Source organism: Sphingomonas sp., assembly GCF_964263785.1.
Lineage (GTDB): Bacteria > Pseudomonadota > Alphaproteobacteria > Sphingomonadales > Sphingomonadaceae > Sphingomonas.
In genome coordinates this window covers 1-57,671 of the sequence record NZ_CAXVWL010000026.1, presented here as the reverse complement: position 1 = coordinate 57,671, position 57,671 = coordinate 1, and the positions used below count along the sequence as shown (strand labels likewise).

Sequence of the window (57,671 nt, the reverse complement as noted above, 5' to 3'; positions counted from 1 at the left end):
CGTTATTGTACTGCGTCGCCGCCGCCGCACGCCCCTGTTTGAGCGTGTCGTGGATATAGACGTTGGTCCAGCGAATGGTGTTCTCGCCCCATTCCAGGCCCGCACCGATCAGCGCATTCGCGACGATCCGATTGTCGGTCAGCACGGTTCGGAAATCGTTGCGCAGCGTGCCTTGAGCAGTGACCGAATCCTGCTGCACCGCGTCGCGGGTGCGGAAGGTGTTGCTGAGGCTGAGCGACGCGATCACCCCGAGCCGGCTGCCGCCCAGATCGTAGACCGATCCGCCGCTGAGCTCGCCAGACCAGTTCGCGGGCAGATGCCGGTCGCGCTGGAGCAGGGTCGTGCGCGCGTTGTTGAGCAGGCCGACCTGCGCCGCCGCGATCGTCCCGCTGCCGTCGGGCGCGTTGCGGATGAAATCGGGCACGTTGCGGGTGCCGTCGTCGAAGCCGATCCAGTCGGCACCGCCACCATAATAGGTGTAGCCGAGCCCGCCCGTCGTCTCGTCGTCGGCCGAGATCGTGGCGCCGCCGGAGATGAAGTTCTTGTCCGGGATCGCCTTGGTCGTCAGGTTGATGATGCCGCCGCCGAACTCACCGGGATAGTTCACCGAATAGGTCTTCTGGACGACCGCGGAACCGACGATCGTCGTCGGGAAGATGTCGAGCGGCACCGAACGGCGCAGCGGCTCCGGCGATGGCAACGGCGAGCCGTTGAGCAGCGACGACGAATAGCGATCGCCCAAGCCCCGAACGTAGACGAAGCCACCGCCAACCACCGACAGACCGGTGACGCGGGTGAGTGCGCCCGCGATGTCGCCTTCGCCGGTGCGCGCGATGTCCGCCGCGGAGAGCACCGACGTCACCTGCGCGGTGGCGCGGATCGTGTTGGGGATGTTGCGGCCGACGACGACGATATCGCCGAGGTCCGCGCCCGGCGCCGAGACCTCGACCTGGTCACCCGCTTGCGCATCGGCCTGCCCGTTCGTCTGCGGCGTATCGGTGGCGGGCGTGCTGGTGGTCGCGGCCGGCGGCGGCGTGCTCGGCGACGGCGATGCGGTGCCCCCCGTCGTCTGCGCGAACGCGGGCGGCGCGGCGAGCATCGACGACAGCAGCAGGAGCCTGGCGAAACGTCGGTGCATCGCTCAGCGACCGTTGCAGGCGAAATAGACCGAGTTGAAGGTCGGCGGGCCGACATCCTGCTTGCTCGCATCGGCGGCGCGGACCGTCGACCGGTCGGCCGCGCTGGCCTCCTGCGCAATCAGGTTGACGCATGCGACGGCGGCGGGCGAGCGGACGATGCCGTTGACGAAGCGCATGTCCGAACCGCCACGCTCGCGGATCGCGGCGGGCGCGAGCGCGGTCTGGATGAAGGTGAAGTTCGCGTAGGTCGCAAAGGTCCGCGGCAGCAGGTCCTCCGCGCCGTTCGAGTCGATCTCGGTCGAGAACGAATCCGCGGTGGCGCCCAGCACCCGCTGCGACGCGATCATGAACTGCATGAAGCCGCGGTAGCCATTGTCGATGTCGAAGCCGTCGTCGTCCGCACCGGTGATCGCGATGTATTTGATATTGGTCGCGCCGCCGAAGATCTCGATGCCGTCGTCGGCCGAATTGTGGCTCTGGATATGGTCAAGAACCGTCCCCGATCCGGTGCCGCCCAGCGTCAGGCCCTGCAACTCGTTGCCGTCGGAGATCGCGATGCCGCTGTAGCGGATCTGGACATAGGACATCTGGCCGCTCGAATCAGTGTAGGTGGGGCCACCGTAGAAGCGCCCGGTCACGCCCTCGATCGCCTGCTGGCAGGTCGTCGACGAGCCCGCGGCGTTGTTCGGTCCGGTGCCCGCGGCGCACACCCCAGTCGCGGCACGGCCGAGCAGGATGATGCCCCCCCACTGCCCCTGCGTGGCATCCGACACGCCGTTGGCGCCGAGATTCTGCTGCGAGGTGAAGATGATCGGTGCGCTGCGCGTCCCCACCGCGCTGATCTTCGACCCGCGGTTGACGAGTAGCAGATCGTTGGTCGATTCGGTCGCGTCGGCGGCGACGACGACGCCGGGCTCGATGGTCAGCGTGATGCCGCTGTCCGCACCCGTGCTGCCCGCGTCGGTTCCGACTTCGGTTTGCCCACGCAGCCGGTAGAACACGCCCGCGATCTTGGGCAGCGTCAGGCTCGACGTGATGAGCGTGGGCAGGCGGCACGCACGAAAGGTCTGGACCAGGCCGTCGTCGATCGTGCCGGTGGGGCACGCCGCCGCCGAACCGCCGCTGCCGACCGCGGGCACCGACGTGCAAGCCGCGCCAGCGCCGCCGAACTGCGCCGATGTCGAGTTACAGGTCCAGTCCTGAAACGCGGTGTCGGTCGGGCCGTTGAGCGCGCCGACATAGTTGGTGCTGGTGAAGAAGGCGTTGATCGATGACGGATCGGTCGCGGCGGTCAGCGTCGTGGCGCTCGCCGGGTACACGCCGTTTACGGTTGTGCCGACGCCGTTGACATTGTTGTTGGTGCCCGCGTTGACCAGCGCGAGCTGCTCGTCGGCGGTGATCGTGAAGGTCTGTCCGTCGGCACGCGCCTGCCCCGAGGTCGATGCGAACTGCGCGGCGGTGATCGCGCTCGGTGTTGGCGTCGCGGTGGCGGTCGGCGTTGGGGTGGGCGCGGGCGTGACGATGGTGATGCTGCCCGCGCCGGGCGAGGCAACGTCGTCGGCTCCACCGCAGGCGGACAGGGTCGCCATCATCGCGGTGGTGATCAGATACATGCCCGTACGATTGCGTGCCATGAAGAAGCTCCCGGTTCGGTCCGTGGTTTCGCGATCGGCCGGCTGCCCGGCGATCCCCCTGTCGCCGCGGTTAGGCGTCGTTCGTGACAGCGCCGGTACGATTCGGCGACGCGGGCGTGACAAGTGGGTTACTATTGTGTGACGATGGCTCCCATGATGATCCTTATCCTGTTCGCCGCCGCTACGGCCCAGCCCGCGGCCGAAAAGACCCCGCAAGCGGCGCGCGCCGTCGTCGAACGCTATTACGCCGCAATCGATCGCCGCCGTTACGCAACCGCCTACCGCTTGTGGGTGGGCAGCGGGCGCGCGAGCGGCAAGACGTTGCGCGCCTTTGCGGGAGGCTTCGCGCGAACGGCGCATACGCATGTCGTGACGGGCGCACCGACCGATGGCGAGGGTGCCGCGGGATCGGTGTTCGTGACGATCCCGGTGCGGGTCGATGCGGTGCTGAAGAACGGGACGCGGCAGCGGTTTGTCGGCCGATACGTGCTCAGGCGGGTCAACGACGTCGATGGCGCCACCGCCGAGCAATTGCGGTGGCACATCGCTTCGGCGGTGCTGCGGGTGGTGCGCTGAAGGAAGGCAGTCGCTGCCCCGCGCGATCGTCACCCCAGCGGGGGCTGGGGTCTGGTTGTCACGGCAGTCCACCTCACCGCGAGGCGCCAGCCTTCGCTGGGCGACGGACACTATGCGGCGCTATCCTGCCGACACCAAAACCCCCGCCGCGGCTCGGTGCCGGACGGGGGTGTATCTGGTGGGCGCGACAGGGATTGAACCTGTGACCCCACCCGTGTGAAGGGTGTGCTCTACCGCTGAGCTACGCGCCCGATAAGAACCGGAAGGCGGCCTCTACGCAAGCCGGCTTCGCGTGTCCATAGCGTCAGTTGACGCTGTCCTTCAGGCCCTTGCCCGCCTTGAACTTGGGCTGGCTCGATGCCTTGATCGTCATCGGCTCGCCGGTGCGCGGATTGCGCCCGGTCGACGCCTTGCGTTTGGAGATCGAGAAGGTCCCGAACCCGACCAGCCGGACCTCGTCGCCTTTCTTGAGGCTGGTCGAGATCGCGTCGAAGACGGCCTCGACCGCCTTGACCGCGTCGCCCTTGGCCAGCCCCGACGTATCCGCGACCGTCGCGATCAGCTCCTGCTTGTTCATTGATCCACCCCCGGGAAAAGAATCACGCGCCGCCCAACGACCAGGGTCGAGGGCAGCCTGATCATCAGTAAGGCAACCCCCCACCCTTTAGTCAACGGCCGATCCGCCGAGTCGTTGACCCGATTGGGATCAATGGCCGTGGTTCAATGGTGAAGCTCGGCCGCAACCGGGGCGATGCCAGGCGGGGGGAGCGCGGCCAGCTCGTCGGCGTCCGTCCAGTCGATCGGCTCCAGCGACTCGACCAGCGCCAGGCGTAGCACCTCGTCGACGTGGGTGACGGGAACGATCTTCAGCCCGGATTTGATCGTGTCGGGGATGTCGGCCAGGTCCTTTTCGTTCTCCTGCGGGATCAGCACCGTCTCGATGCCGCCGCGCAATGCGGCGAGCAGCTTCTCCTTTAGGCCGCCGATCGGCAGCACGCGGCCGCGCAGCGTTACCTCGCCGGTCATCGCCACTTCGCGCCGCACGGGCACGCCGGTCATCGTCGAGACGATCGAGGTAACGATACCGACACCCGCCGACGGTCCGTCCTTGGGCGTCGCGCCTTCGGGCAGATGGATGTGGATGTCCTTGCGCTGGAACAGGCTCGGCTTGATCCCGTAACTGGGCGCGCGCGCCTTGACGAAGCTGAACGCGGTCTCGATCGATTCCTTCATAACGTCGCCGAGCGTCCCCGTCAGCTTGGCCGCGCCCTTGCCCGCCACGGTCACGCTCTCGATCGTCAGCAACTCGCCACCGACCTCGGTCCACGCGAGCCCGGTGACCGCGCCGATCTGGTGCTCGGTCTCGGACAGGCCGTGACGGTACTTCTGCGTCCCCGCGAACTCGTGGAGGTTCTCGGGCGTGATCGTCACGCTCGTCGCCTTGCCCTCCAGGATACGCCGCAGCGCCTTGCGGCACAGCTTGGCGATCTCGCGCTCCAGCGTCCGCACCCCCGCCTCGCGGGTGTACATCTGGATCAGCGCGCGCAGCCCCTCGCGGGTCAGCGTGAACTCGCCCGCCTTCAACCCATGCGCCTCGACCTGCTTGGCGATCAGGTGGCGCTCGGCAATCGTCGCCTTCTCATCCTCGGTATAGCCCTCCAGCCGGATGATCTCCATCCGGTCGAGCAAGGGCTGCGGCAGGTTCAGCGTGTTCGCGGTGCAGACGAACATTACATCCGACAGGTCGAGGTCGACCTCCAGATAATGATCCTGGAACTTCGAATTCTGTTCCGGATCGAGTACCTCGAGCAGCGCCGACGCCGGATCGCCGCGAAAATCCTGGCCCAGCTTGTCGATCTCGTCGAGCAGGAACAGCGGGTTGCCGGTCCCTGCCTTCTTGAGGTTGGTGACGATCTTGCCCGGCAGCGAGCCGATGTACGTCCGTCGATGCCCACGGATCTCGGCCTCGTCGCGCACCCCGCCCAGCGACTGGCGGATGAATTCGCGGCCGCACGCCTTGGCGATCGACTGGCCGAGCGAGGTCTTGCCGACGCCGGGAGGCCCGACGAGACACAGGCTCGGGCCCTTCAACTTGTTCGTCCGAGCCTGGACGCCGAGATATTCGACGATCCGGTCCTTTACCTTCTCCAGCGCATAATGGTCCTCGTCGAGCACTGCCTGCGCCGCGGCGATGTCCTTCTTGATCTTCGACTTCTTGCCCCACGGCAGTCCCAGCAGCACGTCTAGATAGTTGCGCACAACGGTCGCCTCGGCGCTCATCGGCGCCATGGTCTTCAATTTCTTCAGTTCGGCGGTTGCCTTGGTACGCGCTTCCTTGCTCAGCTTGAGCGTCGCGATCTTCTGGGTCAGCTCGGCGATCTCGTCGCCCTCGCCTTCCTCGCCGTCGTTGCCGAGCTCGCGCTGGATCGCCTTCAGCTGCTCGTTGAGGTAATATTCGCGCTGGGTCTTCTCCATCTGGCGCTTGACCCGGCTCTTGATCTTCTTCTCGACCTGCAGGACGCCGAGTTCGCCCTCCATCAGCGTGAAGCTCATCTCCAGCCGCTTGGCGGGATCGGGCTCGACCAGCAAAGCCTGCTTGTCGGCGACCTTGACCTGGATATTGGCGGCGACCGCGTCGGACAGCCGCGCGGCGTCGTCGATCTCGGCGAGCTGGGTCGCGGTCTCGGACGGCAGTTTCTTGTTGAGCTTGGCGTAATTCTCGAATTGCGAGACGACCGACCGCATCAGCGCCTCGGTCTCGGGGTTCTCGGCCTCCAGGTCGACGACATCGTGAATCGTCGCGGTCAGATACGCATCGCCCTCTGTCAGCTCATCGAGCCGCCCGCGCGCCTTGCCCTCGACGAGCACGCGCACGGTGCCGTCGGGGAGCTTGAGCAATTGCAGGACGGTCGCGGTGACGCCGACCTCGTACAAATCCTCACGCGTGGGGTCGTCCTCGGCGGGATCGAGTTGCGCGACGAGGAAAATCTCCTTGTCGGCGGCCATCGCGGCCTCCAACGCGGCGACCGACTTGTCGCGACCGACGAACAGCGGCACGATCATGGCGGGAAACACGACGATATCGCGCAGCGGCAGGACGGGATAGATCTGGTTCATGCAAACTCCGGTCACCCCGAACGAGGGGCTCATTCGCGCACTATATGGGGAGAATTCGGGCGCCATCAATCGTTGCAAGGTCCGCTGACATGATCCTCCCGGTGCTTCTCGCGCTCGCCGCGCCGCAGACCGCGGGCAAGCCGCCGATCACGGCGCAGACCCAGGTCTCGGGCGGGGTGCGGCCGGCCGAGCAGCTTGCGCTTCGCTTCGACGCCGCCGATCTCGCGATCGAGGTGCTGCCACAAACCAAGCGATTGCGTGGCGTGGCGACCCTGACCTTTACCGCCAAGGCACCGGTCGCGCGGCTGCTGATCGATCTCGACCGCAATCTGCCGGTGTCGGCGGTGTCGGTCGACGGCGTGGCGCTGAAACCATCGGCCTGGTCCAACCCCGACGGGCGGCTGACCATCGCCCTGCCCGCGCCCGCCGCCTCCGGCAAGACGCTGTCGGTGCGCATCGCTTACGCTGGCGTGCCGCATGTCGCGGTCAACGCGCCGTGGGACGACGGCGTCGTCTGGTCCAAGACCAAGGACGGCCGCACGTGGTTCGCGACAACCGCGGAGGGTTACGGCTGCGACCTGTTCTGGCCATGCCTCGATTTCCCCACCGGCGAACCCGCCCGGGTCGATCTGCACATCACCGTGCCCAAGGGGTTGAAGGCGCCCTCCAACGGTGTGCTGCTCGGGGTCGAAACGCTCGCCGATGGCCGCACGACGTGGAACTGGCGCGCGAAACACGTCAACACCTACGCCATCGCGCTCAACGTCGGCCCGTATGAGGAGATAAGCGGCACGTATAAAAGCCACTACGGCAACACGGTCCCGATGTTCTACTGGTACCTGCCCGGCGAGAAGGCGCAGGCTGAGCGGCTGTTCGCCGAATTCGCGCCCACCCTCGACTTCTTCGAATCGGTGATCGGCCCCTATCCGTTCGGCGACGAAAAGGTCGGCGTGGTCGAGACCCCGCACAAGGGCATGGAGCACCAGACCATCAACGCGTACGGCAACAACTACGCCAAGACCTCCGACGGCTTCGACGACCTGTTCCAGCACGAATTCGCGCACGAATGGTTCGCCAATCAGCTGACCGCCGCGAACTGGGACGATTACTGGCTGCACGAGGGATTCGGCACCTACATGCAGCCGCTCTACGGCCAATGGCGAGAGGGTGACGGGCGCTACGCCGCGATGATGGATCGCCAGCGCAGCCGCGTTGACAACAAGGCACCCATCGTCCGCGGCCTGCCGCTGACCGAGGAGCAGGTGTACGAGCCCTCCAAGGGCGGCGCCGGGCAGGACATCTATTTCAAGGCGTCGTGGATGCTCCACACGCTGCGCTGGCTGATCGGCGACGAAGCCTTCTTCAAGGCCGTGCGGCTGGAGGTGTACGGCCGCGACGATCCGAAGCCCGGCAATTTCGCACCGCGCTACGGCTCGACCGCCGAGTTCGAAGGGTTCGTGCAACAGGCGACGGGCAGGGATTACGGCTGGTTCTTCGACGCCTATCTGCGCCAGGCCAAGCTGCCCGATCTGGTCATTACACGCCAGCCGGACGGACGGACGCAGTTCCGCTGGACCACCCCGTCGGCCAAGCCCTTCGCGATGCCGGTCGAGATCGCGGTCGATGGCAAGCTCCGGCGGCTCGACATGGCGGGGGGCGTGGAGCAGATTGCGGTTCCCGCCGGCGCGCACGTCGTCGTCGATCCGTCGTCGCGCGTCCTGCGCCGCAGCGCCGCGATCGAGGCCTACCAGGCCTATCAGGCCGAACAGAGGACCAGTCCATGACCGACCCCGCGCCCGACTCCGCGCAAAGCAACCTGGCCGTCGGCCTCAAGCGCAGCGCCGAGATGGCGGCGGTGTTCATGATCGGCGACGGGCTGCTGGGCGTCCTCCAGCCCGAACGCCACGTCGATCTGTGGCGCTCCAACGTCGGCGCGGTCGATGCGCTGGTGCGCCCGTTCGGCGAGCGGCCCGGCCGGCGGCGGCTGTACGGCCTGCTCCAGATCGCGGCGGGAATTGCGCTCGCGTCGGCGCAGCGCGCGAAATGACCGCGGTCGGCCTGCCCGGCCTCGCCGCCTTGGCGACGGGCTATTTCGCGTGGTTGGTCGCGCTGGTGTTCGCGCGCCGGCGCCGCGACCGCGCCGGCGAAGCGAACGCTCGCGGATCGCGCCGCTCGATGCTGGGCATCGCCTTGCAGAGCGCGGGCTTCCTGGCCGTGGGATTGGGACCGGTGCGCGTGGCCCTCGATCCGCTCGGGGCGCGCGCGCTGGCGGAGGCGCTGAGTATTGCAGCGGCGATGGCCGCGGCGGTGATGCTGTTCGTCACCGCCACCCGCGCGATGGGCCGCAACTGGAGCCTGGTGGCGCGCACCCGCGACGACCACAGCCTCGTGACCGCCGGCCCCTTCGCCTACGTCCGCCACCCGATCTACGTCGCGATGGCGTTGACACTGCCGGCGCTCGCCATCGCGCTTGGCCACGCGGCCGGGCTGCTGATCGGCATATTCCCTTTCGCGCTCGGCACCTGGCTGCGTGTCGACGAGGAGGAGCGATTGCTCCGCGCCGCGTTCGGCAGCGCGTACGACGCCTACGCGCGCAGGGTAAAACGGTTCGTCCCTGGCCTCGTCTAGCCGGGCGCGCGCAGCATCGACCAGAAATGCGGGCCGCCGCGGGGCACGTCCCACTCGCCCGTCACCGCAAAGCCCAGGCTTCGATAAAAGCCGACGTTGCGCTCGGTTGCGGTCTCCAGATACGCGGGCAATCGCCCGGCCGCGCGGCGCAGCCCGGCGCGGATCGCCTCGCCGCCGAGCCCGTGCCCTTGCGCCGCGGGCTCGCACCCGGCGACGTGGAGGTACCAGAAATCGCCCTTCGGCATGTTCGCCCCGATCGCATCCGACACACGCAGCGCGCGCCCGGTCGCGCCACCGAGCGCGCCGACCAGCGAGATCGCCTGCCGCAGCATCTCCACCGGCGACACCTGCGCCCGCCCCGGCGCGCGCCACAGCGTCGCCGCCTCGCCACCGCTCGTGACCAACGCCATCCCCGCCGCCGCATCGGTCACCAGAATCAGCCGGAACAGCCGCGGCAGCTTTCGCGCACGCACGGCAGGATCGGGGAATATCCAGGAAAACGCCGGATCGTCCGCAAACGCCCGCGCCAGCATCGCCGCCACCGCATCTGCATCGCGCCGTACCGCCAGCCTGATGCTCATCGTCGCCCCTCAACGCAAACGGGCGCCGGTCGCCCGACGCCCGTTCCACGCAACTCAGCCAACCCTGTCAGGCCGCGTCGCCGGTCTTCTTCTTCTCGGCATAGACGCGGATCGGTTCCTTTCGGCCCTCGATCACGTCCTTGTCGATCATCACCTCGTCGACCCCGTCCATGCCGGGCAGATCGAACATCGTGTCGAGCAGGATGCTTTCCAGGATCGAGCGAAGCCCGCGCGCGCCCGTCTTGCGGTCGATCGCCTTGCGCGCGACGGTCACCAGAGCGTCGTCGGTGAAATTCAGGTCGACCTGCTCCATCTCGAACAGCTTCTGATACTGCTTCACCAGCGCGTTCTTCGGCTCGCTCAGGATCTTCACCAGCGCGTCGATGTCGAGGTCTTCCAGTGTCGCGATCACGGGCAGGCGGCCGACGAACTCGGGGATCAGCCCGAATTTCAGCAGATCCTCGGGCTCGGTCTGACGCAGCATCTCGCCGGTCCGGCGCTCCTCGGGCGCTGCGACATAGGCGCCGAAGCCGATCGACTTGCCCTGCAACCGATCGCCGATGATCTTCTCCAGCCCGTTGAACGCGCCGCCGCAGATGAACAGGATGTTGGTCGTGTCGACCTGCAGGAACTCCTGCTGCGGATGCTTGCGCCCGCCCTGCGGCGGCACGCTGGCGGTGGTCCCTTCCATCAGCTTGAGCAGCGCCTGCTGGACGCCCTCGCCGCTTACGTCGCGGGTGATCGACGGATTCTCCGCCTTGCGGCTGATCTTGTCGATCTCGTCGATGTAGACGATCCCGCGCTGCGCCCGCTCGACGTTATAGTCGGATGCCTGGAGCAGCTTGAGGATGATGTTCTCGACATCCTCGCCGACATAGCCCGCCTCCGTCAGCGTCGTCGCGTCCGCCATGGTGAACGGCACGTCGAGGATGCGCGCCAGCGTCTGGGCGAGCAGCGTCTTGCCGCAGCCGGTCGGCCCGACGAGCAGGATGTTCGACTTGCTCAGCTCGACGTCCGCACCCTTGGCGCCGTGGTTCAGCCGCTTGTAATGGTTGTGGACCGCCACCGACAGCACGCGCTTGGCGCGCTTCTGGCCGATGACATAGTCGTCAAGGACGTTGCAGATCTCCTGGGGAGTCGGCACGCCGCCGTCTTTCTTGGACACCAAGGCGGACTTGGTCTCCTCGCGGATGATGTCGTTGCACAGCTCGACGCACTCGTCGCAGATGAAGACGGTCGGGCCCGCGATCAGTTTGCGCACCTCGTGCTGCGACTTGCCGCAGAACGAGCAATAGAGGGTGCTCTTCGAGTCGCCACCGCTCAACTTCGTCATTCGTATCACCTCTCGCGCCTGGGCAGCGCGTGCCGTTGGGATGCTCGTCGCACCTTTGGGGCGGCTATCCTAGCGCGCCGCCCCGTTCCTACAAATCAAATCGTCCACATGGCGTGAATGGCCAGGGACTTTCTCACTCTCACGCAGCCTTGGCCATCTCGTCGGTCGGCGCCGGGCGCTTGTCGAACACCTCGTCGATCAGGCCGAACGCCTTCGCCTCGTCGGCTTGCAGGAAGGTGTCGCGGTCCATCTTGCGCTCGATCTCCTCGATCGGCTGGCCGGTATATTGCGCATAGAGCTCGTTCAGCCGCACCCGGATGCGCAGGATTTCCTTGGCCTGGATCTCGATGTCGCTGGCCATGCCCTGCGCGCCGCCCGAAGGCTGGTGGATCATAATCCGCGAATTGGTCAGCGCAACGCGCATGCCCTTCTCGCCCGACGCCAGCAGGAAACTGCCCATCGACGCGGCCTGCCCGATGCACACCGTGCCGACGCGCGGACGGATGTATTGCATCGTGTCGTGGATCGCCATGCCCGCCGTGACGACCCCGCCCGGCGAGTTGATGTACATGAAGATGTCCTTCTTCGGATTTTCCGATTCGAGGAAGAGCAGTTGCGCGGTGATGAGTGAGGCCATGCCATCCTCGACTCCGCCGGTGACAAACACGATCCGCTCGCGCAACAGGCGACTGAAGATGTCGAACGAGCGCTCGCCGCGGTTCGACTGCTCGATGACGATGGGAACAAGGCCCGCCTGAGTCTGCTGCAAGCCGAGGCCTGCATTGGCCAGCGGCGCGCGGAAATCACCGGTCTCGAACGGATTGTACATGAAAATCTCTCTTATGCCCTGGAGCCGCCAACATCGGCGCTCGCGCGGGTGAGTTCAAGCCCGGGTGCGGGGTACGTGAGATACGCGAGCCGCCGCACCTCGCGCCGCCCGCGCACGACGGTGTCGAGGATCAGGCCGGCGAACAGGTTGAGCGCCGCCAGGATTACCAGCCCGGTCACCAGGATCGCGGTCGGGAAACGGGGAACGAGCCCGGTATCCAGATAGGTGACGACCAGCGGCGCCGCGAGCAGCAGCGCAAGCGCGAGCAGCACGCCCGCGACCAGGCCGAAGAACCACACCGGCCGCTCGATCCGGTACAACGTCGCGATGGTGCGCAGGATGCGGATGCCGTCGCGGTAGGTGCTGAGCTTGGACGCGGACCCTTCGATCCGCGCGAAATAGCGGGTCTCGATCTCTGCGGTCGGCAGCCGGAGTTCGAGCGCATGGACGCTGATCTCGGTCTCGATCTCGAAGCCCGCCGACAGCACGGGAAAGCTCTTGACGAAGCGCCGCGAGAAGACGCGATAGCCCGAGAAGATGTCCGAAAAGCTGCGCCCGAACAGCCGCGCCAGGATGCCGCTCATCATGCGATTGCCCAGCACATGGCCCCGCCGGTACGCCTCCGCCGCCTCGTGGATGCGTGCGCCGACCACCATGTCGAGCTGTTCGTCGATCAACCGCGCGACCAGCGCGGGGGCAGCCGCCGCATCGTAGGTCGCATCCCCGTCGGCCATGACATAGATGTCGGCATCGACGTCGGCGAACATCCGCCGCACAACCGCGCCCTTGCCCTGGATGCGCTCGCACCGGACGGTCGCGCCTGCAGCCCGCGCGACCGCGATCGTCTTGTCGCTGCTGTTATTGTCGTAGACGTAGATGTGCGCGGCAGGGAGCACGGCGCGAAAGCCCGCGACCGTCTGCGCGATCGCGGCTTCCTCGTTGAAGCAGGGTAGCAGAATAGCGATGGTCGGTCCGGTCATCGCACCCGTCCTAACCCGTCCCCCCTCGTGGGGGAAGGATACGAAGACTTGCGAGCTTGCTCGCTAGTCGAAGTTGGATGAGAGGGTGCGGCTGCATAGCAGCCAGGCGGTTGCTGCGCGATAGCACCCCTCACCCTACCACTCGCCATGCGAGCGGGCCCCTCCCTCTCCCACAAGGGGAGAGGGTTCATGGCATCAAGCGTCGGCAGCCTTCGCCTTCTTCGCCCGCGGCTTCTTCGCCGGCGCGGCATCGGCAGCGACGGACCCTTCCGCGGTCTCGGCGGCAACCGGCGAGGATTCCAGCACCTGCGTCTCGGCCTCCACCGGCGGCGCCAGCTTCTTGGCGCGCGGCTTCTTGGCTGGTTTGGCCGCCTCGGCTGGTATCGCCTCGCTTACCATCTCCTGTGCAGGAGCGGCATGATCGTGGTCCGCGTGATCGTGCGCCGCGTGGTCATGATCCGCGTGATCGTGCGCCGCGTGGTCATGATCGTCATGATTGTGGACGTGCGTGCCGGTGGCGAAACCGTCCTCGCTCTCGATCGCGGCTTCCAGCTCGTCCTTGGTCGTCTCGCGGTCGGTGATCTCGGCCTTGCCGAACAGGAAGTCGACGACCTTGTCCTCGTACAGCGGCGCGCGCAGCTGGGCGGCGGCCATCGGCTCCGACTGGACGTACTGGATGAACTGCTGGCGCTGTTCGTTCGGATATTGCTGCGCCGCCTGCGCGATCAGCCGGTTCATCTCCTGCTGGTTGACCTCGACGCCGTTCGCCTGCCCGATCTCGGACAGCAGCAGGCCGAGACGCACACGGCGCTCGGCGATCTTGCGGTAATCCTCGCGCTCGCTCTCCATCTCGGCCTTGGCAGCCTCGGGATCGGCCTCGTGGGTTGCCTCATGTTCGAGCTGCGACCAAATCTGCGAAAATTCCGCCTCGACCATCGACGGCGGCACCTCGAAATCGTGGTCGCCCGCGAGCTGGTCGAGCAGCTTGCGCTTCATGTGGGTGCGCGTCAGGCCGTTATGCTCCTGCTCGATCTGACCCTTAACCAGGCCCCGCAGCTGCTCCAGGCTTTCAAGGCCGAGGCTCTTGGCCATCTCGTCGTCGATCGCGCTTTCGCCGCTGGTCTTCACCGACTTGATCGTCAGGTCGAAGGTCGCGGGCTTGCCGGCCAATTCCTTGGCCTGGTAATCCTGCGGAAAGGTCACCGAAATCTGGCGCTCCTCGCCCGCGGTGACGCCGACGATCTGGTCCTCGAAACCGGGGATCAGCCGCCCAGAGCCGATCTCGACCGCCATGTCGGTACCGGTGCCACCCTCGAACGCGACCCCGTCGGCGGTCTTGCCGACGAAGTCCATCGTGACCAGGTCACCGGTTTCGGCCGCCTTCTCGCCCGCATCGTCCCAGCGCTTCTGCTGATCGGCAAAGGTCTTCAACTGCGCATCGACCGCCTCCTCGGCGACCGGCACGGTGAGCCGCTCCAGCTTGATCGCGTCGATCGACGGCGCAGGCACTTGCGGTAGCACTTCCAGGCTGACGGTCAGCTCGGCGTCCTTGCCCGGCTCGTAATCCTCGCCGAGCGCGACTGCAGGCTGCATCGCCGGGCGCAATCCCTGTTCGGCGATTAGCGACTGAACGCCTTCCTGGATCGCCGAATTCAGCGCGTCCTGGGTCAGCGCCGGGCCATGCATCTTGCGGACGAGGTTCGCGGGCACCTTGCCCGGGCGGAACCCCGGCATGCGGATCTGCGGGGTGACCCGCTTCAGCTCGGCATCGACCTTGGTATCGATATCGCGCGCGGTGATGGTGAGCGTGTAGGCGCGCTTCAGCCCCTCGTTCAGCGTCTCGACAGTCTGCATTGGAAGCCTTCGTCTGGAGAAATTTCGTGCGGCGTTCCCGCCGGCAAGGACGGGACTGGTGCGGGCGAAGGGACTCGAACCCCCACATCTTGCGATGGCAGGACCTAAACCTGCTGCGTCTACCAATTCCGCCACGCCCGCGTGTCGGCCGAAGCTGTTCGGCGCGCGTCTATACCAGCCGGGCGGGTCGGGGCAAGCGTTGCAGGCAACCGCCACGCCGCTGGCGCGTTGAACCGCATGTAAGGAGAGACGATGATGGCCACCCAGCCCCCGCAGGAAATGCCGCCGCCGGACAATCAGCCCGTGCAGCCCGATACGCCGCCGGCCGAATATCCGGGCGACGCTCCCGACTTCGACCAGCCCTCCCCCGGTACGCCCGGCACCGACCCGGGCACCGCCCAGCCGTTGCAGATGTGATGGCCAATCCGACCCACGACGTCGACTCCGACGACATGACCCCGTTCGATCCGGCCGGCGAGGCCGCCTCCAGCGGGGTAGGCCCACGCGCCGACGACGAGATGGAGCCGCTTCCCGGCACCGATGCGATGGGCGGCGAGACCGGTGGCCTCGCAGGCACCAGCCGCTGATTTGCAAAGGATGAACGATTTGGCCGATCCCGACACCCCTGACCGAGACGATGACCGCAGCGACCTTCAGCAGGCGGTCGAAGCCCGCGCTGACGCAGTCGCCCGTGGCGAGGGCGGCGACGAACCCGAGACGATGACCGACACCGGCCTCCACGACGGAGTCGGCGGCACCGGCGGCGAGGTGAAGAATCAGGATTTGGACGCGCAGTAGCGTGCCGCTTGCGATGTTGGACAAGAGCGGGCAGCCCCCCTGCCCGCTCTTTCTCATCGCCAACGGTCAGGATAACCGCGGAAGCCGGCAGAATACGCCGTTGGGCTCACCTTAGCCTCACCTTCCAAGTCGCCGGTCTAGGGCCGAACCCTGCGCGCGGTCAGAATGCGCACGGGCACCGCGGGCACCTCGCCCTTGAACGATCCGCGCACGCTGGCGGCCGGATCGATTGGCTTGTCGAAGATGCGCAGGACCACGTCGAATCCCTCGACCACGCGCCCGAAAGCGGCATAGCCCAGATTGTCTCCGGCGCGCGCCGGATCGGCATCGAGTCCCGGCTGATCGCCGACCATGATCGTGAATTCCCCCCGCGCGGTGCCCGGTGCGAGCCTCGCCGTGGAGATGGCACCCTCCAGATGCTTGACCCCGGTCAGCGTCGTCGGCTCGTGCTTGATCGGCGGCAGCGACAGCTTGGGATCGCCGTTCATCCCGAACTGGATGAACCCGAAGCGGTCGGCAACATGCGACACGCGGTAGACACGCCGTCCGTCGAGTCGCTTGCCATCGACATAGCGCAGGAAATTGGCGGCGGTGACCGGCGCCTTCTTTGCTTCGACCTGGACGACGAACCGCCCCTCGCTGGTGTCGATCACGACGCGCGGCAGCGTGGGATCGGCCGCCGGCGCGGGTGCGGACGTCGCAAACGGCAGCGGCACCGCTTGGGGGAGCGGCTGCGGCGGAGTCTGCGCCGCAAGGTAGGACGCACCCGTCATCAGAGCGAGCGACGTAACGATCGAATGCACCATTCTACCCTCCTCTGCCGTAAACGCGCCTAGTCCAGCGCCGTCCTGACGAGTTCGTTGACCACCGCCGGATTGGCCTTGCCCGCCATCGCCTTCATCGTCTGCCCGACGAAGAACCCGAACAGCGCGACCTTGCCACCGCGATACTGCTCCAGCTGCCCCGGGTTCTTGGCCAGCACCTCGGCGATGACGCTTTCGATCGCGCCGGTGTCGCTGGTCTGCTTCAGCCCGCGCGCCTCGACGATCGCAGCGGGCGAGTCGCCGGTGTCGAGCATCACCTCGAACACCTGTTTGGCAAGGCTGCCCGACAGCGTGCCGTCGGCGACCAGCGCCAGCAGCTCGGCGGCCTGGGCAGGGCTGACCGGACTGTCCTCGATGCCGCGCCCCATCCGGTTGAGCGCACCGAACAGCTCCGACGTCGTCCAGTTCGCCGCCGCGGCCGGCTTGGCGCCCTTGTCCAGCAACGCATCGAACCAGCGAGCCGCCTCGACTTCCGCAGTCAGGACGTCGGCCTGGTACGGGCTGACCCCCAGCCCCTCGTACCGCAGCCGCTTGGCGTCGGGCAGTTCGGGCAACGACGCGCGACACGCATCGAGGAACGCCTCCTCCAGCTCGAGCGGCAGCAGGTCGGGGTCCGGAAAATAGCGGTAGTCGTGCGCATCTTCCTTCGAGCGCATCGACCGCGTCTCATTGCGATCGGGGTCGTAGAGCCGGGTCTCCTGCGCGATCGCGCCGCCGTCCTCCAGCACCTCGACCTGCCGCTTGGCTTCCTGCTCGACCACCGCCATGACGAAGCGGACCGAATTGACGTTCTTGGTCTCGGTCCGCGTGCCCAGTTCTTCGCCCGGCCGTCGCACGCTGACGTTGACGTCGGCGCGCATCGAGCCCTCCTCCATGTTGCCGTCGCAGCTGCCGACATAGCGCAGGATCGCTCGCAACTTGCGCAGGTAAGCCCCTGCTTCTGCGGGCGATCGCAGGTCGGGCCGGCTGACGATCTCCATCAGCGCAACGCCGGAACGATTGAGGTCGACGTAGGAGCGGGTCGGATGCTGATCGTGCATCAGCTTGCCCGCGTCCTGCTCGACATGGATGCGCTCCACGCCGATCCGCTTGATCGCTTCGGGGGTTTTCGGATCGGGCGCGATGTCGATCGCGCCCTCGCCGACCAGCGGGTGATACAGCTGGCTGATCTGATAGCCCTGCGGCAGATCCGCGTAGAAATAGTTCTTCCGGTCGAACCGCGACCACCGGTTGATCCGCGCGCCGATCGCCATGCCGGTGCGCACCGCCTGGCGGATGCATTCGCGGTTGGGCACCGGCAGCATCCCCGGCATCGCGGCGTCGACCAGGCTCACCTGCGTATTCGGCTCCGCACCGAATTTGGTCGAGGCGCCCGAGAACAGCTTGGCATCGGAGGTGACCTGGGCATGGACCTCAAGCCCGATCACCACTTCCCACTCGCCGGTGGCGCCCTGTACGCGATACGTCGATTCCAAGGTCCGTCTCTCTTGCCGCATTGTTGCAGTGGCGGACGACCTCGTCCCCTCCCGACCTCCAGTCAAGAGTAGACGGGGTGCCACAGGGCCGGAGCGCCGCCTTCCAGGGAAATCGCTTCAGCCGCTTGGCGGAACCGATATCGTCGCGCTATGTTACGGTTAACAAGCAGCATTACTTCCGAACAGGGGCGCTCCTTGCGGCGCCGAGGGGTTTTTTCATGGAATTCGTGCCGCAGGAATTCGCCAGCTTCATGACACAACGGCTCGACGCCCGCCCCGAGCCCGTCCGTATTCTGGAGGTCGGCGGGGGCGCGGTCAGCCGGGTCCCGCACGACGATGCGCAGGTGACGGTCCTCGATTGCTCGCCGGACGCGCTTGCCCGCAACACCGGTGCCGTCGAAACGCTGGTCGGCGATGCGCAGGTGTTCGAATACGGCGAACGCCGGTTCGACGTAGCGGTGTTCTGGAACGTGCTGGAACACATCGCGGTGCCGGAGGCGGCGGTGGAGCGGGCGGCGCAGAGCCTGGACGATGGCGGCATGATCGTCGTGCGCGGTCCGGACCTGGGTTCGTTGAAGGCGGTCATCACCCGGTTCACCCCGCATTGGGTGCATGTCCTGTTCTACCGGTGGGTGCTGGGTATCGCCGATGCCGGAACCGCCGGTCGCCCGCCCTGCCGGGTCGAGCACGATGGGCACGCGGATCGCGTGGCGTTGATCGCGCTGTTCCGCCGGCTCGGGTTCACCATGCAGTACGAACAGCGCTATGTCGGCGATCAAGTGCTCGAACTGGAACGATTCTCGCGCCTGGCGTTTCGCCTGTACGCGGGCGCGGCGGCACTGGTTCGGTTGCTCACCTTCTCGCGCTACGGAACGCGCGAGACCGAGTTCATCCTCGTGGCGCGCAAGGCCCTGCGCGCCTGATCCGACGCGTCGGGATCACCACCAGACGTCGGGCCGCGCCGAGAACCCCGCGCGCGCCTCGATCGCCAGCCCGGCATCGAGCACGCCCTGTTCGTCCAGCGGCCGGCCGATGATCTGCAAGCCCAGCGGCAAGCCAGCCGCGTCCAGCCCACCGGGCACGCTCATCGCAGGCAATCCGGCCAGACTCGACGGCACCGTAAACACGTCGTTGAGGTACATAGCCAGCGGATCGGCCGACTTCTCCCCCAGCGCGAACGCCGCCGACGGCGCGGTCGGGGTCAGCAGCACGTCGCAGGTCTCCCACGCACGTTCGAAGTCGCGCGCGATCAACGTGCGGACCTTCTGCGCCTGAGTATAATAAGCGTCGTAGAAGCCCGCCGACAGCACGTAGGTGCCGATCATGATCCGCCGCTTCACCTCCGCGCCGAAGCCGTCGGCACGAGTCGCGGCGTACATGTCCTGCAACCCGGCCCCCTCCGGCAGATCGCGCAGGCCGTAACGGACGCCGTCGTAGCGCGCGAGGTTGGACGATGCCTCGGCGGGCGCGATGATGTAATACGCGGGCAAAGCGTATTTGGTGTGCGGCAGCGAGACGTCGACGATCTCGGCGCCCGCATCGCGCAGCCAATCGATCCCTTGCCGCCAAAGCGCGTCGATCTCGCCCGGCATGTCGTCGACGCGATACTCCCTGGGAATGCCGACGCGCTTGCCCCGCATGTCGCCCGACAGCCCGGCTTCCCAATCCGGCACATCGATCGGCAGCGAGGTCGCGTCGCGCGTGTCGAAGCCCGCCATCGCGCCGAGCAGCACCGCGCAGTCGCGCACGTCGCGCGCCATCGGCCCGGCCTGATCGAGCGAGGAGGCGAAGGCGATCGTCCCCCAGCGCGAGCAGCGGCCGTAGGTCGGCTTGATGCCGCTGATGCCGGTGAACGCCGCGGGCTGGCGGATCGAGCCGCCGGTGTCGGTGCCGGTCGCGCCCGGGCAGAGCCGCGCAGCGACCGCCGCCGAACTGCCGCCAGAAGACCCGCCGGGCGCTATGGGCGCATTACCGCCGTCGCTGCGCCGCCACGGCGAGATCACGTTGCCGAACGCGCTGGTCTCGTTCGACGATCCCATCGCGAACTGGTCCATGTTCAGCTTGCCGAGCATGCCAGCGCCCGCATCCCACAGATTCTGCGAGACGCGGCTCTCGTACGGCGGCACGAAGCCTTCGAGGATGTGGCTCGCCGCGGTGGTCGGCACGCCGTTCGTGCAGAACAGGTCTTTCATCCCGATCGGCACGCCCGCGAGCGGCTTGGGCGCTTCGCCGGCCGCGCGTGCCGCATCGGCCGCATCGGCGGCGGCCAGCGCATGATCGGGGGTTTCGACCAGGAAGGCGTTGAGCAGCTTGGCGTTCGCGACCTTGGCAATAAAACCTTCCGCCACTTCGCGTGCGGTGAAGTCGCCACTGCGCACCCCGTCGCGGATCGCGACGACACCCAGATCCGTCAGGTCGGTCATTCGATCACCTTGGGCACGGTGAAAAAGCCGTGCTCGGCCTGCGGGGCGTTCTTCATCAGCAGGTCGCGGATACCGCCGTCATCGACGATGTCGTCGCGCAGCCGCAGATGGTTGGCGATCACCGCGGTCATCGGCTCGACCCCGGTCGTGTCGACCTCGCCCAGCTGCTCGATCCAGCCGAGAATGTTGTTGAGCTCGGGGACGAGCCGCGCGGCATCGTCGTCGCCGATGGCGATCCGCGCAAGGCTCGCGATCCGTTTGACGGTTGGGGTATCGACTGACATGGCGCGCGGCTAGCACCGCGTGGCTCGGGCGCGCAACCGCTTAAGGAGGCCGAAGGTTTGGCGCGCAAGTTTCTCTACGTCATCGCGTTCCTGATCGTGCTGACCATCGCGGGCGCGATCGCCTACAGCGTGGCGGGTAACCGTATCATCCGCTGGTGGGCCGTACCGAGTGCGAAGTTCGAGGCGCTGCCGAGCGTCGGCGCACAGGCCTATGCCGATCGCCGGATGTGGATCGCGCGCCCCGACCTGCCCGGCAATCCGGCGCAATGGACCCCCGCGGGATACGCCCCGGGCAAGAATCCGAAGGCCGCGGTGTTCTTCATCCACCCCACCTCGTTCCTCGGCACCGCGCGTTGGAACGCAGCGCTCGACGACCGCGAGAGCAACGACCGCGCCGCGCTGTTCCTGCGCGGCCAAGCGAGCGCGTTCAACGCGGTCGGCGCGATCTGGGCGCCGCGATACCGGCAAGCGACCTTCGGCGCCTTCCTGACCGATATCGCCGCCGCCAACCAGGCGCTCGACCTTGCGTACCGCGACGTGGCGGCGGCGTTCGACGCCTTTCTGGTCCAGGCGGGCGACCGGCCGATCATCCTTGCCGGGCACAGCCAGGGTGCGCTCCACCTGACGCGGCTGCTGCGGGAGAAGGTGGCGCGCGATCCGGCGCTCAGGAAACGCATCGTCGCCGCCTATGTCGTCGGTTGGCCGGTGTCGCGGACGACCGACCTGGCGGCGATCGGCCTGTCCGAATGCCGCGCCGCCGACCAAACCGGGTGCCTGCTGTCGTGGCAGAGTTTCGCGCCCCCGGCGGACCCGTCGCTAATCGTCGACACGTTTGATGCGACCACCGGCTTCGACGGGCGATCGCGCAAGGGCACGCCGATGGTCTGCACCAACCCGCTGACCGGCACCGCCGACGGCGCGGCACCGGCCGCCGCGAACGCGGGCACATTGTTCCCCTCGAGCGACTTGTCGACCGCGACGATCGCGGCGGACAAGGTGGGGGCGAAGTGCGAGGGCCGCGGGTTCCTGATGCTCGACACGCCCGTCGACCTCGGCCCGTACCTGCTGCCCGGCAACAACTATCACGTCTACGACTACAGCTTGTTCTGGGCCAACGTGCGCGCCGATGCAGCGCGGCGACTGGCCGCGTTCCGGTGATCGGCACGAGACAGCACGATTTCCGCAAGAGGCTCCCCGAAGGCGGGCGGCTGCTTGGGCTCGACGTCGGCACCAAGACCATCGGCACCGCCTTGTGCGACGCGGGCTGGTCGTTCGCCAGCCCTGCGCTGCTGATCCGCCGGACGAAGTTCCAGAAGGACAAGGCGGCGCTTGCCGAGCTGATCGGCGCACAGGCGGTGCGCGGGCTGGTCATCGGCCTGCCGATCAACCTCGACGGCTCCGAAAGTCCGCGCAGCCAATCGACCCGCGCCTTCGCGCAGAACCTCAAGGATCTAGGCCTGCCGATCCTGCTTTGGGACGAACGCTGGTCCACCGTCGCGGTCGAGCGGACGATGATCGAACAGGACATGAGCCGCGCCAAGCGGGCGACACGGGTCGACAATCTGGCCGCCGCGCACATCCTGCAAGCCGCGATCGACGCGCTGACGATGGGCTGAGCCGCCGCTGTCCTACACGCGGCGTCCGTGGCATGCAGCCGCCATGCCCGCCCTACCGCCTCTGCCCATCTGTTTCCCCCACCCGGTTGTCGCCCGCTGGGCGGGACGCTTCACGTGTCAACCAGTGTCAACGTCCATCGGTCGCGCGCGCATTCGGGCGACCGTCACGGCGCGGCGCGTACGCGTCAACCAGTGTCAACGTCGATGCCCTCGGTCGCCTGAACCGATACCGTTGCTACGCGTCAACCGGTGTCAACGTCGCGGCGGATTGCGCTGGCCATGACGACGCTCTCCGACTACCCGGCCGGTCCGATGCAACGCTCGGACAACCGCCCCGGCACGCTGATCGAAGGCGGCGCCGTCTTCCCGCACCGGCACCTCACCGGGATCGACGGCCTCCAGCCGCACGAAATCGCGTTCCTGCTCGACGAGGCCGAGCGCTGGGTCGAGGCCAACCGTACCCACGCCGCACCCGACAAGCGCTTGGCAGGGCTGACCCAGATCAACGCATTCTTCGAGAACTCGACCCGGACACTGCTCAGCTTCGAGATCGCGGGCAAAAGGCTGGGTGCCGACGTCGTCAACATGCATGCCGCGCAATCGAGCGTGAAGAAGGGCGAGACGCTGATCGACACCGCGCAGACGCTGAACGCGATGCGCGCCGACGTGCTCGTCATCCGCCACATGGCGAGCGGCGCGGTGCGGCTGATCGCGGACAAGGTCGACTGCCCGGTGCTGAACGCCGGCGACGGCTGGCACGAGCACCCGACCCAGGCGCTGCTCGACGCGCTGACGATCCGGCGGCGGTGCGGCGGCATTCACAACCGGCGGGTGGTGATCTGCGGCGACGTGCTCCACAGCCGGGTCGCGCGATCGAATATCCTGGCGCTGACCGCGCTCGCCGCGGAGGTGCGGGTGTGCGCGCCCTCCACGCTGATGCCCGCGGCGATCGAGCGGATGGGGGTGGAGCCGTTCACCGATTTCGACGCCGCACTGATCGGCGCCGACGTGGTGATGATGCTGCGTGTGCAGACGGAACGGATGAGCGGCGGCGAAGTCCCGTCCACCCGCGAATACCGGCTGCGCTACGGCCTGACCGCCGATCGGATCGCCAGGCTACCGGATGCGCTCGTCATGCATCCCGGACCGATGAACCGCGGGGTCGAGATCGACTCGAGCGTCGCCGATGGCAGGCAGTCGGCGATCACCGAGCAGGTCGAGATGGGGGTCGCGGTCCGCATGGCCTGTCTCGACGTGCTGACCCGGCGCGCGCGCGGGGTGGCGGGGTGGGCATGATGCTGGCGCTCCTCGATGCCACGGTCGTCTACCCCGTAAGCGGCGTGCGCAGCGGCGGCGTGCTCGTCGATGGCGACACGATCGTCGCAACCGGGGTGTTCGACGTGCCCTCTCACGCGGCCGTGGTGGACTGCGGCGGCAAGACGCTGGCGCCGGGCATCGTCGATCTGGGCGTGTTCGCGATCGACCGTGCGGCCTTTCGCGCGGGCGGGATCGTGCGCGTCGGGCTGATGCCCGATCAGACGCCGGTGCTCGACGATCCCGGCATCGTCCAGCGGTCCGCGCTCGTCGGCAAGCCCGATCTGTGGATCCACCCCATCGCCGCCGCTACGCGTGGACTGGCGGGAGAAGCGCTCGCCGAGATGGCGGTGTGCGCGTCGGCGGGTGCGAAGGCGGTCGGCACCGGGCGCACGTGGATCGCGGATGCAGGGGTGATGCACCGCGTCCTCGCTTATGCCCGCGACCTCGGCCTGACGGTGATCGCGCATGCCGAGGACGGCGGGCTGGCCCGCGGCGCCGTCGCGACTGCGGGCGAGACCGCGACCCGGCTCGGCCTGCCCGCTGCTTCGGCGATCGCCGAAGCGCTGGCGGTTGCGCGTGACCTGATGCTGGCGGAGGAGACCGGCGCTCGGCTCCACCTGCGTCAGGTGACGACCGCGGCGGCGCTGGACCTGGTGCGCGCGGCCAAGCGGCGCGGCGTCGCGGTGACGTGCGGGGTCACCCCCGCCCACCTCCACTTGTCCGACATCGCCATGAGCGATTTTCGCACCTTCGCGCATCTGTCGCCGCCTCTGCGCGCCGAGCCGGACCGCCAGGCGACGCTCGCGGCAATCGCCGATGGGACAATCGACGTGCTGTGTTCGGGCCACGATCCCCACGGTCCCGAAGCCAAGCGACTGCCTTTCGTCGATTCGCGCGCCGGGATGGCGGGTGCGGAAACGCTGCTGCCGCTCGCGCTGATGCTGGTACGCGACGGCCACGTCACGCTCGAGCGGCTGTTCGCCCTGCTCGCCGCCAACCCCGCGCGGGTGCTGGGCGTGGAGACGGGCACGCTAGAAGCCGGACGCCCCGCCGACCTCATGCTGTTCGACTCGCAGACGCCCTGGCGGATCGACGGCGATGCGTTCCGCGCCTCGGCGGGCAACACGCCGTTCGACGGCTTGCCCGTCCAGGGCCGCGTGCTGCGCGTCTGGAAAGGGGGATGCGAGATTTAGCGCGAGGCGAGTTGCGTCGGCTTTGCCGCCCATTGCGCGACGCGGTCCCCCGCACCGGCGCGCACGAAGCACGCGCCGCCGGTCGAGCGATAGCGGCGGCACAGCGCATCGGCCTCCGGCCGCACGAAGCCGCCGAACGCCAGGCGATACACCGCGCCGCCCTTTGCGACGAAGCGCGCGTTGGTCGGGGTGCGTGCGGCGAGTGCGGGCATACGGCGGGTGGCGTGGCGCCAACCGTCGCGCGCGACTGCGACGTTGCGGAACGCGCCGACCTGGACGTACCAGTTTCCCCGCACGGCCATCGGCGGCGCGACGCGGGTCAGCGCGACCTTGAGTGCGCGCATCTGGGCGCGGATCAACGGTGCAGGGGCAGCGACCCGAACCGGGGTCATCGCGCGCTCGGCAAGACGGACGTCGGCGGGCGTTGCGGGCATGGGCGGCAATGCGGCGAGCGCAGCTTCGGCAACCGCCATCGGCTCGGCGGGTGCTGCGGGTGCATCGGCCTGCACGACCGCCTGCCCGAGCGCCACCGGCGCGACGAGCGCGAGCGCGACCGGCTGCCCCGGATCCTGCGCCACGTGGACGCCGAGCAGCGCGGCGACCTGATCCGACGCGGTCGCCGGTTTGGCGAAGGCGGCCCATTGCTCCAGCCGGGCATCGACATCGGCCGGCGACATGTCGGCGCTGGCGACGACCCGCGCGCCCTGCCACTGGCCGGCGAGCGCCAGCGCCAGCGCCAGGTTCTGGCGAGCCTTGGGCGTCGATCCGCCCGAACGGACGGTCTCGGTCAACATCGCGACGCCGCCCGCGGGATCGCCCGCGAGCGCCAGCGCGAGTCCCCGGTCTGCCGCGGAAATCGTCGCCGTGTGCGCCGCCAGCGTCTGGCGCGCCGCGTCCCAATCGCCGACCGCGATCTGCGCCAGCGTCAGGTTGAGCGCGATGCGGCCGTCGCCGGGCGACAGCGCCAGTGCGTCGGTGAAGGCGGTACGCGCCGAGGCGAAGCGACCCGCTTTCAGATATCCCTGCCCCAGCAACGCACGGTAATCGGCGTTGTTGGGCATCAGCGCCACCGCGCTCTCGGCGGCGGTCACGCCTTGCGCGGCATTGCCCTTGGCGAGTGCCCGTGTGGCGCGATCGGCGTTGCGCGCCGCCAGCTTTGCCGCAGCAGCGGCCTCGCCGGTTCCGGCCGAAGCCAGGCCGCCGCGGGTGGCGGTGCAGCCGACGGTCGTTCCGCCCAGGACCAGGGCGGAGAGACCGAGCGAGAGGATCATGCGCGTCTTCATCGGAAAAATCCTTACCGATTGGAGGGCGAAACACCGGCGACGAGCGCGTCGAGGCCGGGCATTTGGGCGAGAAAGGCGTCGAGCGCTTCGCCGACGATCTGCTGGCCCGAGCGATTGGCGACCGCCGACGCGAGCCGCAGCCGCAGGTGGCGCTCGGGATCGAGGCGCAGCGTGAAGGCGGCCTTGCCCGTCCGCGTCTGCTGTGCCGATTCGCGTGCAACACGGGCGACCGTGGCGGTGCTGATCGGCGCAGCGACAGCCGGGACCGGCGCGGCCTCTGCCGAAGCGGACACCGATGCGGCAACCTCTTCGGCCAGCGCGGCGCGCTCCACCAGCACAGGCGGCACGACGGCGACATGAACCGCGGGCGCGGCGTGTCCCATGTCGTTCCAGCCGAGATCGTCGATTGCGACGCCTTGCGGGCGCATTGCGGGGCGCGCGTGGCCCTTGCGCGCGAGCAGCGTCGAGGACAGGCTGGCCAGCGGCTTGGCGCTGAACATCATGCCACCACGCGGCGGCCGAACCCGCCGCCTGCGGTCCGCGGCACCGCGCTGGGCACCGCGAACACGGTGCGCCGGAAATTCTTTTCGAGCCGGTCGGAGACATACGTCCACAGCGCGGTGATCTCGGCGGCGGACTTGCCGTTCGGATCGACCTCCATGACGGTGCGGCCGTCGATCATCGACGCGGCGAAATCGACACGCTGGTGGATTGTCACCGGGGCGACCGTGCCATGCTGCGACAGCGCCACCGCGGCATCGGCGGTGATGCGGGCGTGCGCGGTCGCGGCGTTGACGACGAAGATCAGCGGCTTGCCCGCGCGGTCGCACAGATCGACGGTCGCGCCGACCGCGCGAAGATCGTGCGGGGACGGCCGGGTCGGCACGACGACCAGTTCGGCGACTTGGATCACGCTCTGGATCGCCATCGTGATCGCAGGCGGCGTATCGATCATCGCCAGCTTGAAGCCCTGTTGCCGCAGCATCTCCAGATCGGCGGCGAGCCGCGCGACGGTGGTCTGTGCAAATGCGGGAAATTCGTCTTCCCGCTCGTTCCACCAGTCGGCCAGCGACCCTTGCGGATCGATGTCGATCATGACGACCGGGCCATGGCCCGCTCGCTGGGCCTGAACGGCCAGGTGCCCGGACAAGGTGGTCTTGCCCGATCCACCCTTTTGTGATGCCATCGCCAGTACGCGCATGGTTTGGCCGAACTCCCCGTCGTGGACGAGACGATTTCGCACGATGGGGTTAGGATGCGGTTAACGCGGCCCGGCCCATGGGGACTTTGCCGCCGCCCCGTTTGCGGGCATGATCGCGGCGGACAGGCTGGCGGCGGGGGCGGATATGCGTGGGTTGGCGATGACGATGGTCGCGGGAGCGATGCTGGCGGCGGTGCCTGCGGCCGCCGACGTCAAGGCGGGCGTCGATGCCTGGGCCAAGGGCGATTTTTCCCGCGCGGTCGAGGAATGGCGCGGGCCCGCGATCGCGGGCGATGCCGATGCGCAGTTCAACCTGGCACAGGCCTACAAGCTCGGGCGCGGCGTGCCGGTCGATCCGGCGCTCGCCGAAAGCTGGTTCCGCAAGGCGGCAATGCAGGGGCATGTGCAGGCGGAGGACAATTACGGCCTCGCGCTGTTCCAGAACGACAAGAAGGCCGATGCGGTGCCGTGGCTGGAGAAGTCGGTCGCCCGCTTCGAACCGCGCGCGCAACTGGTGCTCGGCACGATGCTGTTCAACGGCGACGGGGTAAAGCGCGACTATCCGCGCGCCTACGCGCTGATGACTCGCGCGTCGGCAAAGGGCCTCGATTCGGCGTCGGCGACGCTGGCGCAGATGGACCAGTACATCACCCCGGCGGACCGCGAGCGCGGGGTGGCACTGGCGCGGCAATATGAGACGCAGGCGCGCGCGATGCCGCCCGCCGCTGCCGACAGGGCGACGCGGGTGTCGGACGGGTCCGACAAGCAGCAGCCCCCGGCACCACCGCCGGTGCGGGTGGCAGCGGTGCCTGCCCGCCCCGTAAGGGAGGCGCCGGTACGGACGCTTCCGGGTGCTCCGCCACGACCGGCTCGCGACGCCGCGCCCCCGCTCCGCCAGCCAGCGGCTGCGCCCACCGGCGGCTGGCGCATCCAGCTCGGCGCGTTCCGCGACCGCGCCAACGCCGAGGCCCTTTGGCGCCGCGTCGCCGGACGGCTCAAGGGCGCGTCGCCGTCCTATGTGGCGGGTGGCGGGATGACCCGGTTGCAGGCTGACGGATACCCCTCCAGGGCCGCCGCCGCGAACGCATGCGCCACCGCCAAGGTGGCCGGTTCGCCGTGCGTGGTCGTCGCGCCATAGGCTGACCCGGAAGGATCATGAACGTTCACGCCGAGACCGCCGGTGTACGCGGGTGCAATGGCGGTCAACGTGATCGGGACCGCTAGCCTATACGAGCCTGAGCCACGAAAAACGACTCACAGCCGTTCGTGCTGAGCGAAGTCGAAGCACATGCCCCGCGCCAGCCTTCATCCATGCCCTTCGACTGCGCTCAGGGCGAACGGGGTTCGGCCGTTTCCGCGCCGAATCACTCCGTCCGGACCGACCATGACGTCGAGTGCATCCTCTCCGACGTCGCAAGTCTAAGCGGCAGCGTCCTCGGCGACCAGATCGCGCTCGCCGGGGTGCCGATCGAGGTAGGCAGCGACGAAAGGACAGGACGGAACGATGCGCAAATCCCGCGCGCGCACGTCCGCCAGAACGGCTGCGATCAGGCGACTTGCGACGCCGTGACCCTCCTGCGCGGGTGGGACCGCGGTATGGGTGAGGACAAGGATATCGCCGCGCCGCTCATAGGCGGCGATTGCGGGACCATCCGGCGTCGCAAGTTCGTAGCGTTGCCGCGATGCGACGTCGCGAACCTCGGCGTCTTGCGTATCGTCGGTCATGCGAACTCTCCCCACGATCGGCTGATCGTGGAGAAAGAACGCCGTTCACGCCGCTTGGCTGCGGCTCACGCCTGCTTGACGAATTCGACGCGGCGGTTGGCGGGTGCGGTCGCGCGGGTGCCGCGAATTGGGCGGTCGGGACCATAGCCCTTGGCGGACAGGCGGCTCGAATCGACGCCCTGGGTGACGAGGTAATCGACCACCGACTGCGCCCGCGCTTGGCTGAGCGTCATGTTCTTGTCGTGGGTGCCCGTCGCGTCGGTGTGGCCCTCGATCGCGAAGCGCATGCCCGCCATCTGTGGTGCCGACATCGCCTGCGCGAACGCGCGTGCCTCGGCCTGCGCCTGCGGGGTCATCGTCGCCGACCCGCGCTGGAAGGTGACGAGCATGTCGAGGCCGCCGCCGGGCCGGACCTTGGGCGCCGGTGCCAACGCGAAGCGGCTGGTCGTGGTACGCGTCGAAGCCATCGTGCGGGCGCGCGGGCGCGGCATCGGTGCGGCGGCGGCACGCGCCGGGGGCGCGGCGTTGGCGGCGGGGGCTGCTCGCGCCAGGCTGAACGCCTTTTCGTCGCCCACCTTGACGCGGTCGCCCGCGGCGGCCTGGGTATCGCAACTGCCCGTCATCGCGCAGATGATCCCCTCGGGCGTATTCTTGGCAGTCTGGGCGAGCGCCGCCCCCGAGAAGCTGACACCGATGCCGGCAAGTACGATCACGATCGGACGCATGTTCCATATCCCCTGCGTAGAGCCTATGCGAAGGCTTCGTTGCTACAGCCGACGATAAAGCATTGCGGCTCGACTTACAATCGTGTCGCAGTTCAAGCGTTGCGCAAGCAGACGCGCGCGCTATCACCGGCAAGCGCATGACTTTAATCCTTTCCCTAAGCCGTGGCCGCGCCGCTCAGGGCGTGCCAACCACCATCCCGTTGGATGCAAACGACATCGTCGTTGGCGCCGCGCCCGACTGCGACTGGCGACTCGAAGACGGGGTCGCGCCGCGTCATTGTCAGTTCGGTTTTCGCGGCGGCGCCTGGCTGGTCGTCGACCTGGGCGGGGGTACGCGGCTCAACGGCCAGCCGCTGGATCGACCTTCGGGGATCGGCGTCGGCGACGTGCTGAGCATCGGTGCGTGCCAGATCACCGTCGCCGACGCAGCCGTCGCCCTGCCCCCGAGTACGGGTCCGGGCGACGCGCTGCTCGCCGCCGCCGGCCTGACTCGCGCGCAGGTGCCCGGCAGCGACCCTGCCCTGATCGCCGCAGCGGGTGCGCTTGTCCGCCACTTGGTCGCCGGCATGGTGGACCAGCTCGCGCAACGCGCCCGCGCCAAGGCGCAGATGGGCGCGGAGGCGACCCAATTCGCCTTCGGCCCGCAGAATCCGCTCAAGACCCTGCCCGCCGATCGTGCGCTTGCCGCCCTCCTGACGCCGCCCGCTCCCGCAACGATGCCCGCCGATCGCGCGGTCGCCGACGCGTTCGCCGATCTGGAGGCGCATCAGGCCGCAACCTTGGGCGCCATGCAGCAGGCGCTGGCGTCGACGCTGGAACGATTCTCCCCATCGTCGATCCGCGCCCGCGCGACGAGCGGCGGACTGATGGCGCGCGTCCTGCCGGGCGCGAAGGAAGCGGCGTTGTGGCAGGCGTACGAGCGCGAGTTCGACGGGGTGGCCAAGGGATCGAGCGACGCCTTCGTCGAACTGTTCGCCGACGAGTTCAAGCGCGCGTATCAGGCGGTCAGTTCGGCACCTCGTCGACCATCTTGAACCACACCATCTCGGATTTCCAATGGCCTGCGGCAGCGGCGGCGGCGAAGCGCTGCGGCCAGTCCGCGGCGCGGACGCCGGTGGTGCTGGCGACCAACTCGTCGGAGAAGCCGCCATCGCCGGTGAGGAGCAGATAGCCCGACCAGCCGCTGTTGTTCGAATCGATCGTGAATCGGTACTTGCCTCCGCCCAGGTCGGAGATCGGCACGCCGGTTTTGGGGAAGGCGTCGAACATCTTGCGGTCGGTCATGACCGGCGAGATCGCGCCGCTGGGTTCGAGCCCGTACAGCGCGAAGTCGCGAACCCCCGACAGGTCCAGGTTCATGATGGTCTTCGCGCCGATCTGACCCGCAAAAGTGCTGCCCGCTTCGAGCCTGGCCATCTCGAAGGTCCGCTGGGGTACCGAAAGGTGCACCGGCCCATCGGCACGAATCGCACGAAACGCGTTGATGGCGCTGCACTCGCTGGCGCTGACCGGAGCGACGTCGGAGAAATCGGCGGAGCCGAGCGCCGTGCCCGTGCCCTCGACCACCTTGGCGATCGCCGCTTGCGCCTCGGCGGGGCGCCCCGCCACGCCCATCAGCTTCAGCGTCATCGCCGCGCCGCCCGACGCCTCGTTGGCAAGATCGAGCCAGGAGCAGTCGATTTGCGGCAGCGCGGCGGTCACCGCGGCGACCGCTCCGGCGGCGGATGGCTTGGCGGGCGCTGCCGAAGCTTCGGTATTGGTGGCCGTCGCGTCGGGCGCAGCATCGCCGCCGCGAGTCGCGAACCACGCGCCGCCAGCGACCATCATCAGCGCCGCCGCGGCCCCGGCTGCGATCATCGGCTTGGGAATGCCCGATTTCGCCGCCGGATCGCGCACCGGCTTGGGCGCGGCGACCTTGGCGGGCTTGGGCGCCTTCTTCGGCTTGTCGACGGCGACGGCGGCCGTCGGCGCGCCCGACAGCGCCGCCAGCACCGCGTCCATCGAGCGCAGCCGATCGGCTGGGTTGGGCGCCAGCATCGCGCCGAGCACCGGCCGCAGCCCCGCCGGCGCCTTGTCGAGCGAAACCCCCTTGCGCCGCTTGTCGATCGCATCGACGAAACTGCCGCCCAGGTCGATGCCGCCGCCGCCCGCGACCGCCAGGATCACCAGCGCCAGGCTGTAGACGTCGGTCCACGGCCCGACCTCACGGTTGAAGTCGCCCAGTTGCTCGGGTGCGACATACGACAACTTGCCCGCGAACCCTTCGCCGATGATCGTCTTGGAGCCGGGATCGAGGTCCTTGGCGATGCCGAAATCGATGATCCGCGCCTTGCCGAGCTCACCGTGTTCGAGCAGCACGTTGTCGGGCGAGATGTCGCGGTGGATCGCGCCGAGCGCGTGCGCGGCCTGCAGCCCTGCTGCCAAGCGCTTCAACAAGGCGACGAGATCGGCTTCGTCGGCCTTCACCGTGCCGAGCACATCGTCGAGGTTGCTGCCCTCGATGAACTCGGTGACGATGTAGAGGACGCCGAGCTGCGGCTCCTGCGCCAGCACTCGGTATTGGACGAGCGCGGGATGCGACAGGCGCGTGAGGGTGCGTGCCTCCTTTCGGAACATCGCCTGGACGTTGGGATCGGCGGCGAGCGCGGGAAGCATCACCTTGATCGCGACCCGCTCGTCGCTGGTGACGTTGCAGCCCTCGAACACCTCGCCCATGCCGCCGCGCGCGAGGAAGCGCTTCACCTCGAAGATATGGTTGAGCACGTCGCCCGGCTGGATCCGCCCCACATCGGTGCGCGGCGCCATCTGTGTATAGCCGGTCGGTGGCAGCGATGTCGCACCTGCGGGTGGTTGCGAGACCGGCGGTTGCGAGACCGGCGGTTCGGGCGGTGCCGGTACGCTACCTGACGCGGGGACGAAAACGGTGCGATCGTCGTCGGTCATGGCGTCGCGAAACGCCCATCAACCGTGCGTCCGGTCGCCAATGCACCCCGCTCGCTCATCCTGCCGCCGCATCCCCGTTGCATTGCCCCGCCGTAGGGGTAGCGCCGCTGAGCGCACGCTGCAATCCTCTCCCAATCACGGGGTGGGACGGATTGCCGCTCGCACCGTTCCCCGCATCGCGGTACAAGCGCGTCGGGGAGCAAGAGGGGGACGCCATGACCGATCTCAGCGGCCAGCCGCCGTCGTTCGATCCGCGCAGCTGGAAGCGCGCGGGGGCGCCGGCAAGCGCACCCGCGGTGCCCGTGCCTGCCCCGCCCGCAGCTCCATCCGCCGGCGCGCCGCGAAGGTTCCCGGCCTTGGCGCTTGCCGGGTCAGCGGCGATCCTGGCAGGCGGCGCGCTGTTCGCGCACTGGTCGCGTCCGGCCCAGGCGCCTGCGCCGGTTGCCGGCGTTGCGCCCGGCACGAACGCCAGCGCGCCGCGCGATGAGCGGCGGATGCTCACGCTGTCGGGTGCGCAGGATTTGCAGGGCGCACTGATCGCCAGCGGGGTCGACGCAGCGAGCGCGCAGCAAGCGACCGCGATGGCGATGCCCGCGCTCAAGACCGGCGGCGAGATCCGCGCGGCGATGACGCTGTCGCCGCGCGGCGGTGCGATGGACCTGGTGCGGCTGGAGGCATCGAACGCCGATTCGTCCGGCGTGATCGTGGAGCACACGGCGGGCACATTCACGGCGACCGCGGTCGCCGCCGACCTGACCAGCAAGGTCGTGGTGCGGCGCGGCACGATGGACGCCGACAGCTTCTATTCCTCGGCGGTCGCGGCGGGGGTGATCGACAGCCTCATTCCCGATTTCGCCGCCGCGCTCGCGTTCGATTTCGACTTCCAGCGCGAGGTGCGCAAGGGCGATGCGTTCGAGGCCGCGTTCGAGCAGCGCGTCGATCGCGATGGCCGCGCGGTGGGCCCGCCCAAGCTGCTGTACGCGGCGCTGTCGACCCGCACGAAGGCAGCCGCGGTGTACCGGTTCACGCCCGCAGGCGGCGAGCCGGGATGGTTCGACGGCGAAGGCGTATCGACCAAACGCGCGCTGCTCCGCACGCCGGTGGACGGCGCCCGGGTGTCGTCCGGGTTCGGGTTTCGCATCCACCCGGTGCTGGGCTTCATGAAGCTGCACAAGGGCACCGACTTCGCCGCACCGACGGGCACTGCGATCTTCGCCAGCGGCGACGGGACGGTCGAATGGGCGGCGATGAAGGGGCCGAACGGCAATCTCACCATCCTGCGCCACGACAACGGCTGGGAGACCTATTACCTGCACCAGAGCATGTTCATGCCCGGCGTCGTGCCGGGCGCGCGGGTCGCCCAAGGGCAGGAGATCGGTAAGGTCGGCACCACCGGGCGGTCGACCGGACCGCACCTCCATTACGAATTGCACATCGACGGACAGCCGGTCGATCCGCTGAGCGTCAAGACCGAAGCCGCGCCGCCGCTGTACGGCGCCGTGCTCGCCGCCTTCAAGCGCGAGCGCGACCGGATCGACGTCAACCGGGCACGGAGATCGACCTGATCGGTGGGCGAGCCGCCGACATCGCCAGCGGCAGGATGAGCGCGACCAACACCAGTGTCATCGCCACGCTGGCGTTGAGTCCTTCCGCCGATCCTCCCCAGCGCGCCGCACCCGTCATATCGAGATCGTGGAGCGCGCCGAAGCCGCCGGTGCCGGGATTGGGATCGAGCCCGAAGACGATGCCCTCCGCCCAGTTCCATCCCGCATGCGCCGCGATCGGCGCGGCCAGCCCGCCGCTGCGCCAGGCAAGCAGACCGAACAGGATGCCGCCGAGCAGCAGGTTGACGAGCGTCAGCGGGGTGCGCGCTCCGCCCGCAATGTGCAGAGCGGCGAAAGCGATCGCGGTCACGCCGATCGCCGCCGCGATGTGCCAGCTGCGCGCGAGCACGGGCTGGAGCCAGCCGCGAAAGAACAGTTCCTCGCTCGCCGACTGCCCGGCGACGACCAGCGTGCCGATCAGCAAGGTACCGATGCCCCCCCCAGATGGTCCGCGCGCGACCGCGCCCGCTAGTGTCGCATCCCCCAGCGCGAGCATAAGCCCGCCGATGCCGATCGCGGCACCCACTGCGATCCACAGGGCGCGCGATGTCGTCGTCGAATCGGGCAGCCCCGCGAGCCTGCGCCCCAGCACTGCGATGAGCGCCAAGACCCCGTAGAGCAGCCCTGAGAACAGCGCCTCCTGCCCCGCCGGGGACCAGTCTGCGAGCGTCGCGCCGAGCGCCGGCGCCAGCAGCATCGCGGCCGAGACGACCGCGCCGCCCGCGATCACCGCGGCGATCAGGACCGGGAACGGGCGGCCGGCGGCGTTCACTTGGCCGCGATCCGCGGTGCCGGCGGAGCGGGCGGCGACAGCATCGACTTGGACGCGTCGCCGACCAGGAAATACGCGCCCCAATAATAAGGATGCGACGTCGCGGGTACCTTCATCGCGCCGAGCTGGGCATCGCGCAGCGCCGCGCCGATGCTCTCGGTGCGTCCGTGCGCGTAGAAGTTGCGGATGAACTCGTCGCTGGACGCGATCGCGGGCACCTTCCAATAGGTCGCCAGCACCGCACGCGCGTTGGCGGTGATGAAGGCGCGCACCAGCCCGTCGAGGGTCGCGCCCGATTCGTCCTGCCCGCCCAGACGCCCGCCCACCCCGGAGACGCCACTGGCCGTCTCGCACGCCGACAGGACGACGAGGTTCGCATCGAGCCGCAGCCCGGCGATCTCGCTGAAGCTCAGCAGTCCGTCCGACGGCGCCATCCCGCCTTCTGGTGGCGCGAGCGTCGTCACCAGCGCGGGCGGTACGCGCAGGCAGCCCGCCTTGGTCTCGGGCAGGCCATGGGTGGCGAAATGCAGCACCTGGTACTGCGCGAGGTCGCCCTTGGCGCTCTCGGCCATCACCGCACGGTCGCTGAACGCAGCGCCGGTGATCGCTGGCGCGTTCGGCACCCCCAGCGACGCGGAGGCGAGCCGGATTTCGGCCGAGCTGACTGGCTTGTTTGCGTTCATGATGCCCGCCAGCTCGGCATAGCTGACATCGCAGCCCGAGCCGAACTGCACCCGCATCGTCGCCTGCGCACCGAGCGCGGTTGCCGGCGCATTCTCGCCGAAGCCGATGAACGGCTGCGGCGCGCGCGATGGCGCCAACGCCCGCGCGATCAGGAACGACCGCGGCGACAACGCACCGGTGATCTCCGCACGCCCTGCGAGGAAAGCGACTTGGGTCAGATCGTTGGGCGCGGTCTTGCGCGACACGGCGTAGCGCTTGACGCTGTCGAGGTCGGTGACGAGCACGCCCGCGGGCAGGTTGGCGAGCGGCCCGGACGGGTCGATCACCAGCGACTTGGCCTGGAACACCGCCGGCCGCGACGGGCCGGTGATCAGGTCGAACAGTGCATAGGATGCCGCGACGTCGAAGAACGGCAGCGTGCCCGTATCGTCGCGGATCGACGCGCGCACGCGAGCGGCGATCGCGCCGACTGTCGCGGCGGGCGCGGCGAGCGCGTAGATATTGGCGCTCTTGCCGTCGATCATGATCCCGAAGGCGCGATTGCGGAGCTGGACGATCTTCAGATAGGCTTCATCCGGGCGCAGCGCGGCGCGCAGTTCGGCGACCTTCACGGGTGCGTCGTCGGTGACCCGGAAACGCGGGTCGCCCGCGAGCGCGGCGTCGACCGTTGCGAGCTTGGATTCGGTCGCAACCCGCTCGGCTTCCAGTGCCTCGATCTTGTCGGGCGTGGCGGCGGCGATCTCGTAGCGCAGGCGGACGACCGAGCGCTCCAATTCGGCGCGGTCGCGGACCTTGGCTGCGGTGGGTCCATCGGCGGTGACGATCCGCTGCAGCTGCGCGATCTGGCGGGCGACGGTCGGCTCGCCGACGGACTGTAGCGCGCGAAAGAACCGATCCTGGCTCTCGATCGACGGAGTCTTCGCATCGGCCGCGGCAAGCAGGTCGAGATACACCTCCATTGCGGCGGGCACGACATTGCCCGACGCGCCCGATGCGACCATCGTGTCGGTCGCATCGGCGAAGTCGGACAGCACTCGGGTCCGGTCGACGCCGGGCAGCCGCGCGAGCAGACTGGCGCGCTCGAGTTCGGTTTCAGCGACCATCGGCCCACCGCTACCCGCGACGGGCGCGGTGCCTCCGATCACGCCGCTCGTCACCCGGACACGGCGCGGGAGGTCGAGCGGGCACGCGCCACCGCCCGCGACAGGCACGTTCTGAAGCGTGGCGAGCGAGCAGTCGAAGGCGTGGACCGCCTCGGTCAGCTTGCCGTCACGCGCCGCCAACCGCCCATATTGCCGCTGGACGCGGGCTTTCAGTGCCGCGACCGCCTCCGCGGGCACAGCGCGCTGGAGTTGGTCGACCGAGACCAGCCCTTCGTCGAGCGCACGCCGGGCGCCTGCGATGTCGTTCGACGACAGCGACGCGACGCTGCGCGCCCAGCTGCGCTGCGCTTCGAGCAGCAGGCGGGAGAGCTGTGCCGAATCCGTGCTGCTCACCGCGGCACGCACCCCGCTGGCGGGCGCGGGCTGATTGAGCGCGCTCAGGATCGCGGGATCGCTCAGCGGGTCTCCCTGCGACTCGGCGTTGCCGAGCAGGGCCAGCGCGGTCGCGAACTGGCGGCGGTTGATCGCGTCCTGGCCGCGATAGGTCGCCTGCTTGGCCTGAAGGAACGCCGCACGATCGACCCCGGGCTGCCCCGCGATCAGCCCGGCGCCACGGTCGAAATGATCGCCCGCCGCATCGAACTGGCCGATGTTCGAATCGGCGAGCCCCGCCTCCAGCTCCAGCTCGGCGCGGATCAGCGGCGGGGTGGTCGAGGCGAGACGGCTCAGCACGTCGTTGAGCAGCCGCGACGCCTCGACATATTGGCCGCGGTGGTTGAGCGCGATCCCCGCCTGGAGCAGCGCGGACGGATCGACGTCGTTGCCGCTCACGCGTCCGCGCACCGGCGCTGGCGCCGGCGCCAGCTTGGCTGGGTCGATCGACGGCTTGACCAATGCATCGGCGCCGGGGGTCGGCGCAACCCCGGCGATCGCGCGCATCGCGCCCTCCAGCGGTCCGAGCGCGGTGGCCAGTGCCGCACCGGTGTAGCGCACGCCACCGTGCGTGAAGCCGATGCGGACGGTGGGTAATGCGAGCCGCGGATCGAAGCAGGCGCGGGCCAGCGCCTCGCCGACGCCGTCGACCGTCACCGTCGACGGTGCGCCGCACCCCTCCTCGGGCAGTCCCTTGCCGCCGCGGATCGCCACCATCCACCCTTGCGCGCGCGCCGCGGTGACGCCGCGGCAGGTGATCGCCCACGCCTTGTCGAACGGGTTGGTCAGCCGGTCGTCGCGCCAGTTGCGCGAGATCTGGCATGGTTCCCCGTTCGCATCGCGGCCCAGCACGAAGGACTCGGGCGCGGGCGCGCGTGCCACGCTCAGGTCGCCGCCGAGCGTCGCGGCCACCGCGACCAACGCCATCGCGGCGCGCGTTACGGCTTTGTCGGGCATGGCTTGTCGCCTTCGCAATCCGCAGCCGTCGCGGCCGCATCGGTTTCGGTGTCGAGGTAGAGCGCTTCGTTGTTGGTGCCGATCAGCGGATCGAACGCCAGCGTCAGGTCGTCTGCGGTGCGCACGATCTCGGCACGGCTGGTATCGAACAGGTTGAGCGTCGGCTGCGCGATCGAGGTGTTCAGGCAGCCGCCGCCCGAACCGATGATGCAGCCGTTGATCCGGCTTGCCGCCGGGCTGACGCCGGTGTCGATCGACAGCCGCTCCGGGCCGAGCAGCGCGGTCGCCTGGCTGCTGATGCCGTCGATCGTGCCGAAGAACTCGAACGCGTTGGTGGCGCTGTTCGGGGTCGCCAGACGCAGCGTGGCACCATTCGCGCCGTTGGTGCCAGCAGCACCTAGCACGACGCCCGTCTGCTCGCCCGGCCTGCCCGTGTTCTGGAACAGCGCATAGCGGCCGTAGGTGAGCGACAGGGTGGCCGAGCGGACCAGCACCGGATCTGCGTAGGGCGCGGCGCCCAGCGCGCTGGGGCTGTAGAGCGTCGAGGTGGGCCGGGCGACATATTCGCGGGTGACCTGTTCGACCTCCAGCCCGGCCGCGGTGCGATAACCGACCGCGTCGAGAAAATCGCGGTCGAGCCCAGCGCCGATCCGGTCGGCGGTAAGCTCGAGCTTGGCACCGTCGACCAGCAGCCGCCCGCCCTCGGCCTGGGTCGCCGCGATGCGGATCACGCTCGTCCGCCCGGCGGCGGCATCGCTGCCGATCGCGATCGTCCGCGCCGCGGTCGATCCGGCTGCGACGAAGCGGCCGAGCATGTCGATGCGGCCCGTTGCGGTGATCGCGAAACGGGTCGCACCCGTTGCCGCCCCCAGCCCGACCGCGCCGATCGTCAAGTTGCGCGCGCCGCTGGCGATCGTGACCGTCGGCGCAGAGACGAGACCGATCTCGGCATTGGACAGGTCGAAGCGAGTCGTCGGCGCCGCGAACTCGGTTTCGTTGCCGGCGCCGGTGTCGCCGAGGCGCGTCACCCCTGCGGTCGCGACGTTGGTCAGCGCGACCGACTGCGCCGAGACCGCGCGGGTCAGCACCGCGTCGGCAGCGTCCAGCCTGATCGCGCCGGCGGATGCGGTGACCGTGCCCAGCGCCGCCGTACCCGTCGTTGCCAGCGCCACATCGGCCGCGCCGCTGGTAATCGCCGTCTCGGGAGCGAAGGCGATCGCTCCGCTCGCTCCCTTGGCGCTCAGCGACACCGCGCGCGCGCCCGTCAGCGTCGTCGCGCCCTGCGCCGCGAGCCCGCCGGTGCGCGCGACGAGCGCGATGTCGGCGCCGCTCTGGCGGGCAGTGCTGCCCGCGGTACCCAGCGTGATCGTCGCGGCATCGATGCGGTAGCTCGTGCCCGCGGAGACCGCGCCCGAAACCGCACTCGCACCGCTGCTGGTCAGCGCAACCGCGCCCGTGGCGGTGCCGGTGCCGAGGCGGATGTCGCCTGCGGTCGCACCGAGCACGACGTCGCCGCCGCGCGCATTGGCCTGCAAGATCGCCGCGCTGCCGGTGCGCGCGTCGATCCCCGTCCCCGCATCGAGCCGAGTCGCGGCCAGAGCGCCGCGGCTGGTGGCGCGGATCGCGCCGCTCGTCGTCAGCCCGCCGATGTTCGCCGTGCCGACGCTGAGCACCGCATCGCCGCCGCGGACGGTCGCGGTGCCCACTGCCAGCGTGTCGGCGGTCGCGTCGAGCCGGCCGCCGACGTCGAGCGTGTCCGCGCTCGCAGCGCCCGTGGTGGTCAGGGTCAGCGCCGTGCCCGTCGTCAGCGATCCCAGCGTCGCCGTTCCCGCGGCGATCGTGGCATCGCGGCCGACCGTTGCGGTCGTCAACGTCACGCTCGCGCCTGTCGCGCCCAGCGTGGTGCCGACGTTCAGCAGGTCCGCGCTGATCGCGGTGCGCCCGGTCAGCGTCGCGTCGGCCGCGAAGCGTCCCTCGCCGATCGCGATTCCTGCGTTGCGCGCGGTCACGATCGTGGTGCCGCCGGCGGTCGCCTTGCGCAATGCGACAGTGCCGCCGCTTGCGCTCAGCGTCCGACCAACGACAATCGTACCGGCATCCACGAGACCGCCGGCGGTCAACGCGGTGTCGCCCGCGATCGTCGCATTGCCCAGTTGCACGGCATTCGTCGCGTCCAGACGCGTGCTGCCGCTGCGGACCACCGTGTCCGCCACCCGGATCGCCGCCGCTTGGCCGAGCAGATCGCCGACGACATCGATCGCATCGATCGCCAGCGCGCCGGTCGCGGCTAACGTCGCCGTACCGCCGAGCGTGGCGGTGCCGAGCGTCAGGTCGCCCACGGTGGTGGTCAGCGTTGCTGCGCCCGCCGAGACCGTCGCCTGCGCGATGCCCCCGGTCGCCGCCGAAACGGTGAGCCCGGTGCGCGAGGCCAGCAGGTCCGCGGTCAACGCCCCCGCCGCCGCGATCCGTGTCGATCCGGCCGTCAGGATGCCGATGGCGACCGTCGAGTCCGACGCCACATCGGCCAGTCCGCCGACCGTGGTGGTGCGAAGGTCCGCGCCGTCGCTGCCCGCGGTCAGTGCAAGCGCGCCTGCATTCAGCGTCTGCGCGTCCACCCGCTGCGCCGAGATCGTCAGTTGCGCAGGGGTGTCGATGCTGCCCAGCGTCGCGGTGCGTGCCGCGGTCAACCGCGTGTCGCCGGCCGCCCGCGCCTGCACGATGGTCGCGTCGGTTCCCGCTCCGGCGGTCAGCGTGCCGCCCGCATCGATCCGGTCGACCGTCAGCGCCGCAGCACTCGCAAGCGACAGATCGTTCGACGTCGTCAGGCCGGTCGCGGTCAGATCGCCCGCGGTCGTGGTCAGGGTTGCGGCGCCCGCCGTCGCCTGGCCGATGCGCATCGTGGCCGCCGCGGCATCAAGCGCATTGCTTGCGGTCAAGACGTCCGCGCGCAGGTCGCCCGCGGCGACGACCCTCGCGGTGTCGCTCGCCAACGTGCCGATGACGAGCCCCGCATCGGACTCGGCCATTGCATCGCGCACGATCGTCGCGGTACCCAGCGTCGCGCCGTCGCTCCCGGCGCTCATCGCCAGCGCACCCGCCCCGATCGTTGCCGCGTCGATCCTCTGCCCGCTCAGCGTCAGGGTCGCAGGCGTAGCGAGCGTGTCGATGGCGATAGTCCGCGCGGCGATGCGCGTATCGCCGCCCGCCCGCACGTCGCGGAGCGACGCCCGGCCGACGGCATCGATCGCCAGCGTACCGTCCGACGCGATCCGATCGATCGACAGATCGTTCGCCGCGCTCAGTGCCGCAGCCCCGCCGATCGTCGCCTCACCGATGCGCAGGTCGGCGCCCGTCGCGGCCAATGCGGCGTCGCCGGCCACCCGCGTCGTCGCGAACGATGCCGACGCGCCGCTGGCGGTCAGCCGTCCGCCGACGTCGAGCGTCCCCGTGGTCAGCACGCCGGTGGTCGACGCGTCGACGTCGCCCGCGATCGCCAGATCGGTGAGTACCAGGCCGTCCAGCCCCGTCGCGATCCGGGTCGCACCGCCGGTGACCGTCGTCCGCGCCACCTGCGCCGAGGACGCAACGATGCTCAGTCCTGCGCGCGCTGCCAACAAATCGGCGTTCAGCGTTCCCGCCGCAGTGATGGCGATCGTTCCCGCGTCGAGGGTGCCGATCGCGACGTCCGCATCCGAGCGGACCGTCGCCAGCCCGGCGACCGCCGCGGTGCGCAGGTCGACCCCGTCGCTCTCCGCGGCCGCCCCGAGCGATCCCGCGTTCAGCGTCGTCACTGCGATGCCGCGCCCCGCCAGCGTCACCGCCGCCGGCGTTGCGATGCTGCCGATGCTCAGCCGCCGCGTGCCGGTCAGCGCGGCATCGCCGCCAGCGGTGACCGCGGCGATCGTCGCATCGCTCCCCGCTCGCGCGGTCAGCGTGGTCGTCGCAGCCAAGGTGTCGGCGACGAGATCGCCAGCGGCGGCAAGGTCTGCGCTGCCCGCATTCAGCCGTCCGATGGCGATGGTCGCATCGGAAGCAACCGTCGCAGCGCCCGAGACGGTGCCGGTGCGCAAGGCGAACCCGGCCGAGCCGGCGCGGGCATCGAGCGTGCCCGCGGCCAGGTCCGTCACCGCGATACGATCGGCGTGCAACGTCGACGCACCCGTCGTCGTCAGCCCGTCCGCGGTCAGGTCGGTCGCCGCGGTCAGCGTGGCACGTCCCGCCTGGAGCGTGCCGATCGCGATCTGCGCGTCGGACGTGACAGAGGCGTCGTTCGCCACGGTGCCGGTGCGCAGGTCTAACCCGGCCGCACCCGCACCGGCGGTCACCGTGCCTGCATCGAGGTTCGCAACCGCAATCTCGTTTGCGGCCAGCGTCAGGGTCGCGGGCACGGCGACGCTGCCAATGGCCAGTCGGCGCTCTGCGGTAAGGCCGGTGTTGCCCCCCGCAGCCACTGTTGTCAGCAGCGCGTCATTCCCTGCCCTAGCAGCCAATGAGCCGCGGGTCGTCAGGGTGTCCACGGTCAGATCGGTGGCGGCGGCGATGTCGGCGCTGCCCGCGTCTAACGTGCCGATGACGATGCCGGCCTCGGAGGCAAACGTGGCATTTCCCGCAACCGTGGAACCCCGCAGGTTGGCGCCGCCCGCACCCGCGGTGAGCGCGAGCGAGCCTGCGTCGACCTTGGTGGTCGCGACTCCGCTTCCGATCAGGGTCAGCGCACGCGGCATCGTCGCGCTGCCGACCGTCAGCAGCCCGATCGCCTCGAGACGCGCATCGCCCCCCGCCGTCACCGTCGCGATCGTCGCCGCATTTCCCGCACGCGCGTCGAGGTCGCTTGCGATCGTCAGCGTGTCGGCGGCGAGATCGGTTGCCGCTGCGATCGTGGCGCTACCCGCATCGAGTGCGCCGATCGCGATCGGTCCGGCCGACGTCAGGCTCGCCGCCCCGACAACCCGCGCAGTACGCAGGTCGAGACCGTCGACACCCGCCGTCGCGCCGAGCGAACCCACGTCCAGCGTCGTCACCGCGATGCTGCGCGCACCCAGCGTCAGCGCTGCCGGTGTCGTGACGCTGGCGGCGATCAGCCGCGCCCCCGCGCCAAGCTGCGCGTTGCCGCCGGCCTGGACGATCATCAGCGTCGCATCCGTACCGGCGTTGGCGGCAAGCGTCCCGGCCGTCGTCAGGCGATCTGCGGCGATCGTGGTGCCGGCAGTCAGCGTTGCCGTGCCCGCGTCGAGCGTCCCGATCGCGATGCCCGCATCCGAGCGGATTGCCGCGGCCCGCGTCACGGCCCCGGTGCGGACGTCGATGCCGTCGCTGCCCGCCGCCGTATCGAGCGCACCCGCGTCGGCGCGGGTCACCGCGATGCCGCGCCCAGCCAGCGTCAGCGTCGCGAGCGTGGTCGCCGTCCCGATGCTGACGAGGCGCGTGCCCGATACGCGCGCGTCATCGCCCGCGGTCAATGCGGTCAGCGTCGCGATATTGCCCGCGGTGACGTTCAGCGTCGTGCCCACCGTCACCCGGTCGGCGCTCAGGTCGCCCGCCGCGCTCAGCACACCCGCAGTGCCGGCGTCCAGCGTCCCGATCGACAGCGTCGGCCCGCTCAGCACAGCATCGGCACCGCTCCGCCCCGCATCGAGCCGCAGCGTTCCCGTACGCGTCGTTAAGCCCAGCGTGCCCAGTCGCGCGTTCGCACTAGTGATCCGCGCCGATCCCGCGTCGACCGCTATCCTCCGCGACGCATCGAGCATCGTCGCATCGAGTGCACCGCCAATCGTCGCGCGCAGGTCGCCCGCGGTGGTCGTGACGGTGCCGAGCGTCGCCGTGCTGCTGCCGGTCAGCGCCGCCGACGCGCCGGTGATCGTCGCTGCGGTCAGCGCGCCGGTCGCATCGACCGTCACCGCGCCGCTGGCATGGCCCGTGCCGAGCACGAGCGCGCCGCTGCGCGTCGTCAATGCCAGCGCGCCATTGGTCGCGGTCGCGGTGGTGACGTCCAGGCTGTTCGCGACGATCGTCGTCGTGCCCGCCGTCGCCGAACCGAGTACCGCCGCACCGCCGATATCGAGCGCGATGGCGCCGGTTCCGCCCTGTAGGATCGTCCGCGGCGAACCGACACGCGCGGCGAGGCCGCCGTTGATCGTGGTGATCGCCAGCGTGCCCTCGGCGGTCGTCGCGCGGTCCAGCGCGATCGGCGCGGCAGCGGCGGCGGTGCGGTTGCCAGTTGTCAGCGCAATTCCCGTCGCCGCGTCGATCGTCCCGATCGCAATCGATTGATCGGTCAGCCCCGCCGCATCGCGCCGGGTGCTCGCGGTGACCGCGCCCGCCGACGAGGCGAGCGACTCGGCAACGATCGTGCGCCCGCCAAGGTCCACCCCGGCCCTCCCCGCCACCGCGCCGGCGCGAACCAACCCGTGCGCGCTGTCGGTCGAGTCGGCTCGGACGGTGACCGTTGCTGCGCTGCTGACGAGATTGACCGCGCCGAAGCCGCCACCCGCCACCCCGGTCACGTCACCGTTGGTGCTCGTCAGCGCGACCGCGCCGGTCGCGGTGCCGCGGACCAAGCGCAGGTCGGTCGCCGTGGTCGCCGCGATGCCGCCCGCGGTCGCGTCGATGGTCGAGAAGGTCGCGGCGCCCACCCGCGCGGTCGCATTCAGGCTGCGCGTGGTGATCGCGCCGCTGTCCACGGTGCGGCCGCCGAGCGTCGTGGCGCCGCCCGCGACATCGACGAGGCCGGTCGTCAGCGCGCCCGTCGTGTCGAGCGACAGGTCGCCCGCACGGACCTGAACGCTGTCGATGGTCAATGCAGGATTGCCCGCGCCGGTCAGCGCGATCGTCAGTGTATCGCGAGTCGCCGCGCGCACGATCGACAGAGACCCTCCAAGGCCGAGCGACATCGCCGTCCCCGGCGATGCGATCGTCCGCGCCTCGACCTGGTCGAGCGTCACCGCGATTCCCGTGGCAGCGGCAAGACGCAGCGCCGACTGGCGGTCCGCGCCGCCGGCGATCAGCGTGCCCGGCTGGAACGCGATGCCGCCCGCCGACTGGAGCGTCACGTCGCGCGCGCCCAGCGAGCCGCTGTCCGACCGCAGGGTCAACCCGGCCAGACCGGTGATCGCGCCGTTCGTGCTGGTTACTTGAATGCCACCCGCCGCGGTCTGCGCGATCGTCTGGCCCGCGGCGCCCAGCGTCACGCTCGCACCGCTCGCGCTCAGATTTCCGCCTGCGGCGATCGCGCTGGTCAGCAGCGCCGCACCGGCCGCTGTAACGCTGGTGTTGCCCGATGTCGTGACCGCGCCGATCGTCGCGACGCCACCCGCGTTCACCGTCAGCGATGTGACGGCGGCGCCCACCCCGCCGGTCCGGCCGGACACGTCGCCCGCCGCACTCACCGTCGTGGCGCCGCCCTGGAGCAGATCGGCGCGCACCGCATCGGCACTGGTGATCGTCGTCGGTCCCGTGGCGTTCAGCCGCGCGACCGAGATCGCGCCGGTCGCACCGGTCTTGGTCAGTGCCGCGGCGCCGCGAATGTCCCCCGCCTCGACACTCAGGTCGCCGTCGCGTGCCGTCGCCTGCAACGTGCCCGCGCCGAGCGTGCCCAGCACCACGTCGCGCCCAGCAAGCGTCGCCGCAGTGCCCACCGCGGCATTGGGCAGCGACAAGGTGGTCGCGGCATCGGCGTCCAGCGTCGTCCGCGTTGTCACCAAAGTGGCGCTGATCCCGCCGGCGCGCGAGATCAGCGTCGTGCTTCCACCGGTCGCCGTGCCGCGCGCGTTCACCGTCCCGAGCGTCAGATCGCCGTTGCCGTTGACGTCGATGTCGGTTCCGGCGTCGATCGACGCGGCACCGACGGTGCCGTTGTCCGACCGCAACGCCACTGCGCCCGCGGTCGCGGTTACCCCTGCCAGCGACATTGCGCCGTACGAAACCGCGCCGACGTCCGTCTGCGCCAGCGTCGCGCCGGTGACCGCTAGCGTACCGCCCGCGGCGGTGAGCGAAATTGCCCCCGCGTCCGACGTCGCCGAAGCGAGCGCAGCGTCCGTCCGCGCATTAACGGTAAGCAGCCCGTTCGAGCGCACCGCGCCCGCAGTGACCGATGCGGCGTTCGACTGCAGCAGCGCAGTTCCCGCGGTCGACGTCACCGATTCGACGTTCACCGCGTCGCGGTATGCAGTTATCGCCACATCGCCGCGACCCAGCGTCGCGCCGGTAACGGTGAGCGCTTCACCGCTGGTGAGACCGACGGTCGACGTCACCGATCGCGCGCTCGCCAGCGTCATGCCGGTATTCGCGAAGGCGGTGAGCGTACCGTTGGCGGTGACCGCTCCGGCGGTGAGCGTCGTTGTGTCGCTTTCCAGCGCGACGTTGCCCGCCGCTGTCGTCACCGCACCGAGCGACACCGAGCCGCCGGTGGCGCTGAAATCGGTCTGCGCAGCCGACGCGCCGGTGACGGTCAGATTGGCCCCAGCGGTCAGCGTCGCGGCCCCGCCGGTCGCGGTGATGCTCGCGAGCGTTGCATCGGCGAACGCGTCGGCGAAGACGTCGACGCCGGTGAGCGCACCTGTAGTGATTGATCCGCCGGTCGACGAAAGCCGCGCTGCACCGTTCGCGGAGGTCACGGCGCCCGCGGAGATACCCGATACACCGTACAGATATACCGTGCCCTGCGTCGACACCGGGCCCGACACAGTCAGATTGCCGCTCTGCGCACTCAGAATGGAATAATCCGAACCCGCTGCCGTCACGCTACCGAACGTGGCGTTCGCGCCTGCGGTCGCGAAGACGACGCTGCCGGCGGACAGCCCTCCGGCGACGTCTATGCTGCCCGTGGTCGCCCGGACATCGACGTAGCCGCCTGCTTGCGCGCTGGCGATCGTCGCATCGGTCTGGCCGTACAGGATCGCGAGGTCACCCGCGACGACCGCGCCGGTGGTCAGCGCGCCGCCCGAGGACTGGAACTGCACCAGGCCATTGGTCGCGGTCACGTCGCCGAGGGTGATCGCGCCATCGGCCGATCCGTCGATCCGGTCCGCCGCCTGCAGCGCGCCGGTGACGCTCAGCGTCCCGGTACCGCCGAATAGGACGATGCCGCTTGCGGTCGAGGTGGCGCTGTCCAGCGCCGCGCCGGTCTGACCACCGGCGGTGATGTAATCGCGCGCGCTCAGCGCACCCGCGGTGAGGGTCGTATCCGACGCCAGCAACAGGCCGCCCGCGGTCGACGTGACCGCGCCCAGCGCGACGGTCGCCGCCCGAATATCGACATCCCCGCTGGCGGTCGTCGCACCCGTAACCTGCGCGGTGCCGTTCACCGAGCCCAGCGTAATCCCGCCGGTGTCCGACATGGCGCTGGCGGAGGTGAACCCGGCATCGCGCGCGACCGACAGGCCGGTGAACGCGCGCACTGCGCCTGCGGAGATCGTGCCCGTGCCGTTGGTCGGCGCAAAGACCACATCGGCCCCGGTCGAGCGGACATCGCTCATCGTGATCGCGCCCGGCGCGCTGACGGTGACTTGCCCGGTCGCCTGGGTCGCGCCGGTCACCGCAACGCCTGCGTTGATCGAGGTGAGCGTCGCCGTCCCCGCAGTCGCATCGATCGACGCCAGCGTCAGCAGGTTGCGCGCGGTCGCCGACACGATCGCCCCGGACACCGCCCCCGCGGTCGCGGTCGATCCGGTCGACGCGATCGTCGCGGTTCCCGTCCGCCCGTTCACGTCCGCGACGGTGACCACCCCGGGCGCGGTGACCGTCGTGCCGGTGCCCGACAGCAACCCCGTCGCGGTGACGTTCCGATTTGAAGCGACGCGCAGCGAGGAAGTGGTCGAATTGGCGCTCGCCACCGTCGCATCGGTTGCGCCGAACACATCCACATAGGTGCTCGCCTGAAGCGCGCCCGCGTTCAGCGCACCCGTAGACGAATCGAGATCGACATGCCCCCCGCTCGAGGTCACCGCGCCCAGCGCCAGCGTCGCGCCCGTCGCGTCGACATTGCCCGTTCCGGTCGTCAGCCCGGTGACGGTCAACGTGCCCGCACCCGCGTTGAGCGACACCGTGCCCGATTCCGATCGCGCGCTCGCCAGCGTCACGTTGGCGTTGCGCTGTATGCTGAGATTCGTCGCCGCGCGCACCGCGCCCGCGGTCAGCGCCGACGCCGCCGACGCCGGCAGGAAATTGATCGCGGCGGCCGTCGACCGCACGCTGCCGACGTTGACGATCCCGGGCGCGGTGATCGTCACGTCCCCCGTCGCCTGAGTCGGCCCGGTCACGGTGATCCCAGCCGCGGTCGAGGTGAGCGCTGCCGTTCCTGCGGTCGCGTCGACCGAGGACAGCGACAGCAGGGTCTGCGCGCGCGCGATCACCGATGCCCCGCTGACATTGCCGGATGCGGTCACGGTCGAGCCGGTCGATTCGAGCGTCGTCGTACCCGTGCCGCCGCTGACCCCCGAGACGCTGACCACGCCCGGCGCCGTGACCGTCGTACCGACGCCCGAAAGCAGGCCGCTCACCGTGACGTCGGTCAGCGCGGACGCCACGCGGACCGTCGATCCGGTCGAGGTCGTGCTCGCCACTGTCGTGCCGGTGCGCCCGAGGACGTCGACGAAGCCGCTCGCCTCCAGCGCACCTGCAGTGAGCGTGCCGGTGGAGGAACCGATATCGATATGCCCGCCGGTGGCATTGACCGCACCGAGCGACAGGATCGGCGCGGTGGCCGCGACGTCGGTCGCCGCGTTGGTCGCGCCGGTGACGCTCAGCGTGCCGCCGGTGGAGGCCAAATCGACCGATCCGGTCTCCGACCTGGCGCTCGCCAGTGTAACGTCGGCGTCGCGCGACACGCTCAGCCCCGTGAACGCACTCACCGCACCCGCGGTCAGCGCGGACATGGCCCCGGCGGGCAGGAAGCTGACGGAGGCACCCGTCGAGCGAACCCCCCCGGCCGAGATGAAGCCCGGCGCGCTCACGGTCACCGACCCGGTCGCCTGCGTATTGCCGGTGACGGTGATCCCCGCCGCGGTGGAGGTCAGCGCCGCGGTGCCCGCGGTCGCATTCACCGACGCCAGCGTCAGCAGATCCTGCGCGGCCGCCGATACGATCGCGCCCGAGACCGCGCCCGCGTTCAGCGTCGATCCGGTCGATGCGATCGACGCGGTCCCGGTCCGCCCGGATACGCCCAGCAGGCTGACCGCGCCCGGTGCGGTCACCGTCGTGCCCGTTCCCGCGAGCGCGCCGGTCGCGGTGATCGTGCCGTTCGACGCCAGCCGCACCGTCGAATTGGTCGAATCCAGGCCAGCCGCGGTGGCGTTCGTGTTGGCGAACACGTCGATATAGGTGCTCGCCTGAACCTGGCCGACGCCGAGCGCGCCGACGGTCGAATCGATATCGACATGCCCGCCGCTCGACGTAATCCCCGCCAGCGTCAGGGTCGCGCCGGTGGCGTCGATATCGCCTCCTGCGCTCGTCAGGCCGTTCACCGTCAGCGTGCCCGCACCCGAACCCAGCGTGATCGCGCCCCTGTCCGCGGTCGCGCTCGCCAGCGTCACCGCGGCGTTGCGCGCGACGGTCAGGCTGGTCCGCGCGCGCACCGCGCCCGCGGTCAGCACGCCGGTCGCGGTCGCCGATTGCAGGCTCACCGCGCCGGCGGTCGATCGCACACTTGCCAGCGACACCGCATCGCGGTTCGACACGGTGACGTCGCCGCTCGCGGTCAGGCCGGCGCTCGCGGTGATCGTCGTCCCCGCGGCGGTGCCGGTCAGCGACAACGCCTGATTGGCACCGGTGATCGCGACACTCGTCAGCGAAATGTTGCCGGGCGTGCTGATGGCGAGCGCATCGACCAAATTGGTCGCGCCCAGCGTCACCGTGCCGCCAACCGATAGCGGCGAGAAGATGGTGTGCAGGTCGTTGACTGACGTCAGCGCGCGTGCGTCGATCGTGCCCAGCGTCAGCGGCGCGGTGGCGGTGGCGAGCCGGATGCCGACATCGCCGGTGTTGGCTGTGTCGAGCGGATCGCCGGTGACCAGCGCAGTGCCGGACAGATCGATGGCGGTGTTCGCGTCGAGGACGATCGCGCCCGGCGTCGCATCGGGATCGGCGTGCGCGCGGATCGTCACCAGTCCGGTCGCACCCGTCGCCTTGGCGATCGTCCCCGTCGAGGCGGTATAGGCGGCATTGCGGCCCGCGATCTGGCTGGCCGGCGCTACGCCACCGAGCCGGACTCCGGTGCCCGACACCGACAGGTCCCGCCCGACCGACGCATCGCCCGTCAGCGTCGCGATCGCGGTGGACGAGAGGATGCCGTCGGTCGCCGCGTTGATCGTTCCCGCAGTCGCCGCGCCGGACAGCGCGCGCAGCCGCACGCTGCCGCCGATCGCCTCCGCGGTGCCGACGTCCAGCGTCGAACCGGTGGCGGATACGTTGAGGCTGTTATCGTCCGTGTTCGCGGTCAGCCGGATCGCGGTCAGCGCGCCGGTCGCGGTCGCCGAAATCGTGCCCGCATCCACCGTGCCGATCGTCGCGGTGGTCGCGGCGGTAAGCGCCGCGTTGGTGCGGACCGTCGCATCGAACACCCGCAGCGCGCCGACGTCGCTGCGCGCGATCAGCCCGAGATTGGTCTCCACCACCTGCAGGTCGACGCTGCCGCCGCGCGCGTCGATGCCGTCGTCGGTGCTGGACGCGGTGCCCGACACGCCGATCGCGCCCGTCGCGCGCAGCGTCGTGGTGCTGCCCGAGGTCGTTCCGCCGAGCGTGAGATCGCCCGCCGTCGCGGTCGCGCCCAACGTGCTGCCGGTCGCGGTCAGCTGGTCGGCGTCTATCGAGGTGGCGGACAGCAATGCGGCGCGTCCGGCGGTGGCGGTGCCGATCGTCGCGGCGCCGGTCGCGGTGATCGACAGGTCGCGCTTGGCGGTGAACCCCGAAGCCGCCGTCGCGCGCCCACCGACCGCGATCGCATCGACGTTCAGATCGGAACCCGTGCCCGTGGTCTCGGCGCTGTCGATCGCGAGATCGCCCGATGCGCTCAGCGTCGTGTCGCCGCCCGACATCGACGTGTCCGCGGTCAGATTGCCCGCGGTCGCCTCCAGCGCCAGGGTGGTGCCCGCCGCCGCCGCTCCCAGCGTCACCGCGGCCCCGGTCACCGCGCCCGCGGTTGCGGCGGTCAGGCTGGTCAGCGTGGCGCTTCCGGCACTCGCCGTCACCGTCGCGCCGCCGACCGTCGATTCGACCGCGCCCGCGGCGATGTCGCCTGCACCGGCGGTGATCGTCGCGCTGGCCCCGGTCGCGTCGCCGATCGCGATGCCGCCCGCATCGGCGCGCACCGTCAGTCCCTGGCTCGCGGTCAGGATCGCGGGTGCCGCACTTCCGCCGACGAGCGGCGCGGCGATGCCGTTCTTGGCGCGCACGTCGATCGCGGAATTGGTCAGCGGTGTGTCGGGGATCGGCGGGGTCGCGTCCGGATCGCCCGGAATGACTCCGTCGACCGCGTTCAGCGTACCGCCAAGCGTCAGCGACAGCGCACCGCCGAGGTCCGCCGCGGCGCCGGTCATCGTGATATTGGGCGCCAGCGTCGCGGTATTCCCCGCCGCCAGCACGATCCCCTGGTCGGTGGTGTGCGCCGATGTCGCGATCATCGTCGCCTGGATGTCGAGCAACGCTTCGGTCACCCGGCTGCGCGTCGCCGCGGCCAGGATGATCGAACTGCCGGTCAGCGAATTGGTCGCGACCATCACCTTTGTCGATACGGCCGGGTCGGCCAGCGACGTGCCCTTGGCGATCGTCACCGCGAGCGGGCTGCCGCCCTCCAGGTTGATCGTGGTGTCGTCGGCGGCGACCAGCGCGATCTCGCTCGCGGCGGTCAGCGTACCGCCGGTCTGGATGTTCGCCGCGATCAGGGCGACGACGCCGCGCGCGCTCGTCAGGTCGTCGATGTTGCCGGTGGCGCCCAGCTTCGCGGTGCCGTCGACGTTGATCGACGCCGTGCTCTCGCCGCTGAACCGCAGCGTGCCGTTCGTGTTCGCCAGGAACACCGCGTCGGGGGTCTGCTCCGGGATCGTGTCCGTGGCAGGAATGCCGGCAATGTCGCGGGTCGACGCGATCAGCGATCCCACCGATACGCTGGCGCCAGCGCCGAACATGATCCCCTGGGGATTGACGATGTAGACCGACACGTTGGCGGGGGCGTTCAGGGTGCCGTTGATCGTCGACGCCGTCAGCGTGGAGCCCGCATTGCCGGGTATCCCCACCACCCGGTTGAGCACCGCCACCGGGATGACGGCGGGAACCGGCAGGCCGGCCTGCGTGCCGTCGACGAAATTGACAACATGCCCCGTGGCGATGTCGAACGTCTGCCAGTTGATGACGCTGCGCTGATTGTTCAGCGTCACGTTCAGCGTCGCGCCGTCCGGCGCGCCCACCGTCGCGCCGCCCAGCACCGGGCTGCCGCCGGTCGGCAGATCGGTCGGGGTCGTCTGCGCCAGCACCGGCGCCGTCGCCAGCATCCCCGCCAGCGCGGTCGTCTGCGCCAGTCGCCGCCGGACCGTCCCATTGCGAGAGCTGATGCGTATCGATTGCGGGGCGGCGTGCATGGCGAGTCCGATCCTCACGGGAATTTGGGGCTGATCTGCGCGGTGAGCGACAGGAGGAACCGCCCCGGTGCGCGTTTGCGGTCGACGCTCAGAGCGCGGTCGAGCGGCCGCGCGTAGGTCGCTTCCAGCAGCATCGGGCCGGGTAGCCGCGCGCGCAGGCCGCCGCCGACCGAGCGCAGGTGACGCTTGTCTTCGTTCTGCTTCTGCGCAGAATCGAGGTTCCAAATGTAGACGTTGTCGCCAAACCCGTAGAGTTGAAGGTCTACTCCGCGAGTCGCGTGGAAATCTAGCCGCGTCTCGGAATGAACGCCGACGAACCGATCTGCGCTGTTTGCACCCGGATCGTAGCCTAACCCGACGGTCAGGTTGCCAAGCGCCTGCTCGTCGAAATTGAGCAGCGGATGATTCGACCATTGCCCGAGCACATTGTGTGCGAAGCTGATCGTCTTGTTGACCCGCCCGAGCGCCGCGAGCTGCCCGCGGACGATAATTGCCTTGGGATCGCCCTCAGGCCGCGACGGCGCGTAATTGGCAGCCGACTGCCCGCGTTTTGTGGCGTCGAGGATGCCTAGCCCCTTACGCAGTTCGAGCGCGCCGTTAATCGCATAGGCGTCGAGTCCATCGAACCGCCGCGCGCTGATCCGCCCATCGAAGCGCGTATAGACGACGCGCAGCCGATCTAGGTTGAGCGGAGAATAGCCGAACTCATCATAGATGCGGATCTGCTGCTCGATCGCCTCGAACCCGATCGTAGCCGACAGGTTGCGCCGGACAGTACGGACGATCGGCTTGGTGACATCGAATCCGCCGATGATCGAACGCGAACGCAGATCGAGCGTGCCGATGTCGGGGCGCGACCACGCATAGGTCAGCCGCGGCCCGGCGCTCAGCCCGCTCGCCGCATCGCCCGCGCGGTAGCCGATCTGCGCCACCTGCTGCTCGCGCAGCTGCGCGGTCGTCGATCCGCCGATGTAGAGCGTGTCGCCGGGCACGAAGAGCGCGTTGATGTCGATCCGCGCATACGCCGTCTCGCGCCCGAGCTGGCGCGATCCGTAATTCTGGACGTTGGCGAGCACCGACACCCGCTGGGTGACGACGTTCAGGTCGCCGATCACATCTCCGGGCGCACCGCCCGCGGGCCTGAGCGCAAGCTGGATGTCGAGGCCCGGCACGTCGCCGACAAGCAGCAGCAGGCGCTCCGCATCCCGCTCGTTCAGCGGATCGAGCGCGCGCAGCCGCTCAATCGCATCGGCCAGGATCGTGCGATAGCGTCCCGCCTCGCCATGAACCCGCACCTCGGTGATCCGCGCCAGGACGACCGACAGCGTCAGCACGCCGTCCGTGATCTCCTGTGGCGGCACCTGGACCGACGCGACGAACCCTGCACGAACCATTGCCGCATTGGCAGCATCGCGGATCGTGCAGACCACCGCCAGCGGCTGCTCGCCCGTCTGCGGCGGTCCGATGGCGGCGAGCGCCTCTGCGATCGGCTCGGGCACCGCATCGCGCCCGACCGCCACGAACTTCACGCCGGTAAGCGTCACCTTCAACGGCGACGCGGCAAGCGGGCAAGGCGGAGTCGGCACCGCATTGCTGCCGCTGACTCGCGGCGTCGCTGAGTCGGTGGTCGGTGGCGCAGGCTGCTCGACCTGCGCGCGACTCGGCAATTGCGGCGCAGGCGCGGGCGCAGGCGACACTTGCGCGGCTCCGATGGCCGGAAGCGCAAGTGCCGCAAATCCCACGACAACTCGCGCGCCCCTAAGATGAACGTCAGTCAATGCGATCGTCCCCCCGGTCGACGAAACGTCGACGATCGAGCGTCACCTGCTGCGTCCCCTGCAAGCATTGCGACGGTGGAACGCTATCACGGGTGGCAGCAGGAATCTTCATAAATTGGCAAGGCTGTACGGAACATCGCTGTATGGCGACCTGCAACCGAGGCCTGTTGTTTGTCACAACGGTCGTCGTCGACGATTTTACCTTGGGATTTCGCGCCCGAGTGTGTGTAAGACTCAGCGGTGTCGGAGGGAAGGGGACGGCGATGGCCACGCGCATCGGCACCTACACGCAGGACAATCGCATCGGCCGGCTGACCACCGAGCTGGGCAAGGACGAACTGCTGATCGTCGGCCTGACCGCCAGCGAACGGCTGAGCGAATCGTATACCGTTACGATCGACGCCTTCAGCGAACAACCGCAGCCGCTGCACAAGCTGCTCGGCACCGCTATCGGCGTCGCGTTCACGTCCGGCACCGACATGATGGTCAATCGCGATTTTGCGGGCGTTCTCTGGGAATATAACGAACTCGGCAGGGACGACCGCGGCCACAATTACCGGCTGGTGCTTCGTCCCGCGCTGGATTTCCTCACCCTCAATCGACGCAACCGCATCTTCCAGAACAAGTCCGCGGTCGACATCGTGAAGTCGCTGCTCGCGGTCCCCTATCAGGCGAAGCTCGACGGCACCTATGATCCGCTCGAATATTGCGTGCAATATCAGGAAAGCGATTTCGACTTCATCTCGCGGATGATGGAGTATGAGGGGATCTATTATCATTACGAGCATTCGGGAGACTCGAGCAAACTGGTGCTGGTGGACAGCAGCAACGCGCACGACGATCTCGCACCCGCCTCGGTCAAGGTGATGAGCGAGGCGAGCCGGCGTCCGGACGCGCCGATCTGGTCGGTCACCGAACGGCGCGCGCTCGGACCCGCCAAGGTCACCGTCGCGGATTACGATTTCGAGGCGCCGTCCACCGAATTTCTGAAAAGCAAGGCGGCGGCCAAGATCCTCGGCGAGCCGACGAAACGCGGCGGGCAGACCGCCGAAGGGTCCGCGCCGGCATGGGGCGCAGCCGCCGAAGTCTATGACTTTCCCGGCAAGATCATCTACAAGACCAACGATCCTGCTGCCAAGAACAAGCAATCCGCGACGGCAAGTCGCTACAGCGCGCTGTGGCTGGACGCGCACCGTCGGCGGATGGCGCGCAGCTTTGCCGAGGGTGCGCTGTTCAGCGCCGCGGTCGGCCGGCGGCTGACGCTGAACTATGAGGACGGCACCTCGACCGAATATCTCATCGTCGGCACCGCCCATGATTATAGTGCTCCCTCCTACGACAGCGGCGAGGGAGAGGAGACCTTCGGCTGCACCCTCGAACTGATGCCGGCGACCGAGCAATACCGGCCTGCGATGGTGACCCCCCGTCCCCGCATCCTCGGGCCGCAGACGGCACTGGTCGTGGGGCCCGCCGGCGAGGAAATCTACACGGACAAATACGGCCGCATCAAAGTCCAGTTTCCCTGGGACCGCGAGGGCAAGAAGGATGAGAAGGCGAGCTGCTTCATCCGCGTCGTCCAGGCCGCCGCCGGCCAGGCCTGGGGAAGCTTCAGCCTGCCGCGGATCGGGCAGGAGGTCGTCGTCACCTTTCTGGACGGAGATCCCGACCGGCCGCTCGTCACCGGTGCGGTCTACAACGGCAACAATCCCACGCCGGCCACGCTACCCGACAACAAGACCCAGTTCGGCCTCCATACCCGCATCACCAAGGGCGGCGGCGGCCATAATCGCTGGTGGTTCGAGGACAAGAAGGGCAGCGAGGTCGTCTGGTTTCGTGCCGAGCGCGACTATGACGCTCACGTCCTGCACGGCAACGAGACCCGGCTCTATACCGACGGCAACCGCACGACGGACTTCAAGACCGGCAACGACACAAAAACTCTGGACAAGGGCAATCTGACCACCCTGATCAAGAAGGGCGACGAAACCCGCACGATCGAACTCGGCAAGCGCACGACCACGATCAACGGCGACGATACGCTGGAGATCAAGATGGGCAACCGCGCCACCACGATCAAGATGGGCAACGACACGCTCAAGGTCGCGATGGGCAATATCGACACCAAGGCGGACCTCGGTAAGATCAGCATGGAGGCGATGCAGTCGATCGAGCTGAAGGTCGGCGGCAGCAGCATCCTCATCGATCAGGTCGGCATCACGATCAAGGGCACGGTTAAGGTCGACATCAAGGGGATCATGGTAAACTCGTCCGCCGACGCTATACACATCGTCTTGGGCGGTATCGTGATGATCAACTGACGGGCGGTCACGGGGGCGAGAGGTGGAACGGGCATGAACGACGAGATTGCGACGGCGCCGCGCGACTGGTCGCGGGTTAAGTGGACGCGCGCGGCGCAGCTGGCGCCCATGATGGGGGACGCGCTGCCGATGGAGTCGGTCGGCGCCTTGCCGCCTGCGGCTGCTTTTGCCGTTCTGCGCGACAATGATCCGGCCGGAGCCGCGAACTTCGTCGCTCAATGCCTGCCGCGGGTCGATGCCGTGCGCTGGGTTCTGGCATGCCTTACCTACACCGATGAATCCTTGCCGCCGGCGCGCGCGGTCGCTGCAAAGGCGGTGCGGCGCTGGCTGGCTGGGCCATCCGACGACGCGCGTCGGCTCGCGTTCCAGGCGGGCGAGATCGCCGGCTGGGATACGATGGAGGGCCTGGCCTGCCTCGCCATCTTCCTGTCGGGTGGTTCGATGGCGCCGGCCACGCAGGAGATGCCGGTCAATCCGCAACCCGGCGTGTTCGGCAGGGTCGTCGCCAGTGCCGTGCTTGTCGCAGCCCACGCGCAGGGCGGTCTGGCGTATCCGGACCGGATCGCGGCGATGCTGACCAAGGCGGATGCGTTGGCCGCGGGAGAACAGCCGGGATGATGCTGCGGCTCTGCATCGAGAACGTGCCCTCGCTGACGTCGGGCGATCCGGTCGAGATCAGCCTTGCCGAGCACGGCCTGGTGATCGGCCGTGCCGCTCATGCGGACTGGACTCTGCCGGATCCCGCCAATCAGATCAGCTCGATCCACTGCGAAGTCGATTATCGCGACGGACGCTATTTCCTGACCGACAAATCGACGAATGGCACCTTCATCAACGGCAACGGCGAGCGGTTGGCGAAGCCGGTTCAGCTGCGCGACGGCGATCTGCTCCAGATCGGTCATTACCAGGTGCGTGTCGAGGAAGTACCCGATGGCGGCGGCACGACCGGCCTGGGTGGCGTGGCCGGTGCATCCCCGT

General features: G+C 69.1%; 41 protein-coding genes and 2 tRNA genes (1 of these 43 running past the window's edge). 18 read left to right on the top strand and 25 right to left on the bottom strand.

Translation table 11 applies throughout. The features are described from left to right. Positions 1–1,138, bottom strand: partial view of a TonB-dependent receptor domain-containing protein gene (locus ACE5C1_RS04135; RefSeq protein WP_374942795.1) — the 5' end (the start) only. 1,682 nt of this gene lie to the left of the window's left edge; the window shows 1,138 of its 2,820 coding nt (coding positions 1–1,138); its start codon is at positions 1,136–1,138; its stop codon lies beyond the left edge, outside the window. Between the two features lie 3 nt (positions 1,139–1,141). Further along, positions 1,142–2,773 carry a hypothetical protein gene (locus ACE5C1_RS04130; protein ID WP_374942794.1) on the bottom strand — a complete coding sequence of 544 codons (1,632 nt, stop codon included), beginning with the start codon at positions 2,771–2,773 and terminating at the stop codon, positions 1,142–1,144. A gap of 153 nt (positions 2,774–2,926) precedes the next feature. Between ACE5C1_RS04130 and ACE5C1_RS04125 the strand changes: the two genes are divergently transcribed. Beyond that, the gene (locus tag ACE5C1_RS04125) at positions 2,927–3,349 is read left to right on the top strand and encodes a hypothetical protein (RefSeq protein WP_374942793.1); all 423 of its coding nucleotides are present in this window, start codon (positions 2,927–2,929) and stop codon (positions 3,347–3,349) included. Between the two features lie 176 nt (positions 3,350–3,525). Here ACE5C1_RS04125 and ACE5C1_RS04120 read toward each other — a convergent pair. The 3 genes from ACE5C1_RS04120 to lon all read right to left on the bottom strand — a co-directional run bounded on the left by ACE5C1_RS04120 (position 3,526) and on the right by lon (position 6,466). Continuing rightward, a tRNA-Val gene (locus tag ACE5C1_RS04120) sits at positions 3,526–3,600 on the bottom strand. 53 nt (positions 3,601–3,653) lie between these two features. Further along, complete coding sequence (locus tag ACE5C1_RS04115) at positions 3,654–3,926, bottom strand: HU family DNA-binding protein (protein ID WP_374942792.1); 273 nt, start codon at positions 3,924–3,926, stop codon at positions 3,654–3,656. A 143-nt stretch (positions 3,927–4,069) separates the two neighbouring features. Beyond that, positions 4,070–6,466: an endopeptidase La gene (gene lon, locus ACE5C1_RS04110; protein WP_374942791.1), complete on the bottom strand. Its 2,397-nt coding sequence runs from the start codon at positions 6,464–6,466 to the stop codon at positions 4,070–4,072. An 89-nt stretch (positions 6,467–6,555) separates the two neighbouring features. Between lon and ACE5C1_RS04105 the strand changes: the two genes are divergently transcribed. Genes ACE5C1_RS04105 through ACE5C1_RS04095 form a run of 3 tightly spaced genes read left to right on the top strand, consistent with a single transcriptional unit; the run spans position 6,556 to position 9,094 of the window. Then, entirely contained in the window at positions 6,556–8,250 is a 1,695-nt protein-coding gene (locus ACE5C1_RS04105; RefSeq protein WP_374942790.1) for a M1 family metallopeptidase, read from the top strand. Then, on the top strand, positions 8,247–8,513 hold the full coding sequence (locus ACE5C1_RS04100) for a hypothetical protein (RefSeq protein ID WP_374942789.1): 267 nt from the start codon (positions 8,247–8,249) through the stop codon (positions 8,511–8,513). The genes ACE5C1_RS04105 and ACE5C1_RS04100 overlap by 4 nt, the downstream gene beginning before the upstream one ends. After that, positions 8,510–9,094: a methyltransferase family protein gene (locus ACE5C1_RS04095; protein ID WP_374942788.1), complete on the top strand. Its 585-nt coding sequence runs from the start codon at positions 8,510–8,512 to the stop codon at positions 9,092–9,094. Before ACE5C1_RS04100 ends, ACE5C1_RS04095 begins: the two co-directional genes overlap by 4 nt. On the opposite strand, the gene ACE5C1_RS04090 is transcribed toward ACE5C1_RS04095, so the two are convergent. From ACE5C1_RS04090 to ACE5C1_RS04065, 6 genes are all read right to left on the bottom strand, one after another. Then, complete coding sequence (locus tag ACE5C1_RS04090; RefSeq protein WP_374942787.1) at positions 9,091–9,675, bottom strand: GNAT family N-acetyltransferase; 585 nt, start codon at positions 9,673–9,675, stop codon at positions 9,091–9,093. The genes ACE5C1_RS04095 and ACE5C1_RS04090 overlap by 4 nt on opposite strands. 67 nt (positions 9,676–9,742) lie before the next feature. Then, positions 9,743–11,008 (bottom strand): ATP-dependent Clp protease ATP-binding subunit ClpX, encoded by a 1,266-nt coding sequence (clpX, locus tag ACE5C1_RS04085; protein ID WP_374942786.1) that lies wholly within the window; start codon positions 11,006–11,008, stop codon positions 9,743–9,745. Between the two features lie 139 nt (positions 11,009–11,147). Further along, a complete protein-coding gene (clpP, locus tag ACE5C1_RS04080; RefSeq protein ID WP_374942785.1) occupies positions 11,148–11,837 on the bottom strand; it encodes an ATP-dependent Clp endopeptidase proteolytic subunit ClpP in 690 nt (229 codons plus the stop codon). Between the two features lie 11 nt (positions 11,838–11,848). Further along, the gene (locus ACE5C1_RS04075) at positions 11,849–12,817 is read right to left on the bottom strand and encodes a glycosyltransferase family 2 protein (RefSeq protein WP_374942784.1); all 969 of its coding nucleotides are present in this window, start codon (positions 12,815–12,817) and stop codon (positions 11,849–11,851) included. Positions 12,818–13,012: 195 nt separating this feature from the next. Next, positions 13,013–14,671 carry a trigger factor gene (gene tig, locus ACE5C1_RS04070; protein ID WP_374942783.1) on the bottom strand — a complete coding sequence of 553 codons (1,659 nt, stop codon included), beginning with the start codon at positions 14,669–14,671 and terminating at the stop codon, positions 13,013–13,015. A 56-nt stretch (positions 14,672–14,727) separates the two neighbouring features. Continuing rightward, positions 14,728–14,812: transfer RNA gene (locus tag ACE5C1_RS04065), tRNA-Leu, on the bottom strand. Between the two features lie 111 nt (positions 14,813–14,923). On the opposite strand from ACE5C1_RS04065, the gene ACE5C1_RS04060 reads away from it, so the two are divergent. Genes ACE5C1_RS04060 through ACE5C1_RS04050 form a run of 3 tightly spaced genes read left to right on the top strand, consistent with a single transcriptional unit; the run spans position 14,924 to position 15,469 of the window. Next, positions 14,924–15,088, top strand: a complete 165-nt coding sequence (locus ACE5C1_RS04060) for a hypothetical protein (protein WP_374942782.1) — start codon at positions 14,924–14,926, stop codon at positions 15,086–15,088. Beyond that, complete coding sequence (locus tag ACE5C1_RS04055; RefSeq protein WP_374942781.1) at positions 15,088–15,258, top strand: hypothetical protein; 171 nt, start codon at positions 15,088–15,090, stop codon at positions 15,256–15,258. The genes ACE5C1_RS04060 and ACE5C1_RS04055 overlap by 1 nt, the downstream gene beginning before the upstream one ends. A 10-nt stretch (positions 15,259–15,268) precedes the next feature. Next, positions 15,269–15,469, top strand: coding sequence for a hypothetical protein (locus ACE5C1_RS04050; RefSeq protein ID WP_374942780.1), 201 nt, complete (start codon positions 15,269–15,271; stop codon positions 15,467–15,469). A gap of 137 nt (positions 15,470–15,606) precedes the next feature. Here ACE5C1_RS04050 and ACE5C1_RS04045 read toward each other — a convergent pair whose 3' ends face one another. Next, entirely contained in the window at positions 15,607–16,275 is a 669-nt protein-coding gene (locus ACE5C1_RS04045; protein ID WP_374942779.1) for a peptidylprolyl isomerase, read from the bottom strand. Between the two features lie 26 nt (positions 16,276–16,301). Next, complete coding sequence (gene gatB, locus ACE5C1_RS04040; RefSeq protein WP_374942778.1) at positions 16,302–17,789, bottom strand: Asp-tRNA(Asn)/Glu-tRNA(Gln) amidotransferase subunit GatB; 1,488 nt, start codon at positions 17,787–17,789, stop codon at positions 16,302–16,304. A 197-nt stretch (positions 17,790–17,986) separates the two neighbouring features. On the opposite strand from gatB, the gene ACE5C1_RS04035 reads away from it, so the two are divergent. After that, positions 17,987–18,691: a class I SAM-dependent methyltransferase gene (locus tag ACE5C1_RS04035; protein ID WP_374942777.1), complete on the top strand. Its 705-nt coding sequence runs from the start codon at positions 17,987–17,989 to the stop codon at positions 18,689–18,691. 15 nt (positions 18,692–18,706) lie between these two features. Here ACE5C1_RS04035 and gatA read toward each other — a convergent pair whose 3' ends face one another. Both gatA and gatC read right to left on the bottom strand, forming a co-directional pair. Then, a complete protein-coding gene (gene gatA / locus ACE5C1_RS04030; RefSeq protein ID WP_374942776.1) occupies positions 18,707–20,191 on the bottom strand; it encodes an Asp-tRNA(Asn)/Glu-tRNA(Gln) amidotransferase subunit GatA in 1,485 nt (494 codons plus the stop codon). Further along, positions 20,188–20,475, bottom strand: a complete 288-nt coding sequence (gene gatC, locus ACE5C1_RS04025; protein WP_374942775.1) for an Asp-tRNA(Asn)/Glu-tRNA(Gln) amidotransferase subunit GatC — start codon at positions 20,473–20,475, stop codon at positions 20,188–20,190. The genes gatA and gatC overlap by 4 nt, the downstream gene beginning before the upstream one ends. A gap of 57 nt (positions 20,476–20,532) precedes the next feature. Here gatC and ACE5C1_RS04020 point away from each other — a divergent pair, with 57 nt between their 5' ends. The 4 genes from ACE5C1_RS04020 to ACE5C1_RS04005 all read left to right on the top strand — a co-directional run bounded on the left by ACE5C1_RS04020 (position 20,533) and on the right by ACE5C1_RS04005 (position 24,601). Then, positions 20,533–21,633, top strand: a complete 1,101-nt coding sequence (locus ACE5C1_RS04020) for a DUF3089 domain-containing protein (RefSeq protein WP_374942774.1) — start codon at positions 20,533–20,535, stop codon at positions 21,631–21,633. Next, entirely contained in the window at positions 21,630–22,091 is a 462-nt protein-coding gene (gene ruvX / locus ACE5C1_RS04015; RefSeq protein WP_374942773.1) for a Holliday junction resolvase RuvX, read from the top strand. The genes ACE5C1_RS04020 and ruvX overlap by 4 nt, the downstream gene beginning before the upstream one ends. A gap of 312 nt (positions 22,092–22,403) precedes the next feature. After that, on the top strand, positions 22,404–23,387 hold the full coding sequence (locus ACE5C1_RS04010) for an aspartate carbamoyltransferase catalytic subunit (RefSeq protein ID WP_374942835.1): 984 nt from the start codon (positions 22,404–22,406) through the stop codon (positions 23,385–23,387). Beyond that, positions 23,387–24,601 (top strand): dihydroorotase family protein, encoded by a 1,215-nt coding sequence (locus ACE5C1_RS04005; RefSeq protein WP_374942834.1) that lies wholly within the window; start codon positions 23,387–23,389, stop codon positions 24,599–24,601. Before ACE5C1_RS04010 ends, ACE5C1_RS04005 begins: the two co-directional genes overlap by 1 nt. Here the strand turns inward: ACE5C1_RS04005 and ACE5C1_RS04000 are convergent. From ACE5C1_RS04000 to ACE5C1_RS03990, 3 genes are read right to left on the bottom strand one after another with little or no spacing between them, the layout of a single operon-like run. Next, a complete protein-coding gene (locus tag ACE5C1_RS04000; protein WP_374942772.1) occupies positions 24,598–25,884 on the bottom strand; it encodes a tetratricopeptide repeat protein in 1,287 nt (428 codons plus the stop codon). The genes ACE5C1_RS04005 and ACE5C1_RS04000 overlap by 4 nt on opposite strands. Before the next feature lie 11 nt (positions 25,885–25,895). Then, positions 25,896–26,384, bottom strand: a complete 489-nt coding sequence (locus tag ACE5C1_RS03995; RefSeq protein WP_374942833.1) for a hypothetical protein — start codon at positions 26,382–26,384, stop codon at positions 25,896–25,898. Further along, positions 26,384–27,085, bottom strand: coding sequence for an AAA family ATPase (locus ACE5C1_RS03990; protein WP_374942832.1), 702 nt, complete (start codon positions 27,083–27,085; stop codon positions 26,384–26,386). The genes ACE5C1_RS03995 and ACE5C1_RS03990 overlap by 1 nt, the downstream gene beginning before the upstream one ends. A 109-nt stretch (positions 27,086–27,194) precedes the next feature. On the opposite strand from ACE5C1_RS03990, the gene ACE5C1_RS03985 reads away from it, so the two are divergent. Continuing rightward, complete coding sequence (locus ACE5C1_RS03985) at positions 27,195–28,223, top strand: SPOR domain-containing protein (RefSeq protein ID WP_374942771.1); 1,029 nt, start codon at positions 27,195–27,197, stop codon at positions 28,221–28,223. 281 nt (positions 28,224–28,504) lie between these two features. Here the strand turns inward: ACE5C1_RS03985 and ACE5C1_RS03980 are convergent, their stop codons facing one another. Beyond that, on the bottom strand, positions 28,505–28,810 hold the full coding sequence (locus ACE5C1_RS03980; RefSeq protein WP_374942770.1) for a GNAT family N-acetyltransferase: 306 nt from the start codon (positions 28,808–28,810) through the stop codon (positions 28,505–28,507). Between the two features lie 65 nt (positions 28,811–28,875). Beyond that, the gene (locus ACE5C1_RS03975; protein WP_374942769.1) at positions 28,876–29,535 is read right to left on the bottom strand and encodes an OmpA family protein; all 660 of its coding nucleotides are present in this window, start codon (positions 29,533–29,535) and stop codon (positions 28,876–28,878) included. Between the two features lie 182 nt (positions 29,536–29,717). Here ACE5C1_RS03975 and tagH point away from each other — a divergent pair, with 182 nt between their 5' ends. Next, on the top strand, positions 29,718–30,569 hold the full coding sequence (gene tagH, locus ACE5C1_RS03970) for a type VI secretion system-associated FHA domain protein TagH (RefSeq protein WP_374942768.1): 852 nt from the start codon (positions 29,718–29,720) through the stop codon (positions 30,567–30,569). Here the strand turns inward: tagH and ACE5C1_RS03965 are convergent. Then, positions 30,541–32,478, bottom strand: a complete 1,938-nt coding sequence (locus ACE5C1_RS03965; RefSeq protein WP_374942767.1) for a serine/threonine-protein kinase — start codon at positions 32,476–32,478, stop codon at positions 30,541–30,543. The genes tagH and ACE5C1_RS03965 overlap by 29 nt on opposite strands. 215 nt (positions 32,479–32,693) lie before the next feature. On the opposite strand from ACE5C1_RS03965, the gene ACE5C1_RS03960 reads away from it, so the two are divergent. Next, positions 32,694–34,043: a M23 family metallopeptidase gene (locus ACE5C1_RS03960; RefSeq protein WP_374942766.1), complete on the top strand. Its 1,350-nt coding sequence runs from the start codon at positions 32,694–32,696 to the stop codon at positions 34,041–34,043. Here the strand turns inward: ACE5C1_RS03960 and ACE5C1_RS03955 are convergent. Genes ACE5C1_RS03955 through ACE5C1_RS03940 form a run of 4 tightly spaced genes read right to left on the bottom strand, consistent with a single transcriptional unit; the run spans position 34,018 to position 54,294 of the window. Continuing rightward, positions 34,018–34,854 carry a lysostaphin resistance A-like protein gene (locus tag ACE5C1_RS03955; protein ID WP_374942765.1) on the bottom strand — a complete coding sequence of 279 codons (837 nt, stop codon included), beginning with the start codon at positions 34,852–34,854 and terminating at the stop codon, positions 34,018–34,020. The two genes, ACE5C1_RS03960 and ACE5C1_RS03955, sit on opposite strands and share 26 nt — an antisense overlap. After that, positions 34,851–38,030, bottom strand: a complete 3,180-nt coding sequence (locus ACE5C1_RS03950; RefSeq protein ID WP_374942764.1) for a CHAT domain-containing protein — start codon at positions 38,028–38,030, stop codon at positions 34,851–34,853. The genes ACE5C1_RS03955 and ACE5C1_RS03950 overlap by 4 nt, the downstream gene beginning before the upstream one ends. Beyond that, the gene (locus tag ACE5C1_RS03945) at positions 38,012–52,597 is read right to left on the bottom strand and encodes a filamentous hemagglutinin N-terminal domain-containing protein (RefSeq protein ID WP_374942763.1); all 14,586 of its coding nucleotides are present in this window, start codon (positions 52,595–52,597) and stop codon (positions 38,012–38,014) included. Before ACE5C1_RS03945 ends, ACE5C1_RS03950 begins: the two co-directional genes overlap by 19 nt. Before the next feature lie 14 nt (positions 52,598–52,611). Beyond that, on the bottom strand, positions 52,612–54,294 hold the full coding sequence (locus ACE5C1_RS03940) for a ShlB/FhaC/HecB family hemolysin secretion/activation protein (RefSeq protein ID WP_374942762.1): 1,683 nt from the start codon (positions 54,292–54,294) through the stop codon (positions 52,612–52,614). Positions 54,295–54,638: 344 nt separating this feature from the next. Here ACE5C1_RS03940 and ACE5C1_RS03935 point away from each other — a divergent pair, with 344 nt between their 5' ends. The 3 genes from ACE5C1_RS03935 to ACE5C1_RS03925 form a co-directional block, all read left to right on the top strand. Beyond that, positions 54,639–56,693 (top strand): type VI secretion system Vgr family protein, encoded by a 2,055-nt coding sequence (locus ACE5C1_RS03935; protein WP_374942761.1) that lies wholly within the window; start codon positions 54,639–54,641, stop codon positions 56,691–56,693. A 33-nt stretch (positions 56,694–56,726) separates the two neighbouring features. Then, positions 56,727–57,311, top strand: coding sequence for a hypothetical protein (locus ACE5C1_RS03930; RefSeq protein ID WP_374942760.1), 585 nt, complete (start codon positions 56,727–56,729; stop codon positions 57,309–57,311). Beyond that, positions 57,308–57,671: type VI secretion system-associated FHA domain protein (locus ACE5C1_RS03925; protein WP_374942759.1), on the top strand; the 364-nt coding region annotated here is incomplete at its 3' end. The genes ACE5C1_RS03930 and ACE5C1_RS03925, both read left to right, overlap by 4 nt.

Bases quoted from the DNA above. Each gene is read 5' to 3' on its own strand.
- ACE5C1_RS03950 (WP_374942764.1), bottom strand. From the start codon at position 38,030: ATGCCCGACAAAGCCGTAACGCGCGCCGCGATGGCGTTGGTCGCGGTG.
- ACE5C1_RS03975 (WP_374942769.1), bottom strand. From the start codon at position 29,535: ATGCGTCCGATCGTGATCGTACTTGCCGGCATCGGTGTCAGCTTCTCG.
- ACE5C1_RS04090 (WP_374942787.1), bottom strand. From the start codon at position 9,675: ATGAGCATCAGGCTGGCGGTACGGCGCGATGCAGATGCGGTGGCGGCG.
- ACE5C1_RS03930 (WP_374942760.1), top strand. From the start codon at position 56,727: ATGAACGACGAGATTGCGACGGCGCCGCGCGACTGGTCGCGGGTTAAG.
- ACE5C1_RS03985 (WP_374942771.1), top strand. From the start codon at position 27,195: ATGATCGCGGCGGACAGGCTGGCGGCGGGGGCGGATATGCGTGGGTTG.
- lon (WP_374942791.1), bottom strand. From the start codon at position 6,466: ATGAACCAGATCTATCCCGTCCTGCCGCTGCGCGATATCGTCGTGTTT.
- ACE5C1_RS04075 (WP_374942784.1), bottom strand. From the start codon at position 12,817: ATGACCGGACCGACCATCGCTATTCTGCTACCCTGCTTCAACGAGGAA.
- ACE5C1_RS04005 (WP_374942834.1), top strand. From the start codon at position 23,387: ATGCTGGCGCTCCTCGATGCCACGGTCGTCTACCCCGTAAGCGGCGTG.
- tig (WP_374942783.1), bottom strand. From the start codon at position 14,671: ATGCAGACTGTCGAGACGCTGAACGAGGGGCTGAAGCGCGCCTACACG.
- ACE5C1_RS04035 (WP_374942777.1), top strand. From the start codon at position 17,987: ATGGAATTCGTGCCGCAGGAATTCGCCAGCTTCATGACACAACGGCTC.
- ACE5C1_RS04060 (WP_374942782.1), top strand. From the start codon at position 14,924: ATGATGGCCACCCAGCCCCCGCAGGAAATGCCGCCGCCGGACAATCAG.
- ACE5C1_RS04055 (WP_374942781.1), top strand. From the start codon at position 15,088: ATGGCCAATCCGACCCACGACGTCGACTCCGACGACATGACCCCGTTC.
- ACE5C1_RS03990 (WP_374942832.1), bottom strand. From the start codon at position 27,085: ATGCGCGTACTGGCGATGGCATCACAAAAGGGTGGATCGGGCAAGACC.
- ACE5C1_RS04000 (WP_374942772.1), bottom strand. From the start codon at position 25,884: ATGAAGACGCGCATGATCCTCTCGCTCGGTCTCTCCGCCCTGGTCCTG.
- gatA (WP_374942776.1), bottom strand. From the start codon at position 20,191: ATGACCGACCTGACGGATCTGGGTGTCGTCGCGATCCGCGACGGGGTG.
- ACE5C1_RS04105 (WP_374942790.1), top strand. From the start codon at position 6,556: ATGATCCTCCCGGTGCTTCTCGCGCTCGCCGCGCCGCAGACCGCGGGC.
- clpX (WP_374942786.1), bottom strand. From the start codon at position 11,008: ATGACGAAGTTGAGCGGTGGCGACTCGAAGAGCACCCTCTATTGCTCG.
- ACE5C1_RS03965 (WP_374942767.1), bottom strand. From the start codon at position 32,478: ATGACCGACGACGATCGCACCGTTTTCGTCCCCGCGTCAGGTAGCGTA.
- ACE5C1_RS04095 (WP_374942788.1), top strand. From the start codon at position 8,510: ATGACCGCGGTCGGCCTGCCCGGCCTCGCCGCCTTGGCGACGGGCTAT.
- ACE5C1_RS04125 (WP_374942793.1), top strand. From the start codon at position 2,927: ATGATGATCCTTATCCTGTTCGCCGCCGCTACGGCCCAGCCCGCGGCC.
- clpP (WP_374942785.1), bottom strand. From the start codon at position 11,837: ATGTACAATCCGTTCGAGACCGGTGATTTCCGCGCGCCGCTGGCCAAT.
- ACE5C1_RS04050 (WP_374942780.1), top strand. From the start codon at position 15,269: ATGAACGATTTGGCCGATCCCGACACCCCTGACCGAGACGATGACCGC.
- gatC (WP_374942775.1), bottom strand. From the start codon at position 20,475: ATGTCAGTCGATACCCCAACCGTCAAACGGATCGCGAGCCTTGCGCGG.
- ACE5C1_RS03995 (WP_374942833.1), bottom strand. From the start codon at position 26,384: ATGTTCAGCGCCAAGCCGCTGGCCAGCCTGTCCTCGACGCTGCTCGCG.
- ACE5C1_RS04115 (WP_374942792.1), bottom strand. From the start codon at position 3,926: ATGAACAAGCAGGAGCTGATCGCGACGGTCGCGGATACGTCGGGGCTG.
- ACE5C1_RS03980 (WP_374942770.1), bottom strand. From the start codon at position 28,810: ATGACCGACGATACGCAAGACGCCGAGGTTCGCGACGTCGCATCGCGG.
- ACE5C1_RS03935 (WP_374942761.1), top strand. From the start codon at position 54,639: ATGGCCACGCGCATCGGCACCTACACGCAGGACAATCGCATCGGCCGG.
- ACE5C1_RS03945 (WP_374942763.1), bottom strand. From the start codon at position 52,597: ATGCACGCCGCCCCGCAATCGATACGCATCAGCTCTCGCAATGGGACG.
- ACE5C1_RS04045 (WP_374942779.1), bottom strand. From the start codon at position 16,275: ATGGTGCATTCGATCGTTACGTCGCTCGCTCTGATGACGGGTGCGTCC.
- ACE5C1_RS04010 (WP_374942835.1), top strand. From the start codon at position 22,404: ATGCAACGCTCGGACAACCGCCCCGGCACGCTGATCGAAGGCGGCGCC.
- gatB (WP_374942778.1), bottom strand. From the start codon at position 17,789: ATGCGGCAAGAGAGACGGACCTTGGAATCGACGTATCGCGTACAGGGC.
- ACE5C1_RS03960 (WP_374942766.1), top strand. From the start codon at position 32,694: ATGACCGATCTCAGCGGCCAGCCGCCGTCGTTCGATCCGCGCAGCTGG.
- ACE5C1_RS04130 (WP_374942794.1), bottom strand. From the start codon at position 2,773: ATGGCACGCAATCGTACGGGCATGTATCTGATCACCACCGCGATGATG.
- ACE5C1_RS04100 (WP_374942789.1), top strand. From the start codon at position 8,247: ATGACCGACCCCGCGCCCGACTCCGCGCAAAGCAACCTGGCCGTCGGC.